The sequence below is a fragment of the Erwinia wuhanensis genome (genome assembly GCF_030484085.1).
Classification (GTDB): Bacteria; Pseudomonadota; Gammaproteobacteria; order Enterobacterales; family Enterobacteriaceae; genus Erwinia; species Erwinia aeris.
The window spans coordinates 1-57671 of record NZ_JAUJUH010000007.1; the positions used below are offsets into that span (position 1 = coordinate 1).

The 57671-nt window shown below is 53.9% G+C and carries 52 protein-coding genes, 1 tRNA gene and 1 pseudogene; 20 read left to right on the forward strand and 34 right to left on the reverse strand.

The features are described from left to right. A partial coding sequence (locus QZH36_RS16180; protein ID WP_445235133.1) for a flagellin N-terminal helical domain-containing protein occupies positions 1-364 on the reverse strand: 364 nt, incomplete at its 3' end. A 358-nt stretch (positions 365-722) separates the two neighbouring features. On the opposite strand from QZH36_RS16180, the gene paoA reads away from it, so the two are divergent. The 4 genes from paoA to QZH36_RS16200 are packed head-to-tail and all read left to right on the forward strand — an operon-like array spanning position 723 to position 5542. Then, the gene (gene paoA / locus QZH36_RS16185; protein WP_301251312.1) at positions 723-1436 is read left to right on the forward strand and encodes an aldehyde dehydrogenase iron-sulfur subunit PaoA; all 714 of its coding nucleotides are present in this window, start codon (positions 723-725) and stop codon (positions 1434-1436) included. Then, the gene (locus QZH36_RS16190; RefSeq protein ID WP_301251313.1) at positions 1433-2383 is read left to right on the forward strand and encodes an FAD binding domain-containing protein; all 951 of its coding nucleotides are present in this window, start codon (positions 1433-1435) and stop codon (positions 2381-2383) included. Before paoA ends, QZH36_RS16190 begins: the two co-directional genes overlap by 4 nt. A 3-nt stretch (positions 2384-2386) precedes the next feature. Further along, on the forward strand, positions 2387-4585 hold the full coding sequence (gene paoC, locus QZH36_RS16195) for an aldehyde oxidoreductase molybdenum-binding subunit PaoC (protein ID WP_301730650.1): 2199 nt from the start codon (positions 2387-2389) through the stop codon (positions 4583-4585). Between the two features lie 9 nt (positions 4586-4594). Beyond that, positions 4595-5542, forward strand: coding sequence for an XdhC family protein (locus QZH36_RS16200; RefSeq protein ID WP_301730651.1), 948 nt, complete (start codon positions 4595-4597; stop codon positions 5540-5542). Positions 5543-5650: 108 nt separating this feature from the next. Here the strand turns inward: QZH36_RS16200 and QZH36_RS16205 are convergent, their stop codons facing one another. Beyond that, entirely contained in the window at positions 5651-6550 is a 900-nt protein-coding gene (locus tag QZH36_RS16205) for a LysR family transcriptional regulator (protein ID WP_301730652.1), read from the reverse strand. A 138-nt stretch (positions 6551-6688) separates the two neighbouring features. Here QZH36_RS16205 and QZH36_RS16210 point away from each other — a divergent pair, with 138 nt between their 5' ends. Beyond that, positions 6689-7414, forward strand: a complete 726-nt coding sequence (locus QZH36_RS16210) for an SDR family oxidoreductase (RefSeq protein WP_301730653.1) — start codon at positions 6689-6691, stop codon at positions 7412-7414. Positions 7415-7654: 240 nt separating this feature from the next. Continuing rightward, positions 7655-8833, forward strand: coding sequence for an alpha/beta hydrolase-fold protein (locus tag QZH36_RS16215; protein WP_445235134.1), 1179 nt, complete (start codon positions 7655-7657; stop codon positions 8831-8833). Positions 8834-9182: 349 nt separating this feature from the next. Here QZH36_RS16215 and QZH36_RS16220 read toward each other — a convergent pair. Beyond that, positions 9183-10318, reverse strand: a protein-coding gene (locus tag QZH36_RS16220; RefSeq protein WP_445235135.1) for an IS3 family transposase whose coding sequence is annotated in 2 segments (ribosomal slippage) — positions 9183-10057 and positions 10057-10318 — 1137 coding nt in all. Because the reading frame shifts where the segments join, the coding sequence is not laid out codon by codon here. 276 nt (positions 10319-10594) lie between these two features. On the opposite strand from QZH36_RS16220, the gene QZH36_RS16225 reads away from it, so the two are divergent. The 6 genes from QZH36_RS16225 (at position 10595) to thcA (ending at position 15628) form a co-directional block, all read left to right on the forward strand. Then, on the forward strand, positions 10595-11194 hold the full coding sequence (locus tag QZH36_RS16225; RefSeq protein WP_301730654.1) for a TIR domain-containing protein: 600 nt from the start codon (positions 10595-10597) through the stop codon (positions 11192-11194). A 131-nt stretch (positions 11195-11325) separates the two neighbouring features. Beyond that, entirely contained in the window at positions 11326-12942 is a 1617-nt protein-coding gene (locus QZH36_RS16230; RefSeq protein WP_301730655.1) for a CBASS cGAMP-activated phospholipase, read from the forward strand. Between the two features lie 62 nt (positions 12943-13004). After that, entirely contained in the window at positions 13005-13295 is a 291-nt protein-coding gene (locus QZH36_RS16235; RefSeq protein WP_301730656.1) for a toll/interleukin-1 receptor domain-containing protein, read from the forward strand. A gap of 135 nt (positions 13296-13430) precedes the next feature. Further along, positions 13431-13844, forward strand: coding sequence for a hypothetical protein (locus tag QZH36_RS16240; RefSeq protein ID WP_301730657.1), 414 nt, complete (start codon positions 13431-13433; stop codon positions 13842-13844). 47 nt (positions 13845-13891) lie between these two features. Next, positions 13892-15034, forward strand: a complete 1143-nt coding sequence (gene thcB4 / locus QZH36_RS16245) for a Thoeris type III anti-phage system protein ThcB4 (RefSeq protein WP_301730658.1) — start codon at positions 13892-13894, stop codon at positions 15032-15034. Positions 15035-15037: 3 nt separating this feature from the next. Beyond that, a complete protein-coding gene (gene thcA, locus QZH36_RS16250; protein ID WP_301730659.1) occupies positions 15038-15628 on the forward strand; it encodes a Thoeris type III anti-phage system protein ThcA in 591 nt (196 codons plus the stop codon). A gap of 280 nt (positions 15629-15908) precedes the next feature. On the opposite strand, the gene QZH36_RS16255 is transcribed toward thcA, so the two are convergent. The 9 genes and pseudogenes from QZH36_RS16255 to proB form a co-directional block, all read right to left on the reverse strand. Beyond that, complete coding sequence (locus QZH36_RS16255) at positions 15909-16571, reverse strand: Nmad2 family putative nucleotide modification protein (protein ID WP_301730660.1); 663 nt, start codon at positions 16569-16571, stop codon at positions 15909-15911. Continuing rightward, complete coding sequence (locus QZH36_RS16260) at positions 16565-17056, reverse strand: TIR domain-containing anti-phage protein (protein ID WP_301730661.1); 492 nt, start codon at positions 17054-17056, stop codon at positions 16565-16567. Before QZH36_RS16260 ends, QZH36_RS16255 begins: the two co-directional genes overlap by 7 nt. A 36-nt stretch (positions 17057-17092) precedes the next feature. Next, positions 17093-18114 (reverse strand): annotated as a pseudogene (locus QZH36_RS16265) (nucleotide kinase domain-containing protein). After that, positions 18107-18664: a P-loop nucleotide/nucleoside kinase family protein gene (locus tag QZH36_RS16270; RefSeq protein ID WP_301730663.1), complete on the reverse strand. Its 558-nt coding sequence runs from the start codon at positions 18662-18664 to the stop codon at positions 18107-18109. The pseudogene QZH36_RS16265 and the gene QZH36_RS16270 overlap by 8 nt, the downstream one beginning before the upstream one ends. Then, the gene (locus QZH36_RS16275; RefSeq protein WP_301730664.1) at positions 18661-19746 is read right to left on the reverse strand and encodes a thymidylate synthase; all 1086 of its coding nucleotides are present in this window, start codon (positions 19744-19746) and stop codon (positions 18661-18663) included. Before QZH36_RS16275 ends, QZH36_RS16270 begins: the two co-directional genes overlap by 4 nt. Positions 19747-20706: 960 nt before the next feature. Continuing rightward, positions 20707-20782: transfer RNA gene (locus QZH36_RS16280), tRNA-Thr, on the reverse strand. Between the two features lie 179 nt (positions 20783-20961). After that, positions 20962-21591, reverse strand: a complete 630-nt coding sequence (locus tag QZH36_RS16285; protein WP_253455156.1) for a LysE family translocator — start codon at positions 21589-21591, stop codon at positions 20962-20964. A gap of 72 nt (positions 21592-21663) precedes the next feature. Then, on the reverse strand, positions 21664-22917 hold the full coding sequence (proA, locus tag QZH36_RS16290; RefSeq protein ID WP_301730665.1) for a glutamate-5-semialdehyde dehydrogenase: 1254 nt from the start codon (positions 22915-22917) through the stop codon (positions 21664-21666). 10 nt (positions 22918-22927) lie between these two features. After that, a complete protein-coding gene (gene proB, locus QZH36_RS16295) occupies positions 22928-24031 on the reverse strand; it encodes a glutamate 5-kinase (RefSeq protein WP_253455158.1) in 1104 nt (367 codons plus the stop codon). A 243-nt stretch (positions 24032-24274) separates the two neighbouring features. On the opposite strand from proB, the gene QZH36_RS16300 reads away from it, so the two are divergent. After that, positions 24275-25375 (forward strand): porin, encoded by a 1101-nt coding sequence (locus QZH36_RS16300; protein ID WP_253455160.1) that lies wholly within the window; start codon positions 24275-24277, stop codon positions 25373-25375. A gap of 138 nt (positions 25376-25513) precedes the next feature. Here the strand turns inward: QZH36_RS16300 and crl are convergent, their stop codons facing one another. The 3 genes from crl to gpt form a co-directional block, all read right to left on the reverse strand. Continuing rightward, the gene (gene crl, locus QZH36_RS16305; protein WP_301730666.1) at positions 25514-25915 is read right to left on the reverse strand and encodes a sigma factor-binding protein Crl; all 402 of its coding nucleotides are present in this window, start codon (positions 25913-25915) and stop codon (positions 25514-25516) included. 57 nt (positions 25916-25972) lie between these two features. Next, positions 25973-27223 (reverse strand): esterase FrsA, encoded by a 1251-nt coding sequence (frsA, locus tag QZH36_RS16310; RefSeq protein ID WP_253455162.1) that lies wholly within the window; start codon positions 27221-27223, stop codon positions 25973-25975. 113 nt (positions 27224-27336) lie between these two features. Beyond that, positions 27337-27795, reverse strand: a complete 459-nt coding sequence (gpt, locus tag QZH36_RS16315; protein WP_125289117.1) for a xanthine phosphoribosyltransferase — start codon at positions 27793-27795, stop codon at positions 27337-27339. A 250-nt stretch (positions 27796-28045) separates the two neighbouring features. Here gpt and pepD point away from each other — a divergent pair, with 250 nt between their 5' ends. After that, the gene (gene pepD / locus QZH36_RS16320; protein ID WP_301730667.1) at positions 28046-29503 is read left to right on the forward strand and encodes a beta-Ala-His dipeptidase; all 1458 of its coding nucleotides are present in this window, start codon (positions 28046-28048) and stop codon (positions 29501-29503) included. Between the two features lie 77 nt (positions 29504-29580). On the opposite strand, the gene dinB is transcribed toward pepD, so the two are convergent. Beyond that, positions 29581-30636 (reverse strand): DNA polymerase IV, encoded by a 1056-nt coding sequence (gene dinB, locus QZH36_RS16325; protein ID WP_301730668.1) that lies wholly within the window; start codon positions 30634-30636, stop codon positions 29581-29583. A gap of 239 nt (positions 30637-30875) precedes the next feature. Between dinB and dpaA the strand changes: the two genes are divergently transcribed. Further along, positions 30876-31610, forward strand: coding sequence for a peptidoglycan meso-diaminopimelic acid protein amidase (dpaA, locus tag QZH36_RS16330; protein ID WP_253455166.1), 735 nt, complete (start codon positions 30876-30878; stop codon positions 31608-31610). On the opposite strand, the gene QZH36_RS16335 is transcribed toward dpaA, so the two are convergent. Both QZH36_RS16335 and lpcA read right to left on the reverse strand, forming a co-directional pair. Continuing rightward, complete coding sequence (locus QZH36_RS16335; RefSeq protein ID WP_301730669.1) at positions 31581-32348, reverse strand: class II glutamine amidotransferase; 768 nt, start codon at positions 32346-32348, stop codon at positions 31581-31583. The two genes, dpaA and QZH36_RS16335, sit on opposite strands and share 30 nt — an antisense overlap. Before the next feature lie 18 nt (positions 32349-32366). After that, positions 32367-32945, reverse strand: coding sequence for a D-sedoheptulose 7-phosphate isomerase (gene lpcA, locus QZH36_RS16340; protein ID WP_253455168.1), 579 nt, complete (start codon positions 32943-32945; stop codon positions 32367-32369). Between the two features lie 214 nt (positions 32946-33159). Here lpcA and fadE point away from each other — a divergent pair, with 214 nt between their 5' ends. From fadE to QZH36_RS16355, 3 genes are all read left to right on the forward strand, one after another. Continuing rightward, a complete protein-coding gene (fadE, locus tag QZH36_RS16345) occupies positions 33160-35652 on the forward strand; it encodes an acyl-CoA dehydrogenase FadE (protein ID WP_301730670.1) in 2493 nt (830 codons plus the stop codon). A gap of 220 nt (positions 35653-35872) precedes the next feature. Beyond that, entirely contained in the window at positions 35873-36964 is a 1092-nt protein-coding gene (locus QZH36_RS16350) for a serine hydrolase domain-containing protein (RefSeq protein ID WP_301730671.1), read from the forward strand. A 148-nt stretch (positions 36965-37112) separates the two neighbouring features. After that, positions 37113-37652 (forward strand): DUF2058 domain-containing protein, encoded by a 540-nt coding sequence (locus QZH36_RS16355; RefSeq protein WP_301251351.1) that lies wholly within the window; start codon positions 37113-37115, stop codon positions 37650-37652. 71 nt (positions 37653-37723) lie between these two features. On the opposite strand, the gene QZH36_RS16360 is transcribed toward QZH36_RS16355, so the two are convergent. After that, positions 37724-38422, reverse strand: coding sequence for an RluA family pseudouridine synthase (locus QZH36_RS16360; protein ID WP_253455175.1), 699 nt, complete (start codon positions 38420-38422; stop codon positions 37724-37726). A 249-nt stretch (positions 38423-38671) separates the two neighbouring features. On the opposite strand from QZH36_RS16360, the gene QZH36_RS16365 reads away from it, so the two are divergent. Next, positions 38672-39154, forward strand: coding sequence for a cold-shock protein (locus tag QZH36_RS16365; RefSeq protein WP_301730672.1), 483 nt, complete (start codon positions 38672-38674; stop codon positions 39152-39154). A gap of 125 nt (positions 39155-39279) precedes the next feature. On the opposite strand, the gene mtnK is transcribed toward QZH36_RS16365, so the two are convergent. Continuing rightward, entirely contained in the window at positions 39280-40479 is a 1200-nt protein-coding gene (gene mtnK / locus QZH36_RS16370; RefSeq protein ID WP_301730673.1) for an S-methyl-5-thioribose kinase, read from the reverse strand. 124 nt (positions 40480-40603) lie between these two features. Between mtnK and mtnA the strand changes: the two genes are divergently transcribed. Then, entirely contained in the window at positions 40604-41629 is a 1026-nt protein-coding gene (gene mtnA / locus QZH36_RS16375) for an S-methyl-5-thioribose-1-phosphate isomerase (protein ID WP_301251356.1), read from the forward strand. A 255-nt stretch (positions 41630-41884) separates the two neighbouring features. Here mtnA and QZH36_RS16380 read toward each other — a convergent pair whose 3' ends face one another. The 14 genes from QZH36_RS16380 to ispU all read right to left on the reverse strand — a co-directional run bounded on the left by QZH36_RS16380 (position 41885) and on the right by ispU (position 57670). After that, on the reverse strand, positions 41885-42325 hold the full coding sequence (locus QZH36_RS16380) for a hypothetical protein (protein WP_301730674.1): 441 nt from the start codon (positions 42323-42325) through the stop codon (positions 41885-41887). A gap of 31 nt (positions 42326-42356) precedes the next feature. Continuing rightward, entirely contained in the window at positions 42357-42533 is a 177-nt protein-coding gene (locus QZH36_RS16385; RefSeq protein ID WP_253455180.1) for a hypothetical protein, read from the reverse strand. Positions 42534-42896: 363 nt separating this feature from the next. Continuing rightward, complete coding sequence (gene accA, locus QZH36_RS16390; protein WP_125289105.1) at positions 42897-43856, reverse strand: acetyl-CoA carboxylase carboxyl transferase subunit alpha; 960 nt, start codon at positions 43854-43856, stop codon at positions 42897-42899. Positions 43857-43868: 12 nt separating this feature from the next. After that, entirely contained in the window at positions 43869-47351 is a 3483-nt protein-coding gene (gene dnaE / locus QZH36_RS16395; RefSeq protein WP_301730675.1) for a DNA polymerase III subunit alpha, read from the reverse strand. Between the two features lie 22 nt (positions 47352-47373). After that, the gene (gene rnhB, locus QZH36_RS16400) at positions 47374-47985 is read right to left on the reverse strand and encodes a ribonuclease HII (protein WP_253455182.1); all 612 of its coding nucleotides are present in this window, start codon (positions 47983-47985) and stop codon (positions 47374-47376) included. Further along, a complete protein-coding gene (gene lpxB / locus QZH36_RS16405; RefSeq protein WP_253455183.1) occupies positions 47985-49124 on the reverse strand; it encodes a lipid-A-disaccharide synthase in 1140 nt (379 codons plus the stop codon). The genes rnhB and lpxB overlap by 1 nt, the downstream gene beginning before the upstream one ends. A gap of 3 nt (positions 49125-49127) precedes the next feature. Next, on the reverse strand, positions 49128-49916 hold the full coding sequence (gene lpxA, locus QZH36_RS16410; RefSeq protein ID WP_253455184.1) for an acyl-ACP--UDP-N-acetylglucosamine O-acyltransferase: 789 nt from the start codon (positions 49914-49916) through the stop codon (positions 49128-49130). A gap of 3 nt (positions 49917-49919) precedes the next feature. Beyond that, positions 49920-50375, reverse strand: coding sequence for a 3-hydroxyacyl-ACP dehydratase FabZ (gene fabZ / locus QZH36_RS16415; RefSeq protein WP_024965665.1), 456 nt, complete (start codon positions 50373-50375; stop codon positions 49920-49922). 171 nt (positions 50376-50546) lie between these two features. Beyond that, the gene (gene lpxD / locus QZH36_RS16420) at positions 50547-51569 is read right to left on the reverse strand and encodes a UDP-3-O-(3-hydroxymyristoyl)glucosamine N-acyltransferase (RefSeq protein ID WP_301251359.1); all 1023 of its coding nucleotides are present in this window, start codon (positions 51567-51569) and stop codon (positions 50547-50549) included. A gap of 3 nt (positions 51570-51572) precedes the next feature. Further along, a complete protein-coding gene (gene skp, locus QZH36_RS16425; RefSeq protein ID WP_125289099.1) occupies positions 51573-52070 on the reverse strand; it encodes a molecular chaperone Skp in 498 nt (165 codons plus the stop codon). 160 nt (positions 52071-52230) lie between these two features. Then, complete coding sequence (gene bamA, locus QZH36_RS16430) at positions 52231-54633, reverse strand: outer membrane protein assembly factor BamA (protein WP_253455186.1); 2403 nt, start codon at positions 54631-54633, stop codon at positions 52231-52233. Between the two features lie 53 nt (positions 54634-54686). Then, positions 54687-56036: a sigma E protease regulator RseP gene (rseP, locus tag QZH36_RS16435; RefSeq protein ID WP_253455187.1), complete on the reverse strand. Its 1350-nt coding sequence runs from the start codon at positions 56034-56036 to the stop codon at positions 54687-54689. 8 nt (positions 56037-56044) lie between these two features. After that, positions 56045-56899 carry a phosphatidate cytidylyltransferase gene (gene cdsA, locus QZH36_RS16440; RefSeq protein ID WP_253455188.1) on the reverse strand — a complete coding sequence of 285 codons (855 nt, stop codon included), beginning with the start codon at positions 56897-56899 and terminating at the stop codon, positions 56045-56047. An 18-nt stretch (positions 56900-56917) separates the two neighbouring features. After that, positions 56918-57670 (reverse strand): (2E,6E)-farnesyl-diphosphate-specific ditrans,polycis-undecaprenyl-diphosphate synthase, encoded by a 753-nt coding sequence (gene ispU / locus QZH36_RS16445; RefSeq protein ID WP_301730676.1) that lies wholly within the window; start codon positions 57668-57670, stop codon positions 56918-56920. Position 57671: the final 1 nt, after the last annotated feature.

Consider the following 57671-nt stretch of genomic DNA (forward strand, 5'->3'; position numbering starts at 1 on the left):
TTTCAGACAGACGCGCGTCAACTTCTTTCTGGATTGAGTCGATGTCGTCGGCGCTGTTGGTGCCGTTTTTCGCCTGAACAGTCAGTTCACGGATACGCTGTAAGTTGGTGTTCATCTCGTTCAGAGAACCTTCAGCCGTCTGAGTCAGAGAGATACCGTCGTTGGCGTTACGTGCCGCCTGAGTCAGACCTTTGATCTGAGAGTTCATGCGGTTAGCAATCGCTTCGCCTGCTGCGTCGTCTTTTGCGCTGTTGATACGCAGACCAGAAGAAAGACGCTCGATAGCGGTGCTCAGAGAAGCCTGTGATTTGTTCAGGTTGTTCTGAGTGGTCAGGGACATAATGTTAGTATTGATAACGGACATAGTCGTTTCCTTAAAATTTTTACCAGAGTTCGGATACGGCGCCAGGATGCCCGTCACCGTCTGTATTCTTTATCGTCACGCCCTGGCAAAACTTTAAAGCGACTTGCATAAAAATCTGCAAAAACTGCCGTTTAGGATAAGTCTTAACTTGTGCGAACCAACAAAAGAACCAGCCCTGAAATAGTCGACCGCCGCCGCTAAAACTTTATCCTTTTTCATTAATTAATTTCCCTCACAACAGCATTGCGGAATCAAAGGCTATCCCCCGGCCAGTAGCGTCTATGCTTAATGCTCTAAAAACAGAAATAGTCCCTACCTACTTTGTCGTTCCTTTCTCTTTGCATACCGGAGGCCTGGCATGAGCAACCAAGGCAATAACAGTAAGAACCAGCCGTTTCGCCGCACCACGGGCGAAGCCAGTAACCAATATGAAAATATCCCTTTTCACCTGACGCGCCGCACGCTGCTGAAAGTAAGCGCGGCAACAGCGGCTACGGCGGCAGTTGCGCCCGGCGCGGCGCTGGGCGACAGCGAACGTCCAACCGCCCGCGCGCCGGAAATGCTGCCCCTGACGCTAAAAGTGAATGGTGAGAGCAAACAGCTTAACGTTGACACTCGTACCACGCTGCTGGATGCGCTGCGCGAGCACCTGCACCTTACCGGCACGAAAAAAGGCTGCGATCACGGTCAGTGCGGCGCCTGTACCGTGCTTGTGGATGGCCGCAGGCTGAACGCCTGCCTGACGCTGGCCGTGATGCACCAGGACGCCGAGGTCACCACGATCGAAGGTCTGGGCACGCCCGACAACCTGCATCCGATGCAGGCCGCCTTTGTGAAACATGACGGCTACCAGTGCGGCTACTGCACGCCAGGCCAGATTTGCTCGTCCGTGGCGGTGCTGAAAGAGATCGAAGCGGGCATTCCCAGCCACGTCACGCTCGATCTGGTGTCATCCCCGGAAGCGACGGCGGATGAGCTGCGGGAGCGAATGAGCGGCAATATCTGCCGCTGCGGCGCTTACTCCAATATTCTTGCCGCGATCGAAGATGTCGCCGGGAGCCAGAAAGCATGAAGGCCTTTACCTATGAGCGTGTGAAAACGCCCGCCGAGGCGGCAGCCAGCGCGCAGCGCACCCCCGGCGCTAAATTTATTGCGGGCGGCACCAACCTGCTCGACCTGATGAAACTGGAAATTGAAACGCCTTCCCATCTGATAGATGTCAATCATCTGGCGCTGGATAAAATTGAACCCACGACCGACGGCGGTTTGCGTATCGGCGCGCTGGTGCGCAATACCGATTTGGCCGCCGACGAGCGCGTCCGCCGCGATTACGCCGTGCTTTCCAGGGCGCTACTTGCCGGCGCGTCGGGCCAGCTGCGTAATCAGGCCACCACGGCCGGCAATCTTCTTCAGCGCACGCGCTGCCCCTATTTTTACGACACCAACCAGCCCTGCAATAAGCGTCTGCCTGGCAGCGGCTGCGCCGCACTGGAAGGCTTCAGCCGTCAACACGCGGTGATTGGCGCCAGCAAAGCCTGTATCGCCACCCATCCCAGCGATATGGCCGTTGCCATGCGGCTGCTGGATGCGGTGGTGGAAACGGTCAGCCCGGACGGTAGCGAACGCCGTATTCCCCTCAGCGATTTCTATCTGGCGCCGGGCGACACGCCTCACCGTGAAACCGCGCTGAAGCCGGGCGAGCTGATTGTCGCCGTTACCCTGCCCCGCCCGCTCGGCGGCACGCATATCTATCGCAAGGTGCGCGATCGCGCTTCTTACGCTTTTGCGCTGGTGTCGATTGCTGCTGTCGTGCAGCCTGATGGCACGGGGCGCGTTGCGGCTGGCGGTGTGGCGCATAAGCCCTGGCGGCAGGAAGAGGCGGATGCACAGCTGCCGCATGGCGTGCAGGCGGTTTACGATCGGCTGTTCGCCGACGCGCACCCCACCCATGAAAATGAATACAAGCTGCTCCTGGCGAAGCGCACGCTCGCCTCGGTACTGACGGAAGCGAGGGCATAAAATATGAAATTCGATAAGCCCGCAGGCGATAACCCTATCGATCAGCTGAAAGTTGTAGGGCGTCCTCACGATCGTATCGACGGCCCGATGAAAACCACGGGAACCGCGACTTACGCCTATGAATGGCACGATAAAGCGTCCAACGTGGCCTATGGCTATGTTGTCGGTGCCGCCATCGCTAAGGGGCGTATCACCTCGATGGACCTTCAGGCCGCGCAGAGCGCGCCGGGCGTGCTGGCCGTGGTCACGGCGAAAAACGCCGGCAGCCTCGGCAAGGGCGAAAAAAATACCGCCACGCTGCTGGGCGGGCCGGAGGTTGAGCACTATCACCAGGCCGTGGCGCTGGTGGTGGCGGAAACCTTTGAGCAGGCGCGCGCGGCCGCCCAGCTGGTTGACGTGCAGTATCGCCGTGAACGAGGTAGCTGGGATCTCGCTGCGGAAAAACCTGGCGTCACCGAAGCGCCGGAAGATCAGCCGGATACCCACGTCGGTGATTTCAACCAGGCCTTTTCCTCGGCGGCGCTGAAGCTTGACGCTTCCTACACCACGCCGGATCAAAGCCATATGGCGATGGAGCCGCACGCTTCTATGGCGGTCTGGGAGGGCGAAAAGCTGACCGTCTGGACCTCTAACCAGATGATTAACTGGTGCCGAACAGACTTAGCGAAAACGCTGAAGCTGCCGGAAGAGAACGTGCGCGTGATCTCGCCCTATATCGGCGGCGGCTTCGGCGGCAAACTGTTCTTACGCAGCGATGCGGTGCTGGCCGCGCTGGGCGCTCGCGCCGCAAAAAGGCCGGTAAAGGTGATGCTGCCGAGGCCGGTTATCCCTAATAACACCACGCACCGCCCGGCCACCATCCAGCATATTCGTATTGGCACCGACCAGTCTGGTCATATCACCGCTATCGCCCATGAAAGCTGGTCGGGCAACCTGCCCGGCGGCACGCCGGAGACAGCGGTGCAGCAGACCGAACTGCTTTATGCCGGCGCGAACCGTTTCACCGGCCTGCGGCTGGCGAAGCTCGATCTGCCCGAAGGCAACGCCATGCGCGCGCCGGGCGAAGCGCCAGGTCTGATGGCGCTGGAGATCGCCATTGATGAGATGGCGGAGAAAGCGGGTATCGATCCGGTGGCCTTCCGCATCCTTAACGATACCCAGGTCGATCCTGCCAATCCTGACCGCCCTTTCTCGCGTCGTCAGCTGGTTGAATGCTTGCGCACCGGCGCGGAGCGCTTCGGCTGGGACCGCCGCAACGCTACGCCCGCACAGGTAAAAGAAGGTCGCTGGCTGGTTGGAATGGGCATGGCGGCAGGCTTTCGTAATAACATGGTGATGACGTCCGGCGCGCGAGTGCATCTGGATGCCAACGGCATCGTTACCGTGGAAACGGATATGACCGATATCGGCACCGGCAGCTATACCATTATTGCCCAGACGGCGGCCGAGATGGCGGGCGTGCCGCTGGAAAAAGTGGTGGTGCGGCTGGGCGACTCCAGCTTCCCGGTTTCCGCCGGTTCCGGCGGCCAGTGGGGCGCAAACAGTTCTACCGCGGGTGTTTATGCCGCCTGCGTCAAGCTGCGCGAGGCGATAGCCAACAAGCTTGGCTTCGATCCGAACACAGCGACCTTTGCCGATGAACAGGTACGCGACGGAGAGCGCAGCGCTCGTCTTGCCGATGCGGCAGCGGACGGTACGCTAACGGCGGAAGACAGCATCGAGTTTGGCGATCTGGAAAAGCAGTATCAGCAATCCACCTTCGCCGGCCACTTTGTCGAAGTGGGCGTGGACAGGGCGACCGGTGAAGTCCGGGTGCGTCGAATGCTGGCCGTGTGTGCTGCGGGCCGTATCCTTAACCCTAAAACCGCCCGTAGCCAGGTAATTGGCGCGATGACGATGGGCCTGGGCGGCGCGCTGATGGAAGAGCTGGCAGTCGATAAGCGGCTGGGCTACTTCGTCAATCACGATCTGGCGGGCTACGAAGTGCCGGTTCACGCCGACGTGCCGGAACAGGAAGTCATTTTCCTGGATGACACCGACCCCGTTTCCTCACCGATGAAGGCGAAAGGCGTGGGCGAGCTGGGCCTGTGCGGCGTCAGCGCGGCTATCGTCAACGCGGTGTATAACGCGACCGGCGTGCGGGTGCGGGATTATCCCGTTACGCTCGATAAGCTGCTCGCTTCGCTGCCAGATGTCGTTTAAGGAGGCGCTATGCTGCAACAGGCTTTCCTTAGCGACCAGGCTGCGCCAGCGAACCCGGTGCCGCAGCAGGCGCTGCTGACCGACGACAGCGCCGCTATCCTGCGCTTCGCGGTAGAAGCGTTAAAAGCGGGCGTCGCGGCGGCGCTGGTCACGCTGGTGGCGATCCGCGGCGGCGCGGCGCGTGCGCTGGGCGCGCAGATGGTGGTGCGCGAAGACGGTTTGTACTGCGGTTTTGTCTCCGGCGGCTGCGTGGAGGCCGCCGTCGCTCACGAAGCGATGGCGGTTATCGCCTGCGGTCGCGACCGTCAGGTGATGTATGGCGAAGGCTCGCCCTGGTTCGATATTGTGCTTCCCTGCGGCGGCGGCATTACGCTCAGCATCCATAAACTGCGCGGCGCGCGGCCGCTGCTGGAGGTGCTGAACCTGCTGGAACAGCGCCAGCCTGCGGGGCTGCGCTACTTTCCGCAAAGCCAGCGGTTACAGAGCGACGCCTCGCTTATCCGGACGGGCTGGCACAACGATTTTTTCGCCACCGGCTATCGCCCCTGTACGCGCACCATTGTGTTTGGCCGTTCGATAGAGGCGCAGGTCACGGCCAGCCTCGCTCAGGCGGCGGGCTATGATGTGCACCTCTGCGAAGCGCTCGATCCCCAGGCTGCCGGACAGATAGATGCGCATACCGCCGTGCTGCTGCTCTGGCACGATCTGAACCGCGAGCTGCCGGTATTGCAGGCCGCCCTGACGGCCAGACCGTTTTACATTGGCGCGCTGGGCAGCCAGCGCACCCATGCCAGACGCGTGCAAAAACTCAGCGAGCTGGGCTGGCGCGATACGGATATCGCCCGCATCAAAGCGCCCATTGGGCTGTTCCCCAAAGCTCGCGATGCCAGCTCGCTGGCGCTTTCCGTTCTGGCTGATGTCGCGGCGGCCCGCCTTAGCCTGGCGGAGGATGGCTAGCCGGATTGGGCGGCTTTAAGGTACCGACAGGGCAGCCCTGTTCGGCTGCCTTAAAGTTGTTGCCAGGGTAATCCTGCCCGGCTGCCTTAAAGTGCCGATACAGTTGTTTCACCGATCCTGAAGCCCCTCGCGTTCCCCGGCGAGAAAGTCCACAAACGCGCGTAGCGGCGCGGACATAAAGCGGCTGGGGAAGTAAAGCCAGGGGCCTTCAAACGCGGTCCACCATGCCGGGAGCACCGGCAGCAGCTCGCCCGTAGCGAAATGGGGTTGCAGCCAGTTTTCAAAAGTAGCGATCACGCCTTTGCCGCTGCGTGCCAGATCGATAGCCGCGGCAGCGCCGTTAACGCCGATAGTCAAACGCCCGGCGGGATTGACGCTGACGGTTTCTCCCTCGCGTTCAAATTCCCATGGGATCAGGGCGCCGCTTGAATATTTCAGGCGAATGCAGTCATGGTCAACCAGCTCTCCAGGATGCGAAGGAGCGCTTTGTGAATCAAGGTAAGAAGGTGCGGCAGCCAGCGCCAGCCGCTGCGTTCGCGGCCCTATGGGGACAGCGATAATATCTTTTGCCAGATGCTCGCCATAACGGATACCGGCATCGCAGCCTTCAGCCGTTGCTTCAATAAGACGGTCATCCACCATGATTTCTACGTGTAAGCCCGGATGACGACTAAGAAAACGGTCCAGCAAGGGCGGTAAGATATCAACCATGACCGCGCCGGTAACGTTCAATTTAAGCGTGCCGCGCACCTCTTGCTGAGAGCTGGCAACGTCGTTAAGCACCAATCGCATTTCATCAAGCAGCGGCGTCATTCGTTCAGCCAGCGTCCGGCCTGCTTCGGTTGGCATAACGCTACGCGTGGTACGAATAAAAAGCGGCACGCCAAGCCTCACCTCCAGCGCCGTGATCCTTTCACTGACCGTGGAAGGCGACAGGCCCAGCTTTTTTGCCGCTACCCGAAAGCCCTTATCTTTAAAAACAGCGAGAAAAACCGCTAACTCATCCATTGCCCTTTCCCGTGATTGTTCGCTGTTGCGATCACCTTATTCGTATTGCACCCGATTATCAAACAGCGCCGCACAGGTTATAAATCAGACAACGCACTGCTTTCCGTAACGGAAAATCAAACTGACTGGAGCCCGCATATGAAAAACAAAAGTGTTCTTATTACCGGCGCGAACAAAAGCATCGGATTCGAAACGGCCAGACAGCTGGGCCTGCTGGGTTACAAAATTTGGCTGGGCAGCCGCGACAAAGAGCGTGGGCAAGCTGCCGTAGACAAACTTACCGGATGGGGCATCAACGCCCATTTGGTTATTATTGACGTCACCAAAACAGAAAGTATTGAGGAAGCTGTTCAGCAGGTGCTAAAGGAAGACGGGAAGCTGGATATTCTTATCAACAATGCCGGCATTTCGGGCGCGCAGCCGGTAGCCCCGAGCGCGCAAAGCATCAGCGATATTATGGCGGTATACGACACCAATGTTTTTGGCGTTATCAGGGTCACGCAGGCTTTTATTCCGCTACTTAAAGCCGCGCAGGAGGCCAGGGTTATTATGATCGGTAGCGGGCTGGGCTCGCTGACATGGGTCGCCGATCCCAGTCATCCTTATTCCCAAGTACAGGCAATGGGCTACACCAGTTCAAAAACGGCCGTTAATGCGATAACGGTCGCCTTCGCTAAAGAGCTTACCGCTGACGGTATCAGCGTGAACGCAGTCGATCCGGGCTATACCGCCACGGATTTCAACGGCCATTCCGGCCCCAGAACCGTTACCGAGGCTGCCGCCGGCATTGTCTGGCTGGCGGACCAGGCGCCTGGAGAGACCACCGCTGGCTTCTATTTCGATCAAAATCGCGCGCCGTGGTAATGCTTTAAAGCGTGTAATTATCTGAGCAGAGGTGATGCCCTCGCCTCTGCGATCGTGCCCCGCCTGACAGTATCAGCACCCCTTTCCCCGATAACAGATGCAAACCCGCCTGGACAAAAAGCGTTCTGTTGATACGCTGGATAACGACCAGGCCAACCGCCTCGTTTACAGCAGGCGCTCTGATTGACCTGCCAGTCGTACCCGTTCAAAGGTTGTGTATAAAAAAATAAGGGACTTAAAATGAAAAACAACATCGCCTGCCTGACCCTGGCCGCCACCGCCCTGCTGGGCTGTGCGGCTATGTCTGCCGCCGCCGCGCCTTTTCCGGCCACGCCTGATTTATCGGTGCCGGTTAGCCGTTACGTGACGCAGGTAAACGCAGATAAAAGCGTGACCTTCCGTCTTTTCGCGCCGGATGCAAAGCGGGTATCAGTCGTTACCGGTTCCTCCCCGGATAGCTTTGTCTCTCACGATATGAGCAAGGATAAAAGCGGCGTGTGGTCGTGGAAAAGCGGCTCGCTGGCCCCGGATTTGTACGAATACTACTTTGATGTAGACGGCTTTCGTTCTGTCGATACCGGCAGCCGTTTTCAGAAGCCGCAGCGCCAGGTCAATACCAGCCTGATCCTGGTGCCGGGTAGTATTCTGGACGATCGCGCCGTGCCGCATGGCGATCTGTTGACGGTGACTTACCACTCAAAAGAGCTGCATTCAGAGCGCAGGATGTTTGTCTGGACGCCGCCGGGCTATAGCGGCAAAAGCGAACCGCTGCCGGTGCTCTATTTCTATCATGGCTTTGGCGATACCGGACTTTCCGCTATTGACCAGGGACGCCTGCCGCAAATCATGGATAACCTGCTGGCCGAAGGCAAAATCAAACCGATGCTGGTCGTTGTCCCGGATACAGAAACGGATATCGCTCAGGCGATCCCGGAAAATTTCCCGCCGAAAGATCGCCGCAAAACCTTTTACCTTCTTAATGCCAAAGCCGCAGACCGCGAACTCATGCACGATATTATTCCGCTGGTCGACGCCCGATTTAACGTACGCCAGGATGCGAACGGCCGCGCGCTGGCCGGCTTATCGCAAGGCGGTTTTCAGGCTCTCTTTTCCGGCATGAACCATCTGGACAGCTTTGGCTGGCTGGCGACGCTGAGCGGCGTAACCAGCGCAACGGTGCCGGATACAGGCATTGCTCGTCAGCTCGACAGGCCCGAAGAGATTAACAGGCAGCTGCATAACTTCACCGTGGTGGTGGGCGAAAAAGATTCCGTTACCGGCCAGGATATTGCCGGGCTGAAAAACGAGCTGGAGAAAAAGCACATCAGGTTCGACTATAAAATGTATCCTGGCTTAAACCATGAGATGGATGTCTGGCGTCCGGCCTATGCCGAGTTCGTGCAGAAACTGTTTAAATAATGTTTTGCGCCTCCTTCAGGACTGGAGGGGGCGGGGGAATGATTAGAGCGTTGTGAGCGATACTAGTGCTTTTAATAATACCGATACGGGTAACCGATCACTAAATGGTTTATCAAACACCGCTATTAACGGACTCATTATCTGTCGTTCAGCCAGTATAACTATAATTCTCACACTTAAAATAATAACGTGAGGTGGTCATCTTTTGATAGTAACGCTGGATTATATCGCCTATTTTTGCACCTAACTAATCTTTGAAAGTTCTGAGAAATTGGTGCGCATCTAAAAATATACGAACCTTTCATTATATCCATACATGGGGATTAAGGTATGAATAGCCACGGATAATCTAGACACTTCTGAGCCGTTGATAATATAGGTTTTCATATTCAGCCGGTGGCATCTGCTCGCTCGAGCCATGCCGACGCTTACTCTTATAAAACATTTCGATGTAATCAAAGATATCGCTTCTGGCTTCGTCTCTCGTTCCGTAGATCTTTTTCTTTATCCGTTCACGCTTCAGTAGCTGGAAAAAGCTTTCTGCAACCGCGTTGCCATGACAGTTACCGCGACGGCTCATACTGCCCTCCAGGCCGTGCGATTTCAGGAACGACTGCCATTCATAGCTTGTGTACTGACTACCCTGATCAGAATGAACCAGCACCTGTTTTTGAGGATTACGTCGCCATACGGCCATCAGAAGCGCATTCAGGACAATATCTTTTGTCATTCGGAGTTGCATTGACCAGCCGATAACTTTGCGCGAAAACAGAGCAACGACCACGGCAGGATACAGCCAGCCTTCGTGGGTTCGTATATACATTATGTCTGTTACCCAACGTTCATCCGGTGCTCCCGGGTTGAACTGCCGCTGGGGCTTGTTGGGCGTCACAATACTGGCTTCACCTTTACGCGTCCGTGGGCTTCGGTATCCGACCTGAACCTTTATCCCCACACGTTGCATTAACCGCCAGACTTTGTTTACACCGCACTGTTGCCCGTTATCCCGCAGATCGAGATAGATCTTGCGATAGCCATAAACACAGCTTGATTCCATCCGGAACTGCCTGATATGCCCCGTTAGCTTCAGGTCAGCATGATACCGTCGTGAATGCGGCTGCTGAAGCCAAGCGTAAAACTCACCCGGATGCACATCCAGCACCTGGCAGAGCAGGCGGACAGGCCAGCAACGATTGTTGTCACGGATAAAGGCGTACCTCAGTCAGACAGCTTTGCGAAGTACGCCGCGGCTTTTTTTAATATGTCCCGTTCGTCCAGCTCCTTCTGGAGTCGGCGGATCTCGGCCTGAAAATCTGCCTGTTCTTTATTGGCGGAGGAGTTCGGCCCGTACTTCTTTATCCATGCGTAAAGACTGTGGGTAGTGATATCGAGACGTGTTGCGACGCTGGACACAGAATGGCCACGCTCAACAACCTGTTTTACCGCTTCAATTTTAAACTCTTCGGGATAACGTTTACCGCTCATGGGCACCTCTCTTTTAAGTCATCTTAAATGACTCTGAGATGTCTGTTAAACCTGTGGCGATTCAACTTCTCAAGAATACACATAAAGTTGCAGGCTATTCGACATTATTACGTGCCGGAATTATGTCGCAGGAGGATGAATAGTGATACCTTACGAACATTAAATCTTTGTCGATGTAGATCAGTATCCTTACGGTGCCTCACGGTATTTTTAATAGTCGTTGTCAACGGATGCTGGGATTACGTAGATAGAAATTCATACGAAAGGAAGCAAATCATGCCGAGAAAAACATTCTTTTCTTTTCACTATCAAGAAGATGTATGGCGTGCGTGGAATGTTAGAAACAGCTGGGTTGTAGGCAGAGATAAAGAATCAGTGGGATTCTATGATGCTAGCGTTTTCGAAGCATCACAGAAGGAAAGCGACAACGCCCTAAAAAATTTTCTACGCGACGGGCTAAAAAACACGTCAGTTACATGTGTTTTGGCTGGCCAGCACACTGCTAGCAGGCGTTGGGTTCGATACGAAATTGTACGCAGCGTTTTGAAGGGAAATGGTCTGCTGACAGTTGACATTCATGGCGTAAAAAACAATGCGAATATTTTTGGGAAAAAAGGAATCGATCCACTTTCCGAAGTCGGAGTTTACTGTTCGAACGGACAAATTTATTTTGCTGAAATTAAAAACGGTAAATGGGTAAAATACGAGGACTATACCTTGGCTATTCCTGCATCTGATCTGTGGTTTACAGCCCCCACTACCTTGGGCGTAACAAGAATTTCAGACCATGCCCTGAGATACGATTACGCAGCTCAGAACGGCAGAGCAAATATATCTGGGTGGATTGAAACAGCTGCCGGACTTGCTGGTCGCTAGTCAACGTGAGCTCCTACGTTTGTACGTTTTCATGATGCTTGGGAGCTCTCGGTGAACGGATTGATATGCGACGCCGTATCCTGACTAAGTTGTTCGGCTTAGAGCACTCCAGACAAATATGGGTACTTAGAATGACAGTTAAACAACGCCTAGCGGGCGTGCGAATCCACCTTTCGGGCTCGAACAAAGAGCAAAACGAAGATATTGACCATTTTGTGAGTAAGTTTGCGGCAAAAATCTTCGCCGAAGGGGGAACGATAGTACATGGCAGTCACCCTTCGTTTAACGCTCCTCTAAAAAAGGCAGCAGAAGGTTTTATTGATGCAGATGGGGACAAAGGTGCGCTCACTCTGGTACGAGCAAAAAGCTTCGCTACAGCTCAGTATGCTGCTGAAATTGATGATCAACGAATGTATGCGGCTGTCGAGATAGTTCCGGCAGAGTCCGAAGATGGAAATCCGATAAGTGGTTTGACACCCATGCGTGATTGGATGGCCGATCGCTCAGATGCGATTGTCTGTATAGGTGGCGCCTGGTGGAATGTCAATAAAGCAAATGCGGGTGTACCCAATGAACTAGACACCATGCTGGAGCTTGGAAAGCCTGGGTTCGTCGCAGCCGGGTTTGGCGGCGCGATTGCTGGCTATCTCAATGAAGATCCTTCGCTAATAAGACGTCTAAAAAACGGACTGAGTCAAGAGACTAACGAGGTCATTGCGCGTGGCACTAATGTTGATTCGGTTGTCGATTTGATTGTCGAGCAGCTCAAAAATTTGCCCCTCTCACGAAGGAATGTAACACGAGGCCGAAATTTCCGAATTTTGGCTTTAGACGGTGGCGGACTGAGGGGCACATTTACTGCAGCGGTGCTGGCCAAGTGGGACGATATGCTCAAAGCCGGCGGCGGTAATGGCATCATCTCCCATTTTGATCTAGTTGCAGGTACATCGACTGGCGCTATCCTTGCCATCGGTCTAGCCCTTGGCCTGAACCCAAGTGAAATTCTGGCTTTTTACGAAGAAAAGGGCCCCAAAATTTTTCCTAAGGATCGAAAGCTGAGACATTGGCTCAAATCCAAACATGATTCAACCACCTTGCGACAGCTACTTACAGAGGTGTACGGCGAAAAGACACTGGCTGCCGATTCATGCTGTCGCTTGGTCATACCTACTGTAAGAGCGAAACAGGGACAAGCAGAGGCGATAGTAACGCCTCACAGTCCAGATCGTACTGCGTATCGCGATATCTCTGCCGTCGATGCGGCCCTGGCTTCGTCAGCAGCACCAACATTCTTCGACGAGTCGACATGGGAGGGGCCTATCGCCCTCGAAACGTTCCTTGACGGGGGGGTTTGGGCAAACAATCCTATTTTGCCTGCGCTTGCGGAAGCTGTCAGATACCTAAAAATTCCACTGGATCGTATTGATGTGCTGAGCATTGGAACACTCAGCAGCGAAAGCGATTTTACTGACCAACTGGGGAAGGGCAAAGCCGGATGGGCACCTCATAGCGCTGACCTGTTTTTTGCTGCACAGGAGCACGGCGCACTCGCACTTGCTGAAAGTTTCCTAGGACCCACTCGCCATTTGCGTATCAACCAACAAACCCCTGTCGAAATAAAGCTCGATGACAAAGAGGCAATTCAGGAAATGGCTGCGCGTGGGAATGAAGCGGGAAAAGAACACTTTGCAGAAGTACGTTCGAGGTTTTTTGATGGTCGTCATGCCGATGAATGGGAGCGTTTTTAACCGGCGCTTTGCGAGAAATCAATTCACATAATCCCAAGCTACTTTAAATAAATGAGGGTTGTATGTTCCTGGACTTGAAAATTGAGAATGTCGTTGTGTCCGTTTCAGAATGGAGTGATTCTGAAGTCGCGTCCTACAAAGTGAAAAAAGACAACATTGCCATCAGGCTTGAAGAGTACCTGCTTAATGGTAACAACCTGCTGGATGCAGAGAAAATCCAGCAAAGCGTATTCCCAGAGACGGAGATTGACGTATTCATCTCCCACTCACATAACGATGGAGATCAGGCCATCCGTATTGCTTTAAGCATAGAAAAAATTGGTCTGAAGCCTTTCGTCGATTCATGCGTTTAGGGCTACGCTGATGAGTTGCTTCAGAAAATTGATAACAAATTCTGTATCCCCTCGGGTTGGAAAAATTATAGCTACGCACTGAGGAACAGAACGACTACTAATGTTCACCTAATCCTGAACGCAGCGCTCCAGCAGATGATCCATCGTTCTGAGCTTTTCGTTTTCTTAGGCACGGAAAGTTCGATCAAGATTGATGAATACATGTCGGATACGGAGCGACTTTCCTCTCCCTGGATTTTCTCCGAACTTATGTTTGCACAAAATGTAAAACGGACAGAGCGCAAGCAACTCGAATACGGGATGGGTATGGAGGATTATCGGAAATTAGAAAAAGCCGAGTTTGATAGTAAACACGTCGAGTTTAGATACTTACTCCCGCAGTCCACTTACTCGATGGATTATGAACAGTTTATGAAGTGGCTAAGCTCCTACACCCTGTCGGATGGCTCCGATTTCATTAGCCGGATCAGCGGGCTCCAACATGTTGATAAGCTTTATGCGAAACTGGGGGTTGATGCGAAGCTCCTAGAGGCCCCCCGATTCAGCTGAGAAACCACACCATTTGACGATAACTGTAATTGCATACAAGGACATCCATGCTTCCTATCTATCAGCTTGCTGTTATAGGCTCCCCTTCAGACGCGCAACTTCGCGATTTGGAGGATGCGGTTAAAACTGCAGTGGCGATGTACGGGCTACGACTCGGTCAGGAGATCAGTTGGGAAATAGCTCCTGATATGTTTACACCAAACCAGTTGCGATCGAGCGCGGTTGTATTTTTTGGAGGAGAGGGCGTGGATCACCCAAGTTTATCGAGCTTGCTCCTCAGCGGTACTCCTGTAATTCCAATTGTATCCGATCTACGACATGTATCTGTGGAGATTCCTGAGCTGCTGCGGCCGCTAAATTGCCTGGCCTACGCAAATGGCGGTGCTAAGCGTGTCTCGATAGCTCTTCTTGAATGCGCTGGATTGCTTCCGAAACAACGAAGGGTCTTCGTAAGCTACCGTCGGGATGAGTCCAGAGTTGCCGCGCTCCAGATGTTCGATGCTCTATCAGCACGCCATTTCGACGTATTCCTTGATACTCATAGTATTGCGCCAGCAGAGGATTTCCAGACCATGTTGTGGCATAGACTCTGCGATTCTGACGTGTTGTTGATGTTAGATACTCCTGACTATTTTAATAGTCGTTGGACATCAGCTGAGTTTGGGCGGGCTCTTGCGAAAGGTATCAGCGTCCTTCGAGTCGCCTGGCCTGAAACGAAGCAGTCTCGTGGATTAGGTACTGCAAGCCTCGCTGAGTTAGCTGAAGGCGAGTTGGACGGCGGAACAGGACGTATCGAGAATTCCGCTATCGACCGTATTTGTCTTCAGCTTGAGGCGGTGCGCAGCAAAAGTCATGCTGTAAGGACTATCAACCTAGTCAGCAGCTTGCGCATTGGGATTGAGGCCATAGGTGGTGAAGTCATTGGTATGGGAGTAGGGAGGGAAATCAAAGTTCGTCTGCCCACTGGCCGAATGATAGTGGTCTACCCGACCGTCGGCGTCCCGACGTCATCAACCATGCATGAAGCCTCAATAAACTATCCAGATGAATCAGTTGCTATACTGTATGACCATGTGGGGCTACATCCTCAGTGGCTGAATCATATGGATTGGCTCGGCTCGCACATCCAGACAACGAAGTGGGTGAAAGCATGCGAGGCCGGCTGGCAGTTTGCAGATTGGGAGGTTTAAAAAGTGGATTCTATTTTTCTCTCAGCAAGCGTCCCGGTCAATGGACGAGGTGATTATTACGAAACTGCTGATCCGTTCCTGATTCAGTGCGCTGTACGTGAGTTTGCAATTGCGGTCGTAAGAAAAATGAAAATCGTATGGGGGGGGCACCCTGCAATAACCCCCATGATCTGGAGTATTTGCGAAGATCTGGGCGTCGATTACACTCGCTCCGTTGTATTGTACCAGAGCCGATTTTTCGAAGGCCGGTATCCTGAAGAAAATGAGCGATTCGACAATGTCGTTTACACCGACGCAGTACCTGATGATCTAGACGGCAGCCTACATCTTATGCGGCAGGAAATGTTGTCTCGATGCGACTTAGTTGGCGCAGTCTTTGTAGGGGGTATGGAGGGAGTTCAGGTTGAGTATGAGCTCTTTAAGCAATTTCATCCTGACGCAATAATTCTACCGGTCGCCGCCCCAGGAGGCGCAGCACTGAGCTTGGCAAGGGATCATGGCTACTTATATGGAGGCCGCCTGGAAGACGTGGATTTCGCATCTTTATTCGATCGTTATCTAATCAAACCGCTATGCTGCTCTCAATCCAATTGACAAGCCATGAGGTGTCCTTGGGGTTGATCGGCTACGTGCCCATGGATATAGGAAGAGGTCGTTAGGGGGCAGGAAAAGGCGTTGCCGCTATTCGGATTAACCATCTTCTTGATAGCAACCAGAAATACCAAGTTGAAATCATAATGCAAAGCCCTGTTTAATCGGATTACATAGCAAGTTTCTCTGTAGGATCTTGAATTACAAAACATTGCAAGATTGCCAATTACTGGATGAAAATTGGGGTTTTAAATAATATTCAGATTTAGAATGTGAGTGTTTATTAATAGAGTTCACCAGTTCCCTGATCTACACGTTTATAGAAATCAGAGAACTGGCATGGATCAGATATAACTAAGTTTTTGTCACTATAAAACTCAGCGTCTATTTTTTTAATAAGATCATTTGCAGGGATAGAGTGTTCTAAGGAGAGCTTTATATAGTCTCTAATTCTGTGATAGCCAATCGAGTCTAGGTCTACATCAACGGCTTTATCACCAAAATAATAAAAATTTCTTGAAATCAACACTTGGTCAGTACGAGTATCACGTTCAAGATTTGTCATATTGAATGAGCCATCAGCATTGCTATGATGTGAATCTTCTTGAATCCAATCATTGTTGTTGTCCTGATGATAGATATTATCCCCCAACATCTGCACATGACTACCATTTCTGGCTGGCTTTTTAATGGCGAATATATTGCCTTCCCAATAATCATTAAAACTTATTTTTTCAGTCACCTTCATTAATAGAATACACTTTTTTCTAACCGATTTTAAATTAGATCCGCCAACCCCCAAAATCCAATCACCAATGTTAGCTGCCTTCCTAATTCTAGGCTTGCATGTTGCTAAGGTACACATTCCATGAAATGGATTAGGTGCAAAGCCAAAGTCTCGTGTTATTGCATAGGCATAAAGATAAGAGTTTTTTTCTATTAACATACTATATTCCCCCCTTGAACTTTATCCCTATCAGTACCATCAGGCTTTTGAAAAATTGTTTTACCCTCAAGTGCACTGATAATTGCATCGCTTCTCCAAGCAACGATAGAAGTTGCATATTTTTCGAGATTTTCTGGTAGTTTTACATCGCCTTTTAAACCATTTTCATATACACCTATAATAGGTTTACCAAGCTGATGAGCTGCTTGAATTTCCCAATTCACCCATGATCTTGTGTGTGTCTCTTTCCCGATAACTACTATAACTTGACCAGCCCATCTCATTTTCATTCTGAGCAAACGTGCTATGGTTCTATCACTAATCTTTTTTTCATCAGCACGTCTCTGATTTTCAGGTTTCATTCTAACAGAACTATTTCGTAGGTGATAACCTTTTGCTGCAGCTAACCGCGAAACCCCATCGACACTGGCGTCATCTTTGTGATGATGACTAACAAAAACATTTTTCTTAATTTCTTTAGCCATTTTAAAATCCTTTCTAAAAATTGAAGTTATCAGTTATCAAAATAGCCTCATGTTTTTTGATAATGATATTTTTGCTTTGGTCTTTTGCTACCAAATTTTGTTCTACATCTTTTATCTATTTCGCAGGCGCCACTATTTTCCATATCCATTAATGTATATATTCTTTCTTCTTTAGATAAAAAGTGAAATATTTTATCCATTTCCCACTGTTCATTATATTTTTCTGCAATATTGTTTTGGTTAATAGTGAACCAAAATAAACATTCTTCGCTGTTCATTCCTCCTCTATCAGAAAAAATCCAATTAATTCCTCTTTCACAGCCAGGGCCCGAAATAACAAAGTTCATTTCTGTAAATGGAAAATTAACTATGTATGTTAAATCCACAAAGATTTGATAAGCAAGAAAATCACCAATCCCAGCGAATGATTTAAGATGATTAAATACTTCTAACTGATTTGCCGCCGACTTTACTCCTTTTACTATTTTATCTTGGTTGTAAAAAACAAACTTAATCATCCTGATAATCATGTTTATTTCCGTTTTATGCTCTTTTCCTTCTAAAAACCTTCCAAAATTAACTTTAGGTCCGCCAAGTATATACGCGGCGCTAAAAAAAACATACTCTGGGTTCTTTATTGATATGTCATGAGTTTTTTCTCTAATTTTATGATCAATATCAATAATGGTCATTCTCGAGAAATCAAAGGGAGCGTTAATTTCATTCAGGGTCTCACTTTTGTTTATTACCCTAAAGAGAAATGAATTGAGTATTTTATTTTCATAAGTCACATCGCTATTATTAATTATATTAGCCAAAAGCCATTTTGTTTCTCTATCCCATGTTCTCTTGGTATTAACGAATTTATAACTCCTCAAAATTTCGTCATCTGTCCAATAAGGTGGGTATTTAAGTATTTCCTTCCTGTAATATATAGAAGTCCTTTCTCGTTGATGATAAAACCATTCCCTGATAACATTTTCATTTAATATTGGCTTGGCGGTTTTAATTTTAATCTCACTAACATTACAAAATAGTTGATCGTTCTTATTATCCATTGGATAGTTCCTCTTCAAAGAAAAACTTAAAACTATCTATTCCACTTGTATTGTTATGAAAGTGATAATCTGCCTTTCCTTTATTCTCAATTACCTGATTGTCAATCTCATATTTTTTATAATCATTTGCTTCCCTTTCTATATAGATTACAGTAAACTGATTATCCTTGCACCATATGAACTCTTCATTAGATCTTATATCAGTAATTATTATTCTTCTTTCATTAACCGTACTATTTGATTGTAGAAGGTTTAACTCTTCTGATAGCATTCTAATAAATATCTTCTCTTCAATCTCTCTTAACTTATTTAGACTTAACCATATATCTCTTGGGGAATAATTGATAACTTCACCAGTCGATAAGGAAATATTTAGTGGGGATGTTTTCTCTTTAGAAGGATAATCTTTTTCCATCCATGGGTAAATGTAATGCGCTAATTTTTTAAGTTGATCACTAAATGATAATCTTATAAACCCATGCTTATACATCAGATAATTTGCAAGAAAATCCTTCCCACTACCTGATATACCCATGAAAGCAATTTTCATATATTTCCCTTATTGGACCTATTAAAGTAGTTTGAATTTACGCTTAGGCTGAAATCATTACTTAACTTAGTGCTCAATGCTATTGGCTGATCAAATCTAACTTGGTATACATATGATAAAGCAGCTTCTGCATATCCCCATAACAGGTTATTTTCTATTTTTACAGAGTGTTTATCGAATATGTTTTTTAGCTTAGCAACTTCCTGAGTTAAAGCATTAACGTTATGAGGTAAGTCTGTTATTTTTGAATCAAGAAATGAGACTATTTCACAGAATAACATTTTTATAGTGAGTAATGATGATGGGAATGCAATTTCATCATCATTGACTAAATCTATTATTTGTCTTTCCTTAAATTTGAAAATATCTCTAGCTTGCTCTATCCTATCTTCATAAATATGCAGATTTGTTATTGAATGATGCAAATATCCGAGTTTAATTTGACTATCAACTTCTCGCTGTAATATAGATAGCACAATATCCTGGAGTAAACTAAATTCAAAAATATTAATATTACTTACCCCGAATATCAAGTCTCCACTTCTTTGAATTATTTTAATATTTAGTTTCTTATCCGGAGTGATAAAGAAATGAATTAAATTATTACAGGGTATGTCAGCGCTATTCTCTAAATTGTATCTTTTTCTAAGACTGTCATTAGTGTCTCTGTCAGGCATGTATAAACTGATAACGGCTCGCCTAGTAAAAATCCCGTCATTTTTGAATTGTTGTACAACGTTCTCTAGTTGCCCATGAGCGTAAAGCCTTTCTCCATAAGCAGCTCGCCAAATGATTCCATCATCTGAATATTTAGGAGCTCTTGGCAGAAAAAAAGTTAAATATGGATGAATCCGATTATCACCTGCAAAAACCCACATTGCCTCGGCGAAAGTTGAGAATATGTTGTTTTTTCGACCGAATAAACTTAAATGCCTTGATCTTGGATTCCTCAGGATCATACTAACATCATAGATAGTCACAGCATCCCCATTCCTAGTCGGTATGCTGATACCCTCAAAGAGCACTTTTTCTATGACTTTTATCATTAGATCGTTAATAGTTTCTCCGTAGATGGTGTGCATAAACCAAACCTCATGCTATGAAAGAGCAATCCATTAATTGATAAATTGTGTTTGACTTTTGATATAAATCTTGCCCCCCCCCCCCCCTGAATCAGGGATGCCCAAGCGAAAATAATTCCATTTTCTGCTAAGAATGGGCTCGAATGCGCTAGCCAAGCGAATGTCATAGTCAGCAAGTTATATACCAAGCTACCGCCCTCAGCTGCATAAGCACTGCATGCGGTAAATGTGCAAAAATATTACACAGAGTAAGCTAACCATCAAACTCGCAATCAGATAACGACTAAAATTAAATTTTATTCGCTACAGGATGATTAATCGAGTTGTTTGAGATTAAAAATGCCCCAGATAAGTAAGAAGATGTTCAAATGGTGATGTAGGTAACAATCCTCTAGCCATTTTCACCATAGAAAACAAAGGGCGCTATGATCTCAAACACGTAGTACAGGCTCGGTGCCAAGTGAGTAAACTCTCAACCAAGAAGTGGCTCACATGGTTAAACCAGCTTATCAAAAGAATGAATCATTTCGATAAAAGACTCTACGTCCGCTTCTCGCTCAAAGATGCCTGTCAATTTAACAGGATATTGGATGCATTTTTTTGTTGGAGATGACCAAGTAAAATGCAAACGGGTAGTCAAATGAATGCAAATACCCAAATGGGCGACTAAACGTGTTTGTATGTATGTTTTTTTAGTAACATCCTTTCGACCCATTCGTGCAGGCAGTGAACTGACAACCTCCGTAACCAGAAGCCATCAAAGTAGTAACATTGCTCAAAAGACAAGACAGGCGGGAGCTACAAGGTAATACATGCTGTTAGCATACCCTTGCATTGAGTCACAAACAATCTCACTGTATCTGCCACAATTTTGCCACACTCACAACGCGCAAAAATGCATATTCGTGTTAAAAAAAGCAAAACAATGCAAAAGTAACCAAATGATTTTATTAGAAAAGATGGTGCCGATAATAGGAGTCGAACCTACGACCTTCGCATTACGAATGCGCTGCTCTACCAACTGAGCTATATCGGCTTTTTGAAGGGATACTGCGGTCACTACGTTAAAAAAAACCTGACGCGGAGTCAAGCGCCTGCGGACTAAATGATGACTTTATAATCAACAGGTAACGCCCGCCCCGTTTTTTGCTTGCTCTGCTTTTCTTCCTCTCTTCTGGCCTGTCTGGCGGTTCGCGGTCTGCTCGTCCTTCCGCGTTACTTCCGCCCTTCCAGCAGCATGCGCATCGCCAGGCCGGTTAACACCGTGCCCATCAGCCAGCGCTGAAGCTTTTGCCACGTTGGGCGCCGTGCCAGAAAGCCAGCAATACTGCCAGCGGCAAAGATAAGTGAGCCATTAACCAGCATACTGATCGCGATTTGGGTAAAGCCAAGCTGCAAAGACTGGGACAATACGTCGCCCTGCTCCGGTCGGATAAACTGCGGCAACAACGTGAGGTAAATAACCGCCGCTTTAGGATTTAACAGGTTGGTCAGCAAGCCCATAGTAAACAGCTTACGGGTGCTGTCGGGCGGCAGGTCGCGCAGCGCAAAAGGTGATTTACCGCCAAAAACAGCCTGCCAGGCCATATAGAGCAGATAGCAGGCCCCCGCAATGCGCAGCGCCTCATAAGCCAGCGGCACCGCCATAACCAGCGCGGTGATCCCCAGCGCGGCGCAAACCATATAGAAAATAAAACCGAGCGCCACGCCGCTCAGCGAGACAAAGCCCGCGCGGCGGCCCTGGCACAGGGAACGGGAAAGCAGATAGATCATATTCGGGCCTGGCGTCAGCACCAGCCCAAAAGCGATAGCCGCGAAGGGAAGCAGTTGGGAAAACGTAATCATCAGAACCTTCCTTTTTAGTTCAATTACTTATCTCCCTGTGGAATGTAAGCCACTTCCCTGTGGCCCACGCGATTAGCCGCGCACGGTATCATTGCCGAAAACCACCCATTTGTAGGTGGTCAGCGCCTCCAGCCCCATCGGGCCACGCGCGTGCAGCTTCTGGGTGCTGACCGCCACTTCCGCGCCCAGGCCAAATTGCCCGCCGTCGGTAAAGCGCGTGCTGGCGTTAACGTATACCGCTGAAGAATCAACCTCGTTAACAAAACGCTCTGCGTTCACAATGCTGCGCGTGAGGATCGCGTCGGAGTGCTGCGTGCCATATTCACGAATATGCGCGACAGCCTCGTCCAGTCCGTCCACCAGCTTCACATTGAGATCCAATGCCAGCCATTCATCGCGATACTGTTCTTCCGTCACCGCGCTGACCACCGCCGGGCCTTGTTGCAGCAGCGGCAGCGAGCGCGGATCGGCGTGCAGATTAATACCTTCATCCTGCATACGCGCGCTTAGCGCAGGCAGGAACGCCTCGGCTATCGCCGTATGCACCAGCAGCGTCTCTACGGAATTACAGGCGCTGGGACGCTGTTTTTTGGCGTTAACGATCACGTTTAACGCCGCCGCAGCGTCCGCGTTACTATCGACAAAAATATGGCAAACGCCGATCCCGCCGGTGATCACCGGAATGGTCGACTGCTCGCGGCACAGCTTGTGCAGGCCAGCGCCGCCGCGCGGGATCAGCATATCGACATAGCGATCCAGCTTCAGCAGCTGGTTGACCAGCTCGCGATCCGGGCTTTCAATCGCCTGTACCGCGCCCGCCGGTAAGCCGTGCTCCTTCAGCGCGTCCTGGATCACGCGCACGGTCGCGCCATTGGTGCGATAAGTCTCTTTACCGCCGCGCAGGATCGCCGCATTGCCCGTTTTCAGGCACAGCGAGGCGACATCCACCGTCACGTTCGGACGCGCTTCATAAATCACGCCCACCACGCCCAGCGGCACGCGCCGACGTTCAATACGCAGCCCGCTGTCCAGCACGCCACCGTCCATCACTACGCCGACCGGATCGGCCAGATGGCACACCTGACGCACGTCGTTCGCAATCCCTTGCAGCCTGGCAGGATTAAGCATCAGGCGATCCAACAGCGCCTCGTTCAGGCCGTTTTTGCGGGCGTCCGCCAGGTCAAGTTCGTTAGCGGCCAGGATATCCGCGCTCTGCGCTTCCAGACGATCCGCAATGGTCATCAGGACCTGATTTTTTTGTGCGGCGGAGAGCACCGCCAGCTGGTAAGAAGCGGCTTTCGCGGCTTTACCCATTTCTTCAAGCATCTGCTGCTCCTTAACTGACGATCATATCGTCACGGTGAACCGCGACCGGGCCATATTCGTAGCCTAAAATTTCGCTGATTTGCTGGGAATGGTGCCCGGCTATCATCCGCATCGCATCGCTGTTATAGCGGCAGACGCCGTGCGCCACATCGCGCCCTTGCAGGCTGCGAATGCGGATCACCTCGCCGCGCGAGAAGTTGCCGCTGATTTCACGGATACCTTTTGGCAGCAGCGAGCTGCCGCGTTCCAGCATGGCGGCCAGCGCGCCGTCGTCGATGGTGATCTCGCCCGCCGGCGGCGCGCCGAAGATCCAGCGCTTGCGGTTCTCCAGCGGCGTTTGCAGCGCGTGGAAGCGGGTGCCGACCGGCTTGCCGTCGATCGTATCGCCAATCACGCCCGCGCGGCTGCCGGCGGCGATAATGGTATCGATACCGGCGCGGCAGGCCACGTCGGCAGCCTGAAGCTTGGTCGCCATACCGCCGGTTCCCAGGCCGGAGACGCTGCCGCCCGCCAGCTCGCGCAGCGCATCGTCAATACCGTGCACGTCGCGGATCAGCTCCGCCTGCGGATTATTGCGCGGATCGGCGGTAAACAGGCCGGCCTGATCGGTCAGCAGCAGCAGCTTGTCGGCCCCGGCCAGCATCGCAGCAAGCGCGGACAGGTTATCGTTGTCGCCGACTTTAATTTCTGCCGTCGCCACCGCGTCGTTTTCATTGATAACCGGCACGATATGGTTATCCAGTAAGGCCCGCAGCGTATCGCGCGCGTTCAGAAAGCGCTCGCGATCTTCCAGGTCGGCACGCGTCAGCAGCATCTGGCCGATATGAATGCCGTAGATGGAAAAGAGCTGCTCCCACAGCTGGATCAACCGGCTCTGCCCCACCGCAGCCAGCAGCTGCTTTGAGGCGATGGTCGGCGGCAGTTCCGGGTAGCCCAGGTGCTCACGTCCGGCGGCCATTGCGCCTGAGGTAACGATCACAATCCGGTGGCCTGCCGCATGCTGCTGCGCGCACTGACGCACCAGTTCGACAATATGTGCCCGGTTCAGCCGACGCGATCCGCCGGTTAATACGCTGGTCCCCAGTTTAACGACCAGGGTCTGGCTGCTGCTCATTGTTTCCTGCCATAGCTTTAAAAAGGTGAAGAAGACGTTTTATCAGGTGTGGTGCCGGAAGCCAACAGCCGCCGCCCGAAAAGGCGTAAAAACACGGTGCAAGCCGCTAGTCCAGAAACGGGGAATTAACAAGAAGTGAGAATAAATGTAATAAAAGTTTCATCTCCTCAGGGTAAAACGTTCGTGCCCCGAACAACGTCATCGGGCCATTTAAAATTTTACTCATTTGGGAATAACAACAAAATGAAGAAAAGCGCACTGGCAATCCTGACCGCCGCTCTGGCTATGACCACGGCAGCCCAGGCCGCAGAAATTTATAATAAAGACGGTAATAAACTCGATTTCTACGGCAAGCTGAAAGCCATGCATTATTTAAGCGACGCGGACAGCAATGACGGCGACAAATCTTACGTACGTATTGGGTTTAAAGGCCAGACGCAGATTAACGACCTGATGTCAGGCTACGGCCAGTGGGAATATCACGTGCCGTTGAACAACGCGGAAAGCGACGGCACCACCGGCACCAAAACGCGTTTAGGCTTCGCCGGTCTGAAATTCGGCGACTACGGATCCATCGACTATGGGCGTAACTACGGCCTGATTTACGACGTGGAAGCCTATACCGATATGATGCCGGAATTTGGCGCCACCGCGTATACCAAAGCCGATAACTATATGCTGACCCGTACCAACGGCGTGGCGACTTACCGCAACACCAACTTTTTTGGTCTGGTCGACGGCCTGAAGTTTGCCTTGCAGTATCAGGGCAAAAATGAGAGCAGCAGCCGCTCTAACGCCACGTCCAACGGCGACGGCATGGCGGCGTCGGTAGCCTATACGCTGATGCAGGGCCTGACGATTAACGGCGCTATCTCTTCTTCCGACCGCACCAACGGTCAGCAGGCCAGCGTTTACGGTCGCGGCGACAAGGCGGATGCCTGGGCTACCGGCCTGAAGTATGACAACAACAGCGTTTACCTGGCCGCCACCTACGCCGAAACGCGCAATATGTCGCCCATCAGCGGCACGGCACGCATTAATGACGCCAACGTTGCCGTTAACGGTTACGCTAACTATCTGCAAAATATCGAGCTGGTGGCACAGTATCAGTTTGATAACGGCTTCCGTCCTTCTCTGGCCTATGTGCAAACCAAAGCGAAAGATATTGAGAACGGCGTGGGCGATGCGGATATTTATAAATTTGCGGACGTGGGCGCGACTTACTACTTCAATAAAAATATGTCCGCGTTTGTGGATTATAAAATCAACCTGCTGGATGACGATAATAAGCTGGCGCAGAATACCGACGATATCGTTGCGGTAGGCGTAACTTACCAGTTCTGATTTAAATGTGAGCCGCACGGATGCGGTTGTTGTGCCCCTCGTTATGTGTCTGTAAGCAAAGGCTGGCAATCGCCAGCCTTTTTTTATGGGTGCGCAGACAAAAGCGCAGGGAGCAATTAAGCGCCGCCCTGCGTTTTTTTATGCGGTCAGCTTTACCGGCTCGTCAGCGAAATCCGCAGCGGGTTTCAGACCCAGCTCCAGCTCTTCCAGCATCGCTTTCAGGCGCACGTGGAAATTACGCAGCGTCTCTTCCAGGCGTTCGTTGTTTTCCTTTCCTTTAATTGCCGAAGGCTTCCAGTTGCCCTCTTTATCGAACAGGCCGAAGTGATACTCATAGGTGAAGTGATCTTCCTGTGCTTCCAGCTCCATCCACCAGCCCCAGAACTCACGCAGTTCCGGCGCAGGTTTCACATTGACGCAAACGGCCAGACAGTCGAAGAAGAAGCGCTCATCCACACATTTGGCCTCGCGGATATAAGGTCCTAATGTGCCGAAACGCTTCATTAAGCGGCTTTTGGGATGCCCACTCGGTAACGCCATTGTTAAAACTCCTTTGTTGAGCCCGTTAGTTTTCGCTAAGCGTTAATATTTAGCCACTCAGCGTGTTAATCGTTTAGCTAACCAGTCAACAATATCACGTAATGCTTTATCAAAGTTGCTCAATACAGGCGAAAGTGCGATTGGCATCAGCTTACCGTCGAGCGAGGAATTCACAATCAGCTTTGATTCCTCCGCCGGGCTGAAAGGATCGTTCGGCCAGTAAGCGGACAGCATCGGCGTTGGACAGCGGCGGCCCAGCAGCCCCTGGGTTTTCAGCGAGTAGCGGCTCAGCTCGACCCGCAGCGCGGAATCGGCGGCCGATGCCATGCCCAGCCGGCTGGCCAACACGTCCATATACATTTCGGGAATGCTGTCCTGCAACGCGCTATCGCACAGCAGGCTGTGTACCACCGGCCCCAGACAGGCCACGGCGCGCAGTCGAGGCGCTTCCAGCCAGGCCAGCCGCACGGCAATGTTGCCGCCAAAGCGATAGCCGAAAGCGGCCACGCGGGTATGATCGACCCAGGCAACGTTTTCCAGCTGTTTTAACACCTGCTGGTGCAGAAAACTGGAATCCTGCGTCAGCTTCCATTTTGCAGAGAAGCCGACCGAAGGCATGTCGATGGTCAGCATTGCGATGCCGCGCGGCGCAAGGTAGTCGTGGAAAAGGCGATAGTGATCGGTTTGCAGTGAATCCAGGCTGCTGCACAGCAGCACCGTAGGATAAGGCGCGCGGGCTTTTTCCGGCATATGCAAAAAGCCAAAAATGGAACTGCCGCCGGGAATGGTGAACTCCAGCTCTTTCAGCTCGCCCGGCAGTCTTGAGGTGGCCTCTTCATAGGCACGATTCGCCAGCTGCTGCGCCTGATCGGCCAGCTCATCGCCTTTCAGATGCGGATAGCCCGCTACGCCGTACAGGTTAGCAGCGTGCAGCCAGCACTGGCCCGCTTCGGCATCGGTAGCCGCCGAGGCGGCTTTATCCTGCCAGCGCGCGGCCTGCTGCGACCATTCGTAGATCCAGTTGCCGCCGCGATAGCCAATCACCGTATCCAGCAGCTGTTCATCAGTGTGGTCGGCGCGGCTGCTGGCTATCCTGGCCAGCACTTCGCCAATCTCCAGCGGCGACAGTCCCCGCCACGTCCAGAGCAGACGATTAACCATCCGATACCAGCCTGCATGGCTGTCGCCTTCCAGCGCGGAATGCAGCGGCAGCGGCTTGTGATGATGCAGGCGCCGGATCAGGGAGGAGGTTTCAGGATGCTTAAAGCGGGGTTTAAAGAGTTCTTCGCTGAGATTTTTAGGCGACATAGTACGATCCTTCGACATACGGAGAATCGTCTTAGTCTATAGCAGCCTGGCGGCTGACGCGAACCGTAAAACGCGCAACGCCCGGCGGAACCGGGCGTTTTGATTGAGCTAAATCAACCTTTTACGATTGGCGGGATATACACCACGCCCATATCCCACGGCTGTTCAATCCAGGTATTCTGTGGAATATCCACGACATAGTCGTCCACCAGCGGACGACCGGCCGGTTTGGCGAAAATAGTCACGAAACGCGCTTTTGGATACATATCGCGGATCGCCTGAGCGGTGCCGCCGGTATCGACCAGATCGTCAATTACGATAAAGCCTTCGCCGTCGCCTTCCGCGCGCTTCAGCACGTGCATTTCACGCTGGTTGTCGTGATCGTAGCTGGAGATGCACACGGTATCGACATAGCGGATGCAGAGTTCGCGAGCCAGCAGCGAAGCGGGCACCAGGCCACCGCGGCTGACCGCAATAATGCCTTTCCACTGTTCGACAGGAAGCAGGCGCTGGGCCAGTTTACGGGCATGGATTTGCAGCATGTCCCAGGTGACGACGTATTTTTCACTCATAAAAGGAGTCCCGGCCGATAATAACGGCTTAAAAATGTACAATGGGATGGGTTGCGCGGAATTATAGAGATCTGAGCCGCTAAAAACCAGCACAGGATAGCCCGGAAGGTGCTTTTTTGCCGAAGCGAACTAAGCATGCCTCTGGAAACAATGATATTCTTTGGGTTTGCTGCGTCAGATACTGACCAACCCTATCACAAATGCTCACTCCCGCGCCGCTGGCCGGGGATGTCGACACAGGAGATTTAACGTGTCCGAACTTTCTCAACTGTCACCACAGCCGCTGTGGGATATCTTCGCCAAAATCTGTTCAATCCCGCATCCTTCTTATCATGAGGAAGAGCTGGCTAACTATGTGCTGAGCTGGGCTGGCGAGCAGGGTTTTGTCACCTTTCGCGACGAAGTGGGCAATATTCTGATCCGCAAGCCGGCCACGAAAGGGCTGGAGCACCTCAAGCCGGTCGCGCTGCAGGCGCATCTGGATATGGTGCCGCAGAAAAACAACGACACCACCCACGATTTCACCAAAGATCCAATTCAGCCGTGGGTTGATGGCGAATGGGTCAAGGCGCGCGGCACCACGCTGGGCGCCGATAACGGCATCGGCATGGCGTCCGCGCTGGCGGTGCTGGCGGATAACACCGTTGAGCACGGCCCGCTGGAAGTGCTGCTGACCATGACCGAAGAGACCGGCATGGTCGGCGCTTTCGGGCTACAACCGGGCTGGCTACAGGCGGATATCCTGATCAATACCGACTCGGAAGAGGAAGGCGAGATCTATATGGGCTGCGCGGGCGGCATTGATTTTACCACCACGCTGCCGCTGAGCCGCGAAGCGGTGCCGGCCGGCTACGAGCATATTCAGCTGATCCTGAAAGGCCTGAAGGGCGGCCACTCCGGTGCGGATATTCATCTGGGCCTGGGCAACGCCAACAAACTGCTGGCCCGTTTCCTGTTCGCACATGCCAAAGCGCTGGATCTGCGCCTGGTGGATTTCACCGGCGGCACGCTGCGTAACGCTATCCCGCGTGAGGCGATGGCGACGCTGGCTGTTCCGGCCGACAAGCTCGACCAGCTAAAAGGCATGGCGCTGCACTATCTGGAAACCCTGCGCAACGAGCTGGGTCTGAAAGAGAAAAACATCAATATCGTGGTGGAAAATATCGCCGCTAACGACCAGGCGCTGTCCACCATCAGCCGCGACGCCTTTATTGCGCTGCTGAACAGCACGCCAAACGGCGTGATCCGCAACTCCGACGTGATGAAAGGCGTGGTGGAAACCTCGCTGAACGTTGGCGTGGTGTCGATTAAGGATGACGAAGCACGTATCAACTGCCTGGTGCGCTCGCTGATCGACAGCGGCAAAGATTACCTGGTGGAAACGCTGACGGCGCTGGGCGATCTGGCGGGTGCGAAAACCGTGGCGAAAGGCAGCTATCCAGGGTGGCAGCCCGATGCCTCTTCGCCGGTGATGGCGCTGGTGGAAGAAACCTACAAAAAGCTGTTTAACAAAGCGCCGAATATCCAGGTGATCCATGCGGGTCTGGAATGCGGCCTGTTTAAAAAGCCGTACCCGGATATGGATATGGTTTCTATTGGCCCCACCATCACCGGCCCACACTCGCCGGATGAGCAGGTGCATATCGGCAGCGTCGGCCTTTACTGGCAGCTGCTGACCGCGCTGTTGAAGGCTATTCCGGCTAAGTAAAACAGGACGGGCGAAGCACCACGCTTCGCCCGTTTTCTCTCCCGCTCGCAATCTCGCTCAGGGCAACGTACGCGGCATTAAATTCCCAGCAGTAATTGTCTTTCCAATTGCGGATTCAGCAAGGTTACGTGCAGCCCGACCAGACGCACGCCGCGCCCTGCCCGCCGCTCTTCCCAGGTTTTTTTCGCCACGTCGATCAGGTCTTCTTTATTCAGCACTGGCCAGACGTGCTCCTGGGTCGTCTGCTGGAAATCGTCAAACTTCAGCTTTACGCCCTGCCTGGCGATCAGCAGATCGGGCTTAATCACCTTTAGCCGCCGTTCCAGCTCCGCATAGAGAAAATCGATGATTTCCAGGCACGCTTCCCATTCATGAATATCTGCCGACAGCGTGCGCTCCACGCCCAGCGATTTACGCAGGCGATCCGTTACCACCTCGCGCTCGTCGATGCCGTTACAGCGCTCCCACAGCACGCGGCCAAACTTGCCGAAGCGCTTTAGTAGCGCGGCCAGATCCGTTTTCTGCACGTCGGCGCAGGTGTGCAGCCCCAGCTCCTCCAGCTTTTTCGCGGTGACCTTGCCGACGCCGGGTATTTTTGCCAGCGGCAGCGTCAGCAGAAACTGCGGGAGTTCCTGCGGCGTGATCACAAACTGGCCGTCCGGCTTATTCATATCCGAAGCGATTTTTGCGACGAATTTAATCGGCGCCACCCCGGCCGACGCGGTGAGATCCAGTTCGCGGGCGATGGTCTGCCGGATCTCCCGCGCCATCAGCGTGGCGGATCCGTGGCAGTGCGGGCTGTCGGTAACGTCCAGGTAGGCCTCGTCCAGCGACAGCGGTTCGATAAGCGAGGTATAGCGCGAGAAAATATCCCGAATATGTGCGCTGGCTTCTTTATAAGCGTCAAAACGGCCGGGGATCACTTTCAGATGCGGGCAAAGCTTAAGGGCCGTCGCGGTCGCCATCGCGCTGTGCACGCCAAACTTCCTGGCGGGATAGTTAGCGGTGCTGATCACGCCGCGCTTGTGCTGGCTGCCGCCAATAGCGACAGGGATATTGCGCAGGCTGGGATCGTCGCGCATCTCCACCGCCGCATAAAAGCAGTCCATATCTACATGTATAATCTTGCGCATTCGCCCCTCCGCCAGCACTGGATAAGTATACAGGCAGCGAGCGCGTTTTCAACAGGTTAACGGGCGGCCGAAGCGCAGCGGCAGCGGCCTGGCGCAACTTTTCTCGGTTTTTTCTACGCGGCTCTCTTGATAAAAAAATAGACAATGCTAATGTGACGCAGCTTTTACGGATATTTCCGAAACTGCGAGTCAACCACGTCTTCGGACGGCGTATCAACCCTACTATCAAGGGAACCAGAATGGGCAAAATCGCACTGCTGTTTGCGATGTTTTTTCTGCCAGCCGTTGTTTTCGCCAGCGCGCCGGTCGCACCGATCGCTCCTCTGGCGCCGGTAAGCAAAGAGTTAAAGAAGCAGTTACTCGGCACACCTGTTTATATTCAGATCTTTAAAGAAGAACGCACGCTTGAGCTGTATGGCAAAATCGGCACCGAATATCGGCTGCTCGACAGCTACCGTATCTGTAATTTCTCCGGCGGGTTAGGCCCTAAACGTCGCCAGGGCGATTTTAAAAGTCCGGAAGGGTTTTATAGCGTGGGGCTTTCCCAGCTGAAGCCGGACAGCCGCTTTTATCGCGCTATTAATACGGGTTTTCCGAACGAATATGACCGCCAGCAGGGTTATGAAGGGAAATACCTGATGATCCACGGGAACTGCGTTTCCGTGGGCTGCTATGCCATGACGGATGCCAATATCGACGATATCTATCGCTATGTGGAAGCGGCGTTGCGCAACGGCCAGCCGCGCGTGGCCGTCAGCATTTATCCATTCCGCATGACCGACAGCAACCTGCAGCGCCATCGCTATTCGGTTTATTTCAGCTTCTGGCAGCAGCTCCAGCCCGGCTACGCCGAGTTTGTGAAAAACCGCCAGCCGCCGGCAATGGGCGTCAGCGGCGGCAAGTACGTGCTGAACAGCCCGTTGCTGAACGATGCCACCAGCCAGTCAGCGCTGGCGCTCTCCGAGGCAAAATAACGCCCAGTCGCCTGGCGCAATTTTGTGCCAGGTTTCGTTGCCCGTTAAGGGCTGAGTGGCGATCACCGTGACCACGTCATCCGGCGTGGTCTGCTTCTGAAAATCTATCTCCACGTCCTGATCCAGCAGCGTCGCTTTACCGAACGGCGCGCGACGCGTGATCCAGAACAGATTGGTCGAGCAGAACGCCATCAGATAGCGGCCATCCGACAGCAGCATATTAAATACGCCCTTTTCCCGCAGTTCCGTCGCCAGCTCCGCAATATAGCGAAACACCGCCGGCCAGTTGCCCGGCGTGCGCGGGTAGCGCGTGGTCAGCTTATGCAGCAGCCAGCAGAACGCCTGCTCGCTGTCCGTCTCGCCTATCGGGCGAAAAGGGCCGGTTTCCATCCCGCGATAGCCTTTCAGCTGGCCGTTATGCGCGTAGGTCCAGTTGCGTCCCCACAGCTCGCGGGTAAAAGGATGGGTGTTTTCCAGCGACACCTCGCCACGGTTCGCCTGACGAATATGCGCCACCACCGAGCAGGATTTTATCGGATAATCCTGCACCAGGCGCGCTATCGGCGAATTAAAGCTGGGCTGCGGATCTTTAAACGTCCGGCAGCCTTTCCCTTCGTAAAAGGTGATGCCCCAACCATCCTTATGCGGGCCGGTTTTCCCGCCGCGCTGCACAAGCCCGGTAAAGCTGAAACAGATGTCCGTAGGGACATTCGCGCTCATCCCGAGCAGTTCGCACATAGCCGTTCCTCGCGTCAGTTACTTCGCCATCTCTTTTTCAATCAGCAGGATCAGGATATGAATAACTTTGATATGAATTTCCTGAATGCGATCGGCGTAGCCAAAGTGCGGCACGCGGATTTCCACATCGGCCGTTCCGGCCATTTTGCCGCCGTCCTTGCCGGTCAGGGTAATCACTTTCATTCCCTGCGCGCGCGCCGCCTCTACCGCTTTAATCACATTAGCAGAGTTGCCGGAAGTCGAAATGCCCAGCAGCACGTCGCCCGCGCGGCCCACGGCCTCAACATAGCGTGAGAAGATATGATCGTAACCAAAATCGTTGCCCACGCAGGAGATATGGCTGACGTCGGAGATAGCGATCGCCGGATAGCCCGGGCGGTTGTCGCGATAGCGGCCGGTCAGCTCCTCGGCAAAGTGCATGGCGTCGCAGTGTGAACCGCCGTTGCCGCAGGAAAGCACCTTGCCGCCGGCTTTGAATGAATCCGCCAGCAGTACCGCAGCACGCTGAATAGCATGGATATTGGCGTCATCGCTGAGGAAATTATTGAGCGTGTCCTGTGCTTCACTCAGCTCGGCGCGAATGATGTCCTGATACATAGGGAGAGTCCTTTTAGGTGAGGTCTGCGGCAGTTTAGCAAGTTGCCACGCGGGCGAAAAGCGCCCTGCCCGTTCACGCGGCGCTTTGCCCTGTGCCGGTCGCGCTTTGTGAGCCAGGTTGTAATTATCATGTAAATAGATTGATAAAGAAAATCATCTCTATTACATCTGTAGCTAACAGGTCAGACCTCTTACAACTTACGGAGCGATGGTTATGATGGTTTTCAGTTGCGTGGCGACAATTTTGCTCATTGGCGCGCTGTTTTATCACCGTGTTAACCTGCGGCTGGCGAGCCTGCTCGTGCTGCTCTGGACGGCAGCCTGGGCGATGGCTGGCGTCTGGACGCCGTGGCTGCTGGTACCGTTAGCGATTATTCTGCTGCCCTTCAACGTGCTGCCGCTGCGGCAGGCGCTTTTTTCCAGACAGATGTTGAAGACCTTCCAGAAAGTGATGCCGCCGATGTCGCGCACGGAAAAAGAAGCGATCGACGCCGGCACTACCTGGTGGGAAGGCGATCTGTTTCGCGGACGGCCGGACTGGAACAAACTGCATGACTATCCGCAGCCAAGGCTGACGCCGGAAGAGCAGGCTTTTCTGGATGGCCCGGTAGAAGAAGCGTGCCGACTGGCTAATGATTTTCAGATAACCCATGAGATGGCCGACCTGCCGCCGGAGCTGTGGGCTTATCTGAAAGAGCAGCGTTTCTTCGCGATGATCATCAAAAAAGAGTACGGCGGCCTTGAGTTCTCCGCCTATGCCCAGGCGCGCGTGCTGCAAAAGCTGGCGGGCGTTTCCGGTATCCTGGCGATTACCGTTGGCGTGCCTAACTCGCTTGGCCCAGGCGAGCTGTTGCAGCATTACGGCACCGACGAGCAGAAAGATTACTATCTGCCCCGGCTGGCTAGCGGCCTGGAAATCCCTTGTTTTGCGCTAACCAGCCCGGAAGCGGGTTCCGACGCGGGCGCTATCCCGGACGTGGGCGTGGTGTGCCGGGGCGAGTGGCAGGGCCAGCAGGTGCTGGGAATGCGGCTGACCTGGAACAAGCGCTATATCACGCTGGCACCGGTCGCCACGGTGCTGGGCCTGGCGTTTAAGCTTTCCGATCCCGACCATCTGCTGGGCGAAAAAGAAGAGCTGGGCATTACCTGCGCGCTGATCCCTACCCAGACGCCGGGCGTGGAAATCGGCAAGCGCCACTTCCCGCTCAACGTACCTTTCCAGAACGGCCCGACGCGCGGCGACGCTATTTTCGTGCCGATTGACTATATTATCGGCGGGCCGGCGATGGCCGGTCAGGGCTGGCGGATGCTGGTGGAATGCCTCTCGGTCGGACGCGGCATCACGCTGCCGTCCAACTCCACCGGCAGCCTGAAAAGCATCGCGCTGGCTATTGGTGCCTATGCCCATATCCGTCGCCAGTTCCGTCTGCCTATCGGCAAGATGGAAGGGATCGAAGAGCCGCTGGCGCGCATCGCCGGAAACGCTTATGTGATGGACGCGGCCGCCTCGCTGATCACCAGCGGCATTATGCTGGGCGAGAAACCGGCGGTGCTCTCCGCTATCGTAAAATATCACTGCACCCATCGCGGCCAGCGCGCCATTATGGATGCGATGGATATCGCCGGCGGTAAAGGCATTATGCTGGGTAAAAGCAATTTCCTGGCCCGAGCCTATCAGGGCGCGCCGATCGCCATTACCGTTGAGGGCGCGAACATTCTGACCCGCAGCATGATCATCTTCGGTCAGGGTGCTATTCGTTGTCATCCCTATATCCTTGCGGAAATGGCGGCGGCCCAGGATCATAATCTGCACGCGTTTGATAAAGCGTTGTTTCACCATGTCGGCCACGTCGCCAGCAATAATCTGCGTAGCCTGTGGCTGGGGCTGACCGCTGGCCGCACCAGTAAAACGCCGACCCGCGATGCAACCCGCCGTTACTATCAGCATCTGAACCGCTTAAGCGCCAACCTGGCCCTGCTTTCTGATATTTCGATGTCGGTTCTGGGCGGCAGCCTGAAGCGCCGCGAACGCATCTCTGCACGCCTCGGCGACGTGCTCAGCCAGCTTTATCTCGCCTCCGCCACGCTGAAGCGTTATGAAGACGAAGGCCGCAACGAGGCCGATCTGCCGCTGGTGCACTGGGGCGTGCAGGATGCGCTGAACCAGGCCGAAACCGCTATTGAGGATCTGCTGCGCAACTTCCCGAACCGGCTGGTCGCGGGTCTGTTGCAGGTTGTCGTCTTCCCGCTGGGCCGCCACTGCCGCGCGCCTTCCGACCGGCTTGACCATCAGCTGGCGCGTATTCTACAAGTGCCTTCAGCCACACGTACTCGCTTAGGGCGCGGCCAGTATCTGACGCCGGGCGAAAATAACCCGGCAGGCCAGCTGGAAGAAGCATTAACGGACGTGATAGCGGCGGAAGCTATCCATGACAGGCTGAATAAGAAAGCGCAAAAGCCGCTCTCCTTTACCCGTCTGGACAAGCTGGCGCAAAAAGGCCTGGTGGAAAAATGGCTGACGGAAGAAGAGGCCGCCGTGCTGACGCGTGCCGAAGCCAGTCGCCTGCGCTCCATTAACGTGGACGAGTTTGAGGCGGATGCACTGGCAACGCAGCCGGTAAAGCAGCAGGATGATCCTTTGCATAGGGATCGGACGGAGAAAAGCCAGCCGCAGGCAGAAACCGAACGCAAAACGGAAGCCGCCTGAGTTGTCCGGCAGTCGTCGTGAAAGGTAGCGGCCTCGGCAATGGAATAAGGGAACCGGAAACGGTTCCCTTTTTGGCTTAACCGCCTCCGCTTTCTCACGCAGGCCCTCTTTGTGCAGATCGGCTACACGCCTGCTTTCCTGAACCCGGTTTAAAATTAAGGCGAAACGAAGCAGATAAGGGACAGAAAGCATGTATCCAGCCGAAGCGGAATTAAAGGCTTTGCTTGATCAAAAGGCAGAGAAGACCTTTCCCGCTCTTGCTATGGCTATTGGCAAAGGCGATAAACTAATATGGCAGGCGGCAGCGGGCTACGCTGATGCTAAAAACCACCTCCGGGCCACGCCGGAAACGCTGTTTGGCATTGGCAGCATCACCAAGGTTTTTGTAGCGGTCATCATCCTGCAGCTGGTTGAAGAAGGCTCCCTGACGCTTGACGCTTTCCTCGCAGACTGGCTGGCGGAAGAGAGCCTGGCAGGCGTCGCCAATGCAGAAACCGTTACCGTCAGGCAGCTGCTTGCACATTATTCCGGGATACCCAGCTGGGAAAACCAGCAGGCATGGATTTATGCAGCGCGCGGTCGGGAGGTCAAACCGGATAAGATATGGCTGCCGGAGGAAAACCTGGACTTTATCCGGGGGAAAAGCCTGCTCTGCCAGCCTGGAGAAGCCTTTCACTATTCCAACAGCAACTTTACGTTACTGGGTTTACTGATTGAAAAAGTCACCTCCCACGCGTTCGAAGAAGCCTTGCGCCAAAGAATCATCGGCCCGTTGCGGCTAAAAAATACCTTTCTTGAAACGTCGTTTTCTTCAGGCAGGAAAAACCTGGCGAAAAGATTTCACAGGCTGGATGCGCATTTTATTAAAAATGCCGGGATCTCAGCTTATTTCAAGGCGGAGCCTGGCGATCTTCTGGACGTTTCCGCCGTTAATCTGTCCGTTGAGTGGGCTGCCGGCGGCATCGTTTCTACCGCACAGGATGTGATGAATTTTATACTGGCGCTGAAAAATGGAAAATTGCTCAACCCTGAAAGCATGGCGGCAATGCAGCGCTGGCTGCCGGCCGATAGCGGAGAAATGGGGTTAAGCTTATTCAGAATAAATACCGATGGCGGGCCGGCTACAGGACATGGCGGCAACGTGCTCGGCGCCAGCGCCTGCGTATGGTGGTATGAAAAAGCCAACTGTGCGGTCGCCCTTCTCACCAATGTAGGTTCAATGCATGCGGCCCCTGAGGCTGACTGCGCAAGCGCACTTTTTAAAAACTCTGCGGCAGGTAGCCTGGCCCGACAAATCGCCGCGCATTATTAACCCCTTAAAGTCTGGCGCGGTGCGGCGTCCGGCCCGCCAGGCCGATGCCAGCGCCCTCCGGCAATGCCATACCGCACGGTGAAACGCGGTACAGCCTTAAAAATTACAGGTATAATCCCTGAATTATTCAACAGCCTCAGAAACGAAAATGACAAAACTTACCTTACAAGAGCAGATGCTGAAAGCTGGATTAGTGACCAGCAAAAAAATGGATAAGGTCCAGAGAACGGCTAAAAAATCACGGGTTCAGGCTCGCGAGGCAAGAGCGGCCGTGGAAGAAAATAAAAAAGCCCAGCTTGAGCGCGATAAGCAGCTAAACGAGCAGCAGAAACAGGCGGCTTTATCCAAAGAGTATAAGGCTCAGGTGAAGCAGCTGATTGAAATGAACAGGATCGTTGTTGCAAGAGGCAATATTGATTTTAACTTCACGGATAACAATCTTATTAAGAAAATTACCGTGGATAAGCTTACTCAGGCGCAGCTGACAAGCGGTCGCCTCGCCATCGCTCGTCTCACGAGTGATAACGGCGGCGAGCACCAGTACGCTATTATCCCCGCGAGCGTAGCCGATAAAATTGCGCAGCGGGATGCGAGCAGCATCGTATTAAACAGCACCCTGAGTCAGGAAGAGCAGGATGAAGAAGATCCGTATGCCGACTTTAAAGTGCCTGACGATCTGATGTGGTAATAAACGCCTGCGGCCTGGGGTTATCTGACCTCATCCAGCCGCTCTTGCGTTAGTTCCGGACGGGGTCGCTTTCAGAACGGGCTGGCATGACGGGTTTCTATCCGCTGCTGGCTAACGGGATGAACGAAATGCAGTTCGCTGGCGTGCAGCATCATGCGCGGCGTCCGTTCGGTGCCTGGCAGCAGGCGTCCGCCATAAAGATCGCATCCCCAGATAGGGTGGCCCAGCAGCTGGCAGTGAATGCGGAGTTGATGGGTGCGCCCGGTTTCCGGCGTCAGCTGTACTCGCGTCAGCGGCAGCGACGTTCCGTTTTCCAGCTCATGATAAAAACGCTCAACGACCCGATAGCCGGAGCGAGCGGGCTTGCCGTGGGTGGCGCAAATTGACATCAGCGGGAACAGCGCCGGATCTTTGGCAATCGCGGCGTCTATCACCCCTTCGTCATCATCGGCATGTCCACAAAGCAGCGCGCTGTACACCTTGGTTACGGCGCGCTGGCTGAACTGCTGGCAGAGAGCGGCATTGATCGCCTTAGTGCGCGCAACCACCATCAGCCCGGAAGTGCCGAAATCCAGACGGTGAACCAGGGTGCAGCCGGGAAATAGCTTTACCAGCCGATGATGCACCGAATCCAGATTCTGCGGGTTTTTCCCCGAGAGGCTCAGCAACCCGGCGGGTTTAGCGATCAGCAGCAGATACTCGTCCTGATAAAGGATAGCTATTTCGTCATGGCACGGCGGAGCAATAAAGGTGTCGGGGATCACAGGCATCGGGTTACCGCACGGAGAGTGGCTGCGGATGATAACGAATTTTCAGCCCGCTGACGAATCTGTCTGCGCCCCGTGCTTAGCTTTCTCTCCGTCACGCCAATACTTCCCTCACCCTCGCCGCGCTTTTGTCGGCCTCGCATAGCCGAAAATTATCGTCCAGACTTAAAGTAAAGGCGTAGTCTGCGCGGGCATTGTGCTTTACACTGCGCGCTGCAAAAACTGAGTAGATAATCGATTAAGTAGGCGGTAATGGCGATGAACGGAACGATCACAACCTGGTTTAAAGATAAAGGCTTCGGATTTATCAAAGATGAAAACGGCGATAACCGTTATTTTCATGTGATTAAGGTCGCCAACCCAGACCTGATTAAAAAAGATGCGGCGGTAACTTTCGAGCCTACCACCAACAGCAAAGGGCTGTCAGCCTATGCGGTGAAAGTCGTCCCGGAAAGCAAATACATCTATATTGCAGGCGAGCGCCTGAAGCTCACCGCCATTAAAAATTACGTGGTGTTCAGCGAAGAAGTGCCGGTCGATGCCCGTATTGATAAAGAAAATCCGGTGCTTTCCGTGGGCGTATTGATGAGCAACATCCGGCCGAAATCATCGGTTAAGCCAGGAGAAATGCGTACGCTGAAAAAACTGGCGATCACCACCTTCCAGGGCACCACGCTGATCTTCTCGGAAGATGAAATTGATATCGATGCGACGGTGAAACTGCTCAAGATGTAAATTAAGCCAAAATCCCGCAGCGTTAGCGGGATCCCCGCCCCGCTGGCCGGCCCGAATGTTCAGTACAGGGCGCGGCTGGCGGGTTGGCACCATTTTATCGGGCCGAAACCGCCTTGCGTAACGCCTCAGCCGTTCTGGCGCACTCGCGCTATCAGCGCATCAATGTTTTCGACATGGTCGGCGGCCAGAATGAGCGTTCTGCCCAGCGTTATCGCCTGACGGACGCATTCCGCTTTCATCACTTCATCCTGAATCGTTTTGATATCGGCAACCTGCGACATGCCCACGGTACGACGGATCAGCTCTGTGCCGCAGTAGCCCAGCGTATCGCGCCAGACGTTTGCCAAAAATTCGGTGGCATACCCCGGATAAGCCAGCGCGCGATCCCGCGTTTTTTCGGCAGCCAGCGCCAGGAAACCTTCGGCAAAGCTCTGCCAGGTTGTACGCACGTCGTCCAGGCGCTTTTCCCGCGCGTCGGCCGCTTCACGCGGCGCCAGCAGGCCGGGCAGCGCGCAGTAGTTGATTAGTAAATTACCTAATGCGCTGCCAACGTCAAAACCCATCGGGCCGTAAAAGCCAAATTCCGCATCGATCACTTTCAGGCTGTTTTCAGCCACAAAAATCGACCCGCTGTGCACATCGCCGTGCAGCAGCGCTTCCGCATTCGACAGAAAACGATGCTTCAGCCCGGCAACCTTCTGGCGCAGCTCGTCATCGGTACGCAGCTGAGCGACCAGCGACTCCAGCGGGCGCGGATAGCCGTTGCGCTCATGCACTTCATACGGCTCGTTAAAGAAGAGCTCTTCGGTGATATCGCACAGCTCTGGGTTGGTAAAACGGATAACGTCCGCTTTTTTCTGATACGGATGCTGATAAAAGTCGGAGGTATGGAACAGCGTCTGCGCCAGATATTCGCCCAGTTGCGCGGCGGCCTGCGGATAATCAATGCCTTTCACCTGCTCACCGCGCCAGATAGCGTGGCTGGAAAGATCTTCCATCACCATTACCGCCAGCGCCGGATCGTAATGCAGAATTTTTACCGTATGCGCCGGACAAAACTGGCCGTGGATTTGCAGCACTTCTGCCTCAATGCGCGCGCGATCGAGCGTCAACGGCCAGGATTCACCCACGCAACGGACATAGGGGAGCGCCTGCTTAACGACGATGCGGCTGACGTCGTCACGATCGAAGATTTTAAAAACAAGGTTAAGATTACCGTCGCCAATTTCCTGCGAACTGACCAGGCTTTGTGGGTCGGCAATGCCGCCAAATTCACGGGCATATTCCACCGCATCAGCTGCGGTGAACGTACGGTATTGCGACATTAACTCCCCCTCCACGTTTTAACTTGTCTGCTGCCTTCTTTACCTCAAGCCGTTCAGACGTCTATACATCCGTCAGGCATGTTGGCACAATATGGCCTGACTACGCAACCAGGATTTAACCTTCATGCAGACACTAAGCACAACCAGCTTACAAGTTCGTGACAACCAGCTGTGGATCCTTGACCAGCAGGCGCTGCCGCAAAAGAAGATTTGGTGTCCAACGCCCGATGTGGCGGCGCTGGTCGAACATATTAAAACGCTGCGTGTACGCGGCGCGCCGCTGATTGGCCTTTCCGCCAGCCTGCTGCTGGCCCTGCTGGCGGAAAACGGTATGCCTAAACCGGCGCTGAGTGATGCGCTGGAAGTGCTGCGCGCCTCCCGCCCTACCGCCGTTAACCTGATGAACAATCTGGACAGGATGAAGCTGGCGCTGGCTCAGGAGCACTTTGTCACCGCGCTGACTTTTGAGGCGCTGCGGCTGGTAGCAGAAGATAAAGCGCTGTGTGACAGCATTGCGGCGGCAGGCGTGAAGCTAATCAAGCCCGGCAGCCGCCTGCTGACCCACTGTAACACCGGCGGTCTGGCGACGGCCGGCGTCGGCACCGCACTGGGCGTGATTGCGCGCGGCTGGCAGGAAGGCCGGGTGGAAAAGGTCTGGGTAGATGAGACGCGCCCACTGTTGCAGGGCGGCCGCCTGACGGCCTGGGAGCTGGGCGAACTGGGCGTGCCCTATCGGCTGATCTGCGACAGCATGGCGGCCAGCCTGATGGCGAAAAAACAGGTCGATGCCATCTGGGTTGGCGCGGATCGTATTGCCGCCAACGGCGACGTGGCGAACAAGATTGGCACCTACAGCCTGGCGGTGCTGGCGCACTACCACAATGTTCCCTTCTACGTGGCTGCGCCGCACACCACGCTTGATGCGCACTGCCCGAATGGGGACGCCATCCCGATCGAACAGCGAGCCGCCAGCGAAGTCACGGGCGTGACGGGCAGTTTCGGCCAGGTGCAGTGGGCGCCGGAAGATGCGCAGGTCTATAATCCGGCCTTTGACGTCACGCCAGCGGCGCTGATAAGCGGCTGGGTGCTGGATACGGGCGTAGTCACGCCAGCCCAGGTTGAGGCAGGGGTTTTTCAGGCGGTGGATTGAGAGGCATAAACAAGAGCCTGTACGATGAAAAGTGGCTGGATTGCAAAATCTGTCGTTTCCAGGTTGTGCAACTCAAAGCGCTTTTATTAAAGCGAGGCTCTTTTCTTTTACGAACCTTGCCCTTAACACAAAGGGCTTTATTACCCAAATACAGCCCCAGCTTCACATACAGGAAAATAATACAACATTGAAGCCGTTAATCGCTCAGCGCTGAAGCTTTTCAACCTGTACCGTTAACTTTTAATTATCTGCGGCTTACTCCTCGCAGGAAAAAAACGGATTTTCGCCCCAATCTGAAGCGAGGAAAGGTATGTGCCTCCTTGAATAGCCAATAATAGTTATTTGTGTATCGCTTTTTCTTATATAGTGAATGCATTCATCGGAAGCCATGCCGTTTGGATTAAATCTTAAATCGACAGTCAGCCCTTTGAAGGTTTCTTCATACCACGTTGGGCCACAGTGATAGTGCCAATAATTTTGCTCTTCATAGCCATCTGAACCAGCGATTTTTTCATAATTATCGTTGACCCATGATGGTTTATTCTTTCCTTTCAGAGCGCGGCCTTCACCAATATCTATTGCAAACCTGGCGATTGTCCTTTGTTCGTCAGGAGTCAGATATATCCAGTCAGTTGAAAAAGGCTCATCTAAACTGCCAGGATTGAACTCATCGGAAAGAGTGGCCTGGATTTTCACAAGTCGTCCTTACTTGTTATCGATATAGTGACTACCGCTGCTTGCGATTAGCCGCAGACAGAAAATCCTCTACCGTCATGCCTGGTTTATAGCTGACGCTCTTGCCAGGCGTAGTTTTACCACGGTTAAGAATGGCCTTACCTATTTTATCCCAACACTGATGCGCTTCTTCCTCACGCGCCATACGCTTTAGTTCCTGAACATGCATACTATGCTCCACTCCACCAGATTGCTTTGCGATGGTGTTTTTTAACGACATCGCCAGTGTACGTCTTTTAACCACTTCCGGGCAAAGAGAAACTGTCAGCAATAATGCTAGGCGCCTTCCAAAACTTTAACGTTTTCCCGAGCCAGGTTAATCAGTCCAGATTACGAGCGTTCGGGGGATGAGCTCAATTCGTACGGCCCTGAACCAGTTTTGTACCCGCTGTTACGGCAATGCCATCCCGTAATCTGTTAATCTCGCTGGCCCTTTGCTGCGTCCAATAAAAAAGCGGGCCCTGAACGCTCCGCTGCCTTAACTCAGACAACGCATTGTTCAGAACCCGCTCTTTCCGCGATCGGACAGCTATCAGGCGTAGCCGTAGCTCATCAGACGCTGATAGCGACGATCCAGCAGCTCTTCTTTGCTTAGCTCGTCCAGCTCGGCCAAATCGGCCAGCAGCTGTGCCTTCATCGAAGCGCCAATCGCCAGCGGATCGCGGTGCGCGCCGCCCAGCGGCTCCGGGATCACCGAATCGATCAGCTTCAGCTCTTTCAAACGCGGAGCGATAATGCCCATCGCTTCTGCGGCCAGCGGCGCTTTATCCGCGCTTTTCCACAGAATTGACGCACAGCCTTCCGGCGAAATCACCGAGTAGGTGCTGTACTGCAGCATATTCACTTTGTCGCCGACGCCAATCGCCAGCGCGCCGCCGGAGCCGCCCTCACCGATAACGGTACAGATAACCGGAACGGTCAGGCCAGACATCTCACGCAGGTTACGTGCGATAGCCTCAGACTGCCCGCGCTCTTCCGCGCCCACGCCCGGATAAGCGCCCGGCGTATCGATAAAGGTCACGATCGGCATATTAAAACGCTCGGCCATTTCCATCAGGCGCAGCGCCTTACGGTAACCTTCCGGCGCCGGCATGCCAAAGTTACGACGGATCTTCTCTTTGGTCTCGCGGCCTTTCTGATGACCGATGATCATCACCGGACGGCCTTCCAGGCGAGCAATGCCGCCGACGATAGCTTTGTCGTCCGCGTAAGCGCGATCGCCAGCCAGCTCGTCGAAATCGGTAAAGACATTACGGACATAGTCCAGCGTATAAGGACGCAAAGGATGACGCGCCAGCTGCGCGATCTGCCATGCACCTAAATCGGAGAAGATTTTCCGGGTCAGCTCGACGCTTTTTTCGCGCAGACGCTGGATCTCTTCATCCAGGTTAATATCCAGTTTTTCATCCTGACGGCCAACCGACTTCAGCGAGTCAATTTTCGCTTCAAGTTCTGCGATTGGCTGTTCGAAATCCAGGTAATTAAGACTCATAATATTCCTGTTTTAGTCAAACTCCAGTTCCACCTGCTCCGACCCGATCAGCGATCGCAGGTCGTTTAATAAACGATCGCTGGGCGATACGCGCCACGCTGCACCGAAGCGCAGCCTCGCCCGCGCATCCTCTCTCTGATAGTAGAGATGAACCGGAATAGTCCCCGAACGATAAGGTTCCAGGGATTGGCGGAGACGGTTTAAAAGCTGGTCATCAATTTGCCTGTCCGTCAGCGAGATAGCAAGCCCGCGAGCATATTTTTCACGGGCTTCATCAATGTCCATCACATCGCGAGCGGTCATTTTAAGCCCGCCGCTGAAGTCATCGAAGCTGACCTGTCCGCTGACGATCAGGATACGGTCTTTTTCCAGCAAATGCTGGAACTTATCAAGTGCATCGGTGAATAACATCACTTCCAGACGACCGGATCGGTCGTCCAGCGTACAAATACCGATACGGTTTCCGCGTTTTGTTACCATTACGCGAGCCGCCACCACCAGACCGACGGCCATGGTCATTTTGCCACGTTCGGTCGGGTGCATGTCTTTCAGGCGCATTCCTCCCACGTAGCGCTCGATCTCTTTCAGATACTGATTAATCGGGTGCCCGGTTAAGTAAAGCCCTAAGGTTTCTCTTTCGCCATCCAGCCTGACCTGCTCTGGCCACGGCGTCACGTCGGCGTAAGATTTTTCAATCTGTTCCGGCTCATCGGCCAGCACGCCGAACATATCCGCCTGGCCAATGGCCTCGGCTTTGGCGTGTTGATCCGCCGCTTTCAGCGCATCGTTCAGCGCGCTCATCAGGGCCGCACGGTGTGGCCCAAGCCGGTCGAACGCGCCGGACATAATCAGCTTTTCCAGCACGCGCCGGTTAAGCTTTTTGGTATCGGTACGCGCGCAAAGATCGAACAGTTCCCGGAAGTAGCCGTCCTTATTACGCGCTTCCAGAATCGCTTCGATCGGGCCTTCGCCCACGCCTTTGATTGCGCCGATACCATAAACGATTTCGCCATCGTCATTCACGTGGAACGGATACAGCCCGGCGTTGATATCCGGCGGCAGGACTTTCAGCCCCATCCGCCAGCATTCGTCCACCAGGCCAACCACCTTCTCGGTGTTATCCATATCGGCCGTCATTACCGCCGCCATAAACTCGGCCGGATAGTGCGCCTTCAGCCACAGCGTCTGGTAGGAAACCAGCGCGTAAGCGGCGGAGTGCGACTTGTTAAAGCCGTAACCGGCGAACTTCTCCACCAGGTCGAAGATTTTTATCGCCAGCTCGCCGTCGATGCCGCGCGCTTTCGCGCCGTCTTCAAAGCCGCCGCGCTGTTTGGCCATTTCGACCGGGTTCTTTTTACCCATCGCACGACGCAGCATATCCGCGCCGCCGAGGCTGTAGCCCGCCAGCACCTGCGCAATCTGCATCACCTGTTCCTGATACAGGATAATGCCATAGGTCGGTTCCAGCACCGGCTTCAGCGACTCATGCTGCCACTGAATGTCAGGATAGGAAATCGCTTCGCGCCCGTGCTTACGGTCGATAAAGTTATCTACCATGCCCGACTGAAGGGGGCCAGGGCGGAACAGCGCCACCAGTGCGATCATATCTTCAAAGCAGTCCGGCTTCAGACGCTTGATCAGATCCTTCATGCCGCGCGATTCAAGCTGGAACACCGCCGTGGTTTCCGAGCGCTGTAGCATATCGAAACTTTTCTTGTCATCAAGCGGAATCGCCGCGATATCGACAGGCGGCTCGCCGTGCTTCTTGCGACGGGCGTTAATCATCGCCAGCGCCCAGTCGATAATGGTCAGCGTACGCAGCCCCAGGAAGTCAAACTTCACCAGACCGGCGTATTCCACGTCGTTCTTGTCGAACTGGGTAACCGGATGGTTGCCGTTTTCGTCGCAGTAGAGCGGCGCAAAGTCGGTGATTTGCGTAGGCGCAATCACCACGCCCCCCGCATGTTTACCGGCGTTACGCGTGACGCCTTCCAGCTTGCGCGCCATATCGATCAGCGCTTTGACTTCCTCGTCCGCCTCGTAAATTTCCGGCAGCTGCGGCTCGGCCGCAAAAGCTTTTTCCAGCGTCATGCCCGGATCGGGCGGCACCAGTTTAGAGATACGATCGACGAAGCCGTAAGGATGCCCCAGCACGCGGCCCACGTCGCGGATCACCGCTTTCGCCGCCATCGTACCAAAGGTGATAATCTGCGAAACCGCCTTGCGGCCGTACATTTCGGCCACGTGCTCAATGACCAGATCGCGTTTTTCCATGCAGAAGTCGACGTCAAAGTCGGGCATGGAAACACGTTCCGGGTTAAGGAAGCGTTCGAACAGCAGGTCGAATTCCAGCGGATCGAGGTCGGTGATTTTCAGCGCATAGGCCACCAGCGAACCGGCGCCGGAACCACGGCCCGGCCCGACCGGCACGTTGTTATCCTTCGACCACTGGATAAACTCCATCACGATCAGGAAGTAGCCGGGGAAACCCATCTGGTTGATAACGTTCAGCTCGATTTCGAGGCGCTCGTCATATGCCGGCCTTTTTTGCGCGCGCACTTCCGGGTCCGGGAACAGAAACTCCAGCCGCTCTTCCAGCCCCTCTTTCGATTTCATCACCAGGAAATCTTCGGTGGTCATATCGCCGGTCGGGAACTGCGGCAGGAAGTATTCGCCCAGGCGAATAGTCACGTTACAACGCTTAGCAATTTCCACGCTGTTCGCCAGCGCTTCCGGGATGTCCGAGAACAGCTCGCACATCTCATCAACGCTGCGCAGATATTGCTGAGGACTGTAGAGGCGTGGCCGTTTGGGATCGTCCAGCGTGAAGCCGTCGTGGATGGCTACGCGGATTTCATGCGCGTCAAAATCGTCCTCTTCCAGGAAGCAGACTTCATTGGTCGCCACAACCGGAATACCTTCGGCCGTGGCCAGCTCAACGGCGGCGTGCAGCCAGGATTCTTCGTCAGGTCGACCGGTGCGGATCAGCTCCAGATAGTAACGATTGGGGAAATATTGCTTGTAGAACGCCAGGCATTCGGCCACCTGCGTCTGGTTGCCGCGCAGCTGCATTTTGCCAACGTCGCCCCGACGACCGCCGGAAAGCAGGATCAGGCCTTCGTTCAGCTCAATCAGCCAGTCGCGATCGATGGTCGGGCCGGCCGCGCCATAGCCGCGCTGATAGGCGCGTGAAATCAGCAGGGTAAGATTCTGGTAGCCGGTATTGGTCGCGGCCAGCACGGTCAGCTGCGACAGCTCTTCGCCCATCGCCTCGCTGGCAACGTTAAAGTCCGCGCCGATAATCGGCTTCATGCCCTGACCGTGTGCCGTGCCATAAAACTTCACCAGCCCGCAAAGGTTGGTGAAGTCCGTAATGGCTATGGCGGGCATACCCATCGCCGCCGCTTTTTTCACCAGCGGGGCAGTCTTGGCTAATCCATCCACCATGGAGTAGTCGCTGTGTACGCGTAAATGAACAAAACGAGGTTCGGCCATCTTTAATCCTGCTGAAAACTTGTTATCGGGCCGCAGCGAGCACTTCGGCATCCAGCAGCGCATTGCGCACCGGCGCGAAGCTGCGGCGATGATGTGGCGTAGCGCCGTGCAGCGCCAGCCGCTCCATATGCAGCGCCGTTGGGTAGCCCTTATGCTGGGCGAAGCCATACTGCGGGAACAGGAGATCCAGCTCTGCCATTTCTTTATCGCGCGTCACTTTGGCGATAATCGACGCGGCGCTGATTTCCGCCACCAGGCTGTCGCCTTTGACCACCGCCTGCGCGGGCATCGGCAGCGCCGGACAGCGGTTGCCGTCGATCAGCACGAAATCCGGCACGATCGCCAGGCCCGCCACGGCGCGCTGCATCGCCAGCATGGTGGCGTGCAGAATATTCAGCTGGTCGATTTCTTCCGGTTCCGCGCGGCCCAGGCTCCAGCTTAACGCCTTCTCTTTGATCTCATCGAACAGCGCCAGACGGCGTTTTTCCGACAGCTTCTTCGAGTCGGCCAGGCCAACGATCGGTTTTGCCGGGTCAAGGATAACCGCAGCGGTCACGACCGCGCCGACTAACGGGCCGCGGCCTACTTCATCCACGCCAGCAATCAGGCTGGCCTGGGGATAGATAAAACTCATTAACACAGCTCCAGTACGGCGGCGGCGGCCTGCTCGTCGGCATTCCAGCGAATTTGGTGATGCAGTTCGGTAAAGGTCGCCAGCAGGCGATCGCGGGTTTCGCCCTGCGCCAGCAGCGGTTCCAGCGCGGCCGCCAGCTGTGCCGGCTGGCACTCATCCTGCAACAGCTCTTTCACCAGCTCGCGGCCGGCTAACAGATTTGGCAGCGAGACGTAGTCGGTTTTCACCAGGCGCTTCGCCAGCCAGAAGGTAAAAGGCTTCATGCGGTAGCCTACCACCATCGGGCATTTCGCCAGCATACACTCCAGCGCGGCCGTGCCGGAAGCGAGCAGCGCCGCATCGCTGGCGATCATCGCCTGACGGCCTTTGCCATCCAGCAGATGCATTGGCAAATCGGGCGCGACTTCCGCTTTTATCTTTTCGAACTGCTCGCGACGCCGTGGATTCACCAGCGGCACCACGATTTCAAGATTGGGCCATTTGGCGCGCAGCAGCTCTGCGGTGCGCAGAAAATCGGCGCTGAGCATTTCTACTTCTGCATTGCGGCTGCCCGGCAGCAGCGCCAGGCAGGGCACCCCTTCCGCAATACCCAGCTCCAGCCGCGCGGCGCGCTTGTCCGGCTCGATCGGCATCGCATCGGCCATTGTATGACCAATAAAGCGACAGGGAACGTTATAGCGATCGTAAAAGGCTTTTTCAAACGGTAAAAACGCCAGCACCAGATCGGTCGAGCGACCAATTTTGAAGACGCGCTTCTGTCGCCACGCCCATACGGACGGACTAACGTAGTGGATGGTGCGGATCCCGCGCTGCTTCAGGCGCCCTTCCAGCGTAATGTTGAAGTCCGGCGCATCAATGCCGACAAAGACATCCGGTTTAAGCTCGCTGAAGCGCTGCGTCAGATCGCGGCGGATCTTCAGCAGGCGCGGCAGGCGTTCCAGCACTTCAACGACGCCCATCACCGCCAGCTCTTCCATCTCGTACCAGGCTTCGCAGCCTTCAGCCTGCATCAGCGGCCCGGCTACGCCGACAAAGCGCGTATCTGGGTGCTTGCTCTTCAGGGCACGGATCAAGCCGGCACCAAGAATATCGCCGGAGGTTTCTCCGGCGACGAGGGCTATCGTTAATGGCTGAGGCATGGCTTAACGGATCAAACCCCGGGTAGAACGGGCGAAGAAATCGAAGAACGGCTGCACTTCAGGATGCTCGCGAGCGATGTCGGCGATTTCCGGCTTCGCTTCGTCCAGCGTTTTACCGCTGCGGTAAAGTACCTTATAGGCGTTGCGGATCGCGTGCAGTGCTTCTTTACTGAAGCCGCGACGCTGCAGGCCTACCAGGTTAATGCCGAACGGCGTGGCGTGGTTGCCCTGCGCGATCACGAAAGGCGGAACGTCCTGGGCAACGCCGGAACAGCCGCCGACCATCACGTGCGCGCCGATGATGCAGAATTGATGAACGGCTGTCATCCCGCCAATAATGGCAAAGTCATCCACGGTGACGTGACCGCCAAGCGTAGCGTTATTGGCGAGAATGCAGCGATCGCCAATTACGCAGTCGTGCGCAACGTGCACGTTAACCATCAGCAGGTTATCGCTGCCGACTTTGGTCAGGCCGTCCGCCTGCGAGGTGCCGCGATGGATGGTGACGCTTTCGCGGATGCTGTTGCGATCGCCAACTTCCACGCGGGTCGGTTCGCCAGCATACTTCAGATCCTGGTTGACCTCGCCGATGGACGCAAACTGGTAAATCGTGTTGTCTTTACCAATCTTCGTATGCCCATTGACCACCACGTGCGATTTCAGCACGGTGCCTTCGCCAATCTCAACGTTAGCGCCTATAAAGCAAAACGGGCCAATATGCACGCGAGCGCCAATGACGGCGCCCTCTTCAATCACTGAACTGGGGTGGATAACAGCAGTTTCATCAATCACGAATTACGCCTCCCGGCTGCGCGCACACATCATGGTTGCTTCGCAGACAATTTTACCGTCAACGGTCGCCACGCCTTTAAAGCGGGTCAGACCACGGCGGGTTTTCTCGAAGGTGACTTCCATAATCATCTGATCGCCCGGTACGACCGGACGCTTGAAGCGAGCTTCATCGATGCCGGCAAAATAGTACAGCTCGCCCGGCTCAAGTTTGCCCACGCTTTTAAACGCCAGAATACCGGTCGCCTGCGCCATGGCTTCTAAAATCAGCACGCCTGGAAAAATCGGTTTACCAGGGAAATGGCCCTGGAAAAACGGTTCGTTGACCGATACGTTTTTTACCGCACGCAGAAACTTATGTTCCTCAAATTCCAATACGCGATCGACCAGCAGAAACGGATAGCGGTGCGGCAGCAGTTCAATAATCTCTTCAATTTTCAGAGTATGAGTTTCAGTAGTCAAAATACTCTTCCTGTCCTAAAAATTCTGATGGCATCAATAACACGGCCTGCAACGAGAGCATCGTCCGCAGGCCGCAAATCAGTTTCCGTGCACCAGCCTTCCATGCTTAGCATTCTTTTTATATTCCACAAGGTGCAGCGGAATAGTGAAGGCGGTTCAACAACCAGACGCTCATTCCGCGCTGACTTTACGCTCAACAGCTTTTAAGCGCTTGCTCATCTCATCGATGTTCATGACCAGCGCGGCGGTTTTACGCCAGTTTTTATTCGGTTGCAGCGGGATCCCGGACGAGTATACCCCAGGTTGGGTGATTGGTCGCATAACCATTCCCATCCCCGTGACCGTCACTTTGTCACAAATTTCCATGTGGCCGTTGATCACGCTGGCGCCGCCAATCATGCAGTAGCGGCCGATTTTCAGGCTGCCCGCCATGATTACGCCGCCTGCTACCGCGGTATTGTCGCCAATCACCACGTTGTGTGCAATCTGGCACTGGTTGTCAATGATAACACCATTCCCAATCTGAGTGTTATCCAACGCGCCGCGATCGATAGTGGTACAGGCGCCAATTTCAACGCGATCGCCGATAATGACCGTACCCAGCTGCGGTATTTTCACCCAGTTGCCGCGATCGTTCGCGTAACCAAAGCCGTCCGCGCCAATAACGGTGCCGGACTGGATCAGGCAATTTTCGCCGATCTGTACTTCGTGATAGACGGAAACGTTGGCCCACAGGCGCGTACCCGCGCCAATACGGGTGTTTTTACCGATAAAGCAGCCGGCGCCAATCACCACGTTATCGCCCAGCTCTACGCCGGATTCGATAACGGCGTTCGCGCCGACGGAAACATTTTTACCCAGCTTCGCCGTAGCGTCGATAACTGCGCCTGGCGCAATATTCGTCGCTGGCTGCGGCGTGGTGTCCAGAATCTGCGCCATACGCGCATAGGTCAGGTAGGGGTCTTTCACCACCAGAGCGGCGCTCTGGCAAAATTCTACGTCCGCCGCCTGCAGCACCACGGCGGAAGCCTTACAGGCTGCCAGCTGTTCGCGATAGCGGCTGTTGGAAAGAAAGGTGATTTGACCGGATTGGGCGGATTGCATAGAAGCAATGCCGGAGATGACGATATCGCCATCTCCGTGCAAATCTGCATCCAACTGCTGGGCTAAATCAGCCAGTCGAATTGAAGACATTGATTATTTAACCTGTTTCAGAACATCAGCAGTGATGTCTTTGGATGAGCTGGCGTAAGCCACGGCGTTGGCATCGACCACGACGTCGTAACCTTCGTCAGCCGCGACTTTTTTCACTGCATCCTGAATACGGCTCAGGATTTTGTTACGCTCTTCTGCCTGACGGCGACGGTTATCCTGCTCGAAAGCCTGGGCTTTGCTGGAGAAGGTTTCACGCTGCGCCATCACGTCTTTTTCCAGACGGCTGCGCTCGCTTGCTTTCATGGTAGAACCGTCACGCTGCAGACGCTGCATTTTGGTTTGCAGATCGCGTTCCATTCCCTGCAGTTCAGTCGCACGGCCTTTAAACTCATTTTCAAGCTGTTTCGCAACTGTCGCACGCGCCGGTAACTGTTGGAAAATGCTGGAAACGTTTACCACTGCAATCTTGTCAGCGGCCTGAGCGCCGGCGGAAACCGCCAGAGCGAGAGAGAGGCCTGCGGCACACAACAACTTTTTCACTATAAACTCCTTACCATCAACGTTTGTGTCCAGGACACATGTGTTGCGCGTTAAGGCAGCGCGAGGCTGCCAGTGAACGGCGCGATACTCGCGGTATGACACCGCGAGCGTTGAGAAAAGTCAGACAGCGCTTTTCTCAAAGTTTGCAAAGCGTAGCAGCTTACCAGGTTTTACCGATATTAAACTGGAACTGTTCGGCTTTATCACCATCATATTTCTTGAACGGCTGAGCGTATGAGAACACCAGCGGCCCCAGTGGTGACATCCACTGCAGCGCCAGACCGGCCGACATACGAATATTGCTCGGCTCGCTGTAGTCCGGAATGCCTGCCGCGCGCGTTTCTGCGGTGTTTTCCCATGCGGTATCCCACACGGTACCGGCATCGACGAACAGCGAGGTACGCACGGAATTCGCATATTTCTCGCTAAGGAACGGCGTTGGCGTGATCAGCTCGGCGCTGGCTGTTGCCATCGCATTACCGCCGACCGCATCGTTGGAATCACACAGCGTTCCCGTTGAGCAGGTGCTGGAGTTGTTATTGTAGTAAGCCGCCTTCGGACCAATGGTGTTGGAGCGGAAACCACGTACGGTGCTTGAGCCACCCGCATAGAAGTTTTCGTAGAACGGCAGTTCTTTGCCGCTCAGTCCATCACCATAGCCTACACGACCACGACCCAACAGCACCCAGGTACGATCCTGATTCAGCGGCAGATACTGCTGCGTATCCAGCGTCGCTTTATAGAAGGCGTTGTCCGAGCCTGGAATGGTGATTTTACCATTCAGGTTGGTACGGTTACCCGAGGTTGGGAAGAAGCCGCGGTCCAGCGTGTTGTACGTCCAGCCGTAGTTGAACGTGAAGTCGTCTGCGGAATAGTCAGCGTCTTTGTTCAGATCCGGGTTCTGATCCACGGAGCGCAGATAACGGAACATGGCGATCTGCGGCTGCATGTTGGACAGGTCGTTATGGACATAGCCCAGACCCACGCGCAGCGTGTTGTTCTCGTTAACCGGGAAGCCCAGCGTGCCGTCCAGACCATAGCTTCTGTTGGTATAGTCAGACAGATCCGCGTCATCCGCTTTAAAGTCGTTATAGAAGACACGACCGCCCAGGCTGACGCCGTCGACCGTAAAGTACGGATCGGTCAGCGAGAATTCAGCATAGGTCTGATAATCGTTTTTGGTGCCGCTGATGCCGACGGTATTACCCGTGCCCAGCCAGTTTTCCTGCGTAACGCCGACCTGGAAGCTGACGCCGCTTTCCGTACCGTAACCCACGCCGAAGTTAAAGGTACCGGTGTTGCGCTCTTTGACCTTGTAGACCACGTCTACCTGATCGGGTGCGCCAGGCACGCGCTGCGTATCGGTTTCCACCGTTTCAAAGTAGCCGGTACGATTCAGACGCTCTTTGCCCTGCTCGACCAGATCGCTACCCAGCCACGCGCCTTCCATCTGACGCATTTCGCGACGCAGTACGGAATCTTTCGAGGTATCGTTGCCTTCAAAACGCACTTTACGCACGTAGTAACGGTTGCCCGCATCCACGTTAACGTGCAGCTTCACGGTTTTATCCGCGTCGTTGATTTCCGGCTGCGTCATCACGCGAGGATAGGCATAGCCGTAGCGACCGAACATCTTCTTGATGTCGTCTTCCATTTTGGTGACTTTGGCACCGTTATAGAGTTCGCCCGGCTGAATTTTGGACAGGGATTCAACTTCCGCCGAGTGTCCTGCCATGCTGCCGTTCACCACTACGCCGGAAAGCTTGTACTGATCGCCTTCGTTAATATTGATGGTGATATAAATGCCTTTTTTATCCGGCGTCAGGCTGACCTGGGTGGAGTCGATATTAAAGCGCGCATAGCCACGATCCAGATAGAAGCTGCGCAGGGTTTCCAGGTCGCCCGCCAGTTTCTGCTTCTGATATTTACGGTCGCCGACCAGGTTCCACCATGGCACTTCATCACGCAGCTGGAAGCGCGAGATCAGCTCGTCCGAGCTGAAGGCTTTATTGCCGACCACGTTGATCTGCTGAATTTTCGCAGACACGCCTTCGGTAAAGACCAGCTTCAGATCGACGCGGTTACGCGGCAGCGGCGTAACAACGGCCTTAACGCTGGCGCTGTATTTACCGACGCTGTAGTAGAAATCCTCCAGCCCTTTCTCAATAGTCGAGATAGTGGTGCGGTCCAGGGCTTCGCCCACCCGCACCCCGGACGCTTCCAGGTTCTGCTTGAGCATGTCATCCTTCACCGCTTTGTTACCGGAGAAGGTGATGCTGGCAATGGTCGGACGCTCTTTCACCTGAACGATCAGCGTATTGCCGTCGCGCAGAACCTGAACATCTTCGAAGTTCCCGGTCGCAAAAAGGGCGCGGATGGTATTACTGAGATCATCATCGGAGACGGTATCTCCTACGCGGACAGGCATACTGAGCAATGCCGCCCCGACGGCGACTCGCTGCAGGCCTTCGAAATGGATATCCTTCACCACGAAGCCGTCTGCCGCGTATACGGTGGCGCTGCTAAACAGCAGCGACGCTATGAGCAACTTTTTCATCGCCATCGTTGTTATGCATTCTTCCTAACTGGTTCTCGCATCAGGCAGGTTTGACCCTGTCAGAGACGCGAGAAATCATTGAATAGTGCAAGCCCCATTAACAGCACCAGCAAAACCGAGCCAATGCGATAACTGAAGTCCTGAACTCGCTCAGACACCGGCCCACCTTTGATCTTTTCGATCGCCAGAAACAGCAAATGTCCACCATCTAATACCGGCAAGGGGAACAGATTGATAATCCCGAGATTCACGCTGATTAGCGCAAGAAACATCAGGTAATAAATCAAGCCATATTCCGCCGACATCCCAGCACCCTGGGCGATAGAAATCGGCCCGCTGAGATTGTTCAACTTCACTTCGCCAACTATCAGCTTGCCCAGCATCGTCACCGTCAGCTTCATCAGCTGCCAGGTTTTGACGCTGGCCTCGCCAACGGCCGCAAACGGCCCATACTGGCGAACCGTTTTGTATTCGTCCGGCAGCGGAACGATGCGTGGGATCACGCCCGCAAACCCTTCCGCTTTGTTGCCCGGCTTAACATCCGGCGTCAGCGTCAGGGCCACTGATGCACCCTGTCGCTCAACTTCAACCGCCAGCGGCCTGCCGGGATTATCGCGAACCTCGGCGACAAACTGCTGCCACTGCGCCAACGGCTGACCCCCGACTTTAACGATCCTGTCGCCTGCTTGCAAACCTGCTCTGGCCGCAGCGGAGCCGGACTGGATTTCTGCCAGCACGGTTTCGACCTGCGGACCGCGAGGATGAATGCCCAGCGACGCGACCGGATCCTCTCTGTCAGGCGCGAAATGCCAGTTACGCAAATCAAGCCGGACATCCTGAACCTGGCTGGTGCCGAAAGGCGCCACGCTGAGCGTAGTCTGCTGGTCGCCAATTTTCGCTACCAGCGCCATCCGCACAGCTTCCCAGTCAGGCGTTTCGATACCGTCAACGGCCTTAAGTTCCATTCCAGGCGCAATTTGCGCCTCGGCAGCCTGCGAACCGCTCACTATTTCACCAACCACCGGCCGTACGCCAGGCACGCCGATGATAAAAACCAGCCAGTAAGCAAAGATGGCAAACAGGAAATTAGCCAGCGGGCCGGCGCTGATAATAGCGGCGCGCTGCGCGACGGTTTTATTATTAAAGGAGAGATGGCGAAGCTCCGGCGGCACGCTTTCGACGCGTTCGTCGAGCATTTTAACATAGCCGCCCAGCGGGATCAGCGCGATAACATACTCGGTGCCCTGGCTGTCGCGACGTCGCCACAGCGCCTTGCCAAAGCCGACAGAAAAGCGTTCGACTTTGACACCGCAGCGGCGCGCCACCCAGAAATGGCCAAATTCATGCACGGTGATCAGAATGCCCAGCGCAACGATAAAGGCCCCAAGGCTCCAGAGTATACTCAACATAACGTCCCTTATAGCGTGCCGAAAGCCAGCAACAGCAGGCAGGCGAATACCGGCACCGCCGCCGTCAGGCTATCGATACGATCCAGAATACCACCATGACCTGGAATAAGCTGTCCGCTGTCTTTAATGCCCGCTTCGCGCTTGAACATGCTCTCGGTCAAATCGCCCAATACGGAAGCCAGCGTGGCGACAATGGAGCAGGTCAGCAGCGTCACAGGCGATACGCTCAGCGGCGCCCACAGCCCGAACAGCCAGGCGATAATGCCCGTAGTGACCAGGCCGCCAAAAAACCCTTCCCAGGTTTTCCCCGGCGAAACTTTTGGCGCCAGCTTGTGTTTGCCGAACAGACGACCAAACATGTAGGCCCCGGAATCCGCGCCCCATACCAGAAACAGCACGTAGAGCAGCCACCAGGCGCCGGCAAAATGGTCGCTGTCGTAATGATACTGGCGCAGCGCCACCATGCCCCAGAAGAAGGGCACAATGGTCAGAATACCAAACAACAGGCGTAAAGCACGAGACGAGCGCCACAGCGCGGCGGATACGGGATAGGTCAACACCAGCAGCAGCGCAACTATCCACCAGCCCAGCGCCGCCCAAAGCGAGCCCGCAATAAGGGGAAGATGCACAGGATGGTAAGCAGGCAGCGTAAACGTCATGAACGCCAGCAGCAGCCCGCACAGAACCGCGAGCCAGACGCGCTGGGAGCTGGAGGCCAGGCCAGCGAACTGACCCCACTCCCACGCCGCCAGCATACAGATAGCCAGCGTGACGATAGCAAAACCGGCAGGCGGCAGCAGAAACAGCGCCGCAATCACAATCGGGATAAGTATCAATGCGGTAATCAGGCGTGACTTCAGCAAGGATTACCCCCAGTGCGCTCAGGCGCCGCCGGGTGCTGCGCCGCCAAAGCGACGCTCTCGTTGTGCAAACGCATTCAGTGCACCTTCAAAAACTTGTTCATCAAAATCAGGCCAAAGAACATCGGTAAAAAAGAACTCCGCATAGGCAACCTGCCACAGCAAGAAATTACTGATTCGATGCTCTCCCCCTGTCCTTATTACCAGATCCACAGGTGCCAGATCGTTGAGACAAAGATGCTGTGCGAGGGTTTCTTCCTCGATCTGATCCGGACGAACCAGACTTTCCTGCACCTGTTCTGCAATTTTCCTGACGCTATGAATAATATCCCAACGTCCGCCATAATTCGCGGCAATGTTCAGGGTAAGTCCATTATTTTGCTGAGTCAGTTCCTCGGCGCGCCGGATACGCTCCTGCAAACGAGCGTTAAATCGGCCCGTATCGCCAATAATTCGCAGGCGTACGTTATGTTTATGGAGGCTTTTCACCTCGCTGTCCAGAGCCCAGACAAACAGCTCCATCAGCGCCATCACTTCCTGCGGAGGACGGTTCCAGTTTTCGCTGCTGAAGGCATACAGGGTCAGCGCATCCAGCTTATTGCTGACGGCAAAGCTTACCGCGCGGCGCACGGACTTTACGCCCGCCTTATGGCCGGTAATGCGCATTTTCCCCTGGTTTTTGGCCCAGCGGCCATTGCCATCCATAATGATGGCCACGTGGCGGGGATTTTCTCCCGACTGGTCATCGGTTTTTATTTGATTTTCGGACGACATA

Bases quoted from the DNA above. Each gene is read 5' to 3' on its own strand.
- paoA (WP_301251312.1), top strand. From the start codon at position 723: ATGAGCAACCAAGGCAATAACAGTAAGAACCAGCCGTTTCGCCGCACC.
- QZH36_RS16190 (WP_301251313.1), top strand. From the start codon at position 1,433: ATGAAGGCCTTTACCTATGAGCGTGTGAAAACGCCCGCCGAGGCGGCA.
- paoC (WP_301730650.1), top strand. From the start codon at position 2,387: ATGAAATTCGATAAGCCCGCAGGCGATAACCCTATCGATCAGCTGAAA.
- QZH36_RS16200 (WP_301730651.1), top strand. From the start codon at position 4,595: ATGCTGCAACAGGCTTTCCTTAGCGACCAGGCTGCGCCAGCGAACCCG.
- QZH36_RS16205 (WP_301730652.1), bottom strand. From the start codon at position 6,550: ATGGATGAGTTAGCGGTTTTTCTCGCTGTTTTTAAAGATAAGGGCTTT.
- QZH36_RS16210 (WP_301730653.1), top strand. From the start codon at position 6,689: ATGAAAAACAAAAGTGTTCTTATTACCGGCGCGAACAAAAGCATCGGA.
- QZH36_RS16215 (WP_445235134.1), top strand. From the start codon at position 7,655: ATGAAAAACAACATCGCCTGCCTGACCCTGGCCGCCACCGCCCTGCTG.
- QZH36_RS16225 (WP_301730654.1), top strand. From the start codon at position 10,595: ATGCCGAGAAAAACATTCTTTTCTTTTCACTATCAAGAAGATGTATGG.
- QZH36_RS16230 (WP_301730655.1), top strand. From the start codon at position 11,326: ATGACAGTTAAACAACGCCTAGCGGGCGTGCGAATCCACCTTTCGGGC.
- QZH36_RS16235 (WP_301730656.1), top strand. From the start codon at position 13,005: ATGTTCCTGGACTTGAAAATTGAGAATGTCGTTGTGTCCGTTTCAGAA.
- QZH36_RS16240 (WP_301730657.1), top strand. From the start codon at position 13,431: ATGATCCATCGTTCTGAGCTTTTCGTTTTCTTAGGCACGGAAAGTTCG.
- thcB4 (WP_301730658.1), top strand. From the start codon at position 13,892: ATGCTTCCTATCTATCAGCTTGCTGTTATAGGCTCCCCTTCAGACGCG.
- QZH36_RS16255 (WP_301730660.1), bottom strand. From the start codon at position 16,571: ATGTTAATAGAAAAAAACTCTTATCTTTATGCCTATGCAATAACACGA.
- QZH36_RS16260 (WP_301730661.1), bottom strand. From the start codon at position 17,056: ATGGCTAAAGAAATTAAGAAAAATGTTTTTGTTAGTCATCATCACAAA.
- QZH36_RS16270 (WP_301730663.1), bottom strand. From the start codon at position 18,664: ATGAAAATTGCTTTCATGGGTATATCAGGTAGTGGGAAGGATTTTCTT.
- QZH36_RS16275 (WP_301730664.1), bottom strand. From the start codon at position 19,746: ATGCACACCATCTACGGAGAAACTATTAACGATCTAATGATAAAAGTC.
- QZH36_RS16285 (WP_253455156.1), bottom strand. From the start codon at position 21,591: ATGATTACGTTTTCCCAACTGCTTCCCTTCGCGGCTATCGCTTTTGGG.
- proA (WP_301730665.1), bottom strand. From the start codon at position 22,917: ATGCTTGAAGAAATGGGTAAAGCCGCGAAAGCCGCTTCTTACCAGCTG.
- proB (WP_253455158.1), bottom strand. From the start codon at position 24,031: ATGAGCAGCAGCCAGACCCTGGTCGTTAAACTGGGGACCAGCGTATTA.
- QZH36_RS16300 (WP_253455160.1), top strand. From the start codon at position 24,275: ATGAAGAAAAGCGCACTGGCAATCCTGACCGCCGCTCTGGCTATGACC.
- crl (WP_301730666.1), bottom strand. From the start codon at position 25,915: ATGGCGTTACCGAGTGGGCATCCCAAAAGCCGCTTAATGAAGCGTTTC.
- frsA (WP_253455162.1), bottom strand. From the start codon at position 27,223: ATGTCGCCTAAAAATCTCAGCGAAGAACTCTTTAAACCCCGCTTTAAG.
- gpt (WP_125289117.1), bottom strand. From the start codon at position 27,795: ATGAGTGAAAAATACGTCGTCACCTGGGACATGCTGCAAATCCATGCC.
- dinB (WP_301730668.1), bottom strand. From the start codon at position 30,636: ATGCGCAAGATTATACATGTAGATATGGACTGCTTTTATGCGGCGGTG.
- dpaA (WP_253455166.1), top strand. From the start codon at position 30,876: ATGGGCAAAATCGCACTGCTGTTTGCGATGTTTTTTCTGCCAGCCGTT.
- QZH36_RS16335 (WP_301730669.1), bottom strand. From the start codon at position 32,348: ATGTGCGAACTGCTCGGGATGAGCGCGAATGTCCCTACGGACATCTGT.
- lpcA (WP_253455168.1), bottom strand. From the start codon at position 32,945: ATGTATCAGGACATCATTCGCGCCGAGCTGAGTGAAGCACAGGACACG.
- fadE (WP_301730670.1), top strand. From the start codon at position 33,160: ATGATGGTTTTCAGTTGCGTGGCGACAATTTTGCTCATTGGCGCGCTG.
- QZH36_RS16355 (WP_301251351.1), top strand. From the start codon at position 37,113: ATGACAAAACTTACCTTACAAGAGCAGATGCTGAAAGCTGGATTAGTG.
- QZH36_RS16360 (WP_253455175.1), bottom strand. From the start codon at position 38,422: ATGCCTGTGATCCCCGACACCTTTATTGCTCCGCCGTGCCATGACGAA.
- QZH36_RS16365 (WP_301730672.1), top strand. From the start codon at position 38,672: ATGGCGATGAACGGAACGATCACAACCTGGTTTAAAGATAAAGGCTTC.
- mtnK (WP_301730673.1), bottom strand. From the start codon at position 40,479: ATGTCGCAATACCGTACGTTCACCGCAGCTGATGCGGTGGAATATGCC.
- mtnA (WP_301251356.1), top strand. From the start codon at position 40,604: ATGCAGACACTAAGCACAACCAGCTTACAAGTTCGTGACAACCAGCTG.
- QZH36_RS16385 (WP_253455180.1), bottom strand. From the start codon at position 42,533: ATGCATGTTCAGGAACTAAAGCGTATGGCGCGTGAGGAAGAAGCGCAT.
- accA (WP_125289105.1), bottom strand. From the start codon at position 43,856: ATGAGTCTTAATTACCTGGATTTCGAACAGCCAATCGCAGAACTTGAA.
- dnaE (WP_301730675.1), bottom strand. From the start codon at position 47,351: ATGGCCGAACCTCGTTTTGTTCATTTACGCGTACACAGCGACTACTCC.
- rnhB (WP_253455182.1), bottom strand. From the start codon at position 47,985: ATGAGTTTTATCTATCCCCAGGCCAGCCTGATTGCTGGCGTGGATGAA.
- lpxB (WP_253455183.1), bottom strand. From the start codon at position 49,124: ATGCCTCAGCCATTAACGATAGCCCTCGTCGCCGGAGAAACCTCCGGC.
- lpxD (WP_301251359.1), bottom strand. From the start codon at position 51,569: ATGTCTTCAATTCGACTGGCTGATTTAGCCCAGCAGTTGGATGCAGAT.
- bamA (WP_253455186.1), bottom strand. From the start codon at position 54,633: ATGGCGATGAAAAAGTTGCTCATAGCGTCGCTGCTGTTTAGCAGCGCC.
- rseP (WP_253455187.1), bottom strand. From the start codon at position 56,036: ATGTTGAGTATACTCTGGAGCCTTGGGGCCTTTATCGTTGCGCTGGGC.
- ispU (WP_301730676.1), bottom strand. From the start codon at position 57,670: ATGTCGTCCGAAAATCAAATAAAAACCGATGACCAGTCGGGAGAAAAT.